Below are 56672 nucleotides of genomic sequence, written 5' to 3'. Positions count from 1 at the left end.
GTCGAGCTGGCCGCCGGCCAGGCCGACCCCGCGCAGGTCAAGCTGGTCGCCGACGCACTGGCCGACGCAGGGCTCACCACGACCGTGCGTGACGACGACCGGCAGATCCTGTGGGACAAGCTCAGCGTCCTCGCGCCGATCGCCCTGTTCACCACCTCCTTCGCCGCGCCCTGGGGGGTCCCTCGCGCCGAGCACTGGGACGGCATCGTGGCCGTCGTCGGTGAGATCGCCGACGCGGCGAGCGGTGAGGGGGTCGCCGTGGACCGGGACGCCGTCCTGGCGTTCCTGCAGCAGGTGCCCGCCGACATGCGCAGCTCCATGCAGAAGGACGCCGCCGCCGGACGCACGCCCGAGCTGGATGCGATCGGCGGTGCCGTGCTGCGGGCGGCGGCCCGTGCCGGGACGCCGGCTCCGACCACCGCGCGGCTCGTCGACGGGCTGGCCTCACTGCTCCCACCACGCCTTCCCTGAGCTCCACAGGGACCGCACAGGAAGGCCACAGCCGCCCGCCGGGTGCGACCGTCAGGGTGTGACCATGAGCAGCCAGCGCAGCGACCACGCAGCCGTCGAGGACCACGGCACCGACCACTTCGGCAACCCGCACGACGAGCGGCACGACCGCGGCCTCGAGTTCGACGTCCAGACCCTGGTGGACCGGCGCCGCCTCCTCGGCCTGTTCGGCGGGCTCGGGGCGACGGCGGCCCTGGCTGCCTGTGGTGCCGACCCGGGCGCCACGTCGGGTTCGTCGAGCTCGTCGTCGTCCACCTCGTCGTCCTCGTCCTCGTCCTCGTCGTCGTCCTCGTCGTCGGGCAGCGCCACCAGCGGCAGCACCCCCCAGGCCGAGGTCCCCGACGAGACCGGTGGCCCCTACCCGGGGGACGGGTCCAACGGTCCGAACGTCCTCGACGACTCGGGCATCGTGCGGTCCGACATCACCAGCAGCTTCGGGTCGTCCACCACGAAGGCCCAGGGCGTGCCCCTCACCATCAATCTCACGGTCACGGACGCCGGCAACGGGTACGCCGCACTGTCGGGAGCCGCCGTCTACCTGTGGCACTGCGACCGGGACGGCCAGTACTCGCTCTACTCCCAAGCCGCCACCGACGAGAACTACCTGCGCGGGGTCCAGGCCACGAACAGCTCCGGGACGGCGACGTTCACGAGCATCTTCCCCGCGGCGTACTCCGGTCGCTGGCCGCACATCCACTTCGAGGTCTACCAGTCGCTCGACCAGGCGACGAGCAGCGGCCAGATCGTCAAGACCAGCCAGATCGCGCTCCCCGAGGCGGCCTGCACCGCGGTCTACGCCACGCCGGGCTACGAGCAGAGCGTCAGCAACCTCGCCCAGACCTCACTCACGAGGGACATGGTCTTCGGCGACGACGGGGGCATCTACCAGCTGGCCACCGTGACCGGCGACCTCACGAACGGCTTCGTCGCCAACCTCACGATCGGCGTCTGAGCGAGTCCGGGCTGCCCTGGGCAGCAGCGATTCGGGGTGTGTGGGGCCGGCCGCTAGACTGGCCGGCGATCCCCACCGAACACTTCCCGAACTGCCGCGCGCGCTCAGCCACGCGGCATACCGGCTGATGGAAAGCGACACACACCCGTGGCATCGACCAACGACCTGAAGAACGGCCTGGTCCTCAACCTCGAGGGCCAGCTGTGGTCCGTCGTGGAGTTCCAGCACGTCAAGCCCGGCAAGGGGCCGGCCTTCGTGCGCACCAAGCTCAAGCACGTCCTGTCGGGCAAGGTCGTCGACAAGACGTTCAACGCCGGCACCAAGGTCGAGACCGCCAACGTCGACCGCCGCGACATGCAGTACCTCTACAAGGACGGCGCCGACTTCGTCTTCATGGACGGGTCGACCTACGACCAGATCCACATCCCCGAGGCCACCGTGGGCGAGGCAGCGAACTACCTCCTCGAGAACCAGACCGCGCAGGTCGCGACCCACGACGGCACGGTGCTCTACGTCGAGCTGCCCGCCTCGGTCGTCCTCGAGATCACCTACACCGAGCCGGGCCTGCAGGGCGACCGCTCCACCGGCGGCACCAAGCCGGCGACCCTCGAGACCGGCGCGACGATCAACGTCCCGCTGTTCCTCGAGCAGGGCACCAAGGTCAAGGTCGACACCCGCGACGGTTCCTACCTCGGCCGCGTGAACTGAGTGGCTGCAAGGACCAAGGCACGCAAACGCGCGATCGACCTCCTGTTCGAGGCCGAGCAGCGCGGCATGAACGCTCGTGACCTGCTCGCAGAGCGGCTCGCCAAGCCGGTCACCGAGGCCCCGCTGAACCAGTACACCGCCGACCTGGTCGAGGGTGTGGTGTCGCACTGGACCGACATCAACGAGCTGCTGGCGACGTACTCGCAGGGCTGGACCCTCGACCGGATGCCCAGCGTCGATCGCGCCATCCTGCGGCTCGGGGCGTTCGAGGTGCTCTACTCGACCGAGGTCCCGGAGGGCGTGGCCATCACCGAGGCGGTCGAGCTCGCCAAGAGCCTGTCGACCGACGACAGCCCCAAGTTCGTCAACGGCCTGCTCGGCCGGCTCGCCGAGGTCAAGCCCACCCTCGCCTGACCGTGCTGGTCCGTCCCGCGGTCGCGGCCGACCTCTCCCTGCTGCAGGGCATCGAGGCGGCGGCCGACCGGATGTTCGACGAGGTGGTGGACACCTCCCGATGGGGCCACCCGGACACCGGCGAGGACAGGGCAGCTGAGCCGGGCTTCCTGCTCGTGGTGGGGGAGCCGGTCGTGGGGTTCGCCCACGTCCTCGACCTCGACGGGCGAGCGCACCTCGAGCAGCTGGCTGTCCTGCCCCGGCAGGTCAGGCGCGGATTGGGCACCGCGCTCGTCGAGGGGGTATGTCGTGAGGCGGCCTCTCGCGGGTACGACCGGGTGACGCTGCGCACCTTCGCGGACGTCCCGTGGAACGGACCCTTCTACGCTCGCCTGGGTTTCGCAGAGATCCCGGACCCGGACTGGATGGCGCCGTTGTTGGCCGCCGAGGCACGGATTGGTCTGCCCCAGGCGGGACGGCGCGTGGCGATGCAGCGCCTGCTCCCCTGACGCGCGCCCGACCCGACATCGTGGCGTTTCCGTCACGAATCAACGTGCCTGGCCGCGGTGCGGGTGCAATCGTGGCGTTTCTGCCACGAGTGCGCCGCGCCCTCGATGGCGCGCCAGCTGCGTGGACGCCTTCGGCGGGCCGGTATGCCGGGTGCCCCCGTCACCGGGTATGGTGGCCGACGAACGACATCCTTTAACGACCTGTCCTGTGAGGCAGGGAAGGAGGTCCTGACGCTGATGCGTCCTGACTTTGCTGCACCCTCGGTCGAGCCCGTGGCTCCCGTCCCCGTCGACGCATCCACCGACGACTCGCGCACCGTCATGACCGAGGCCGACGTGGCCCGCGTCCTGCGGCGCATCGCGCACGAGATCCTCGAGCACAACAAGGGGGCCGCCGACCTCGTGGTCCTCGGCATCCCGACGCGCGGGGTGGCCCTGGCCCGCCGGCTGGCCGCCCTCATCGAGGAGGTCGAGGGCACGCCGGTGGCCGTCGGCGCCCTCGACGTCACGATGCACCGCGACGACCTGCGGCGGCAGCCGACCCGCAGCCCGATGCACACCGACATCCCGCCGGGCGGCATCGACGACAAGGTCGTGGTGCTCGTCGACGACGTGCTGTACTCCGGGCGCACCGTCCGCGCTGCCCTGGACGCGCTGTCCGACCTCGGGCGGCCACGCATCGTGCGGCTCGCCGTGCTGGTCGACCGCGGTCACCGAGAGCTGCCGATCCGCGCCGACCACGTGGGCAAGAACCTCCCGACCTCCAGCAGCGAGAAGGTCCGCGTGCGACTGAGCGAGCCCGACCAGGTCGAGGACCAGGTCACCATCGCCGGAGGGGAGACCCGATGACCCTCACGACCGCGAGCGACCCCGGCGCCCGCGAGCCCGCAGCCCCGAGCAGGACCCGGCGGCACCTGCTGTCGTCCGCCGACCTCGACCGGGAGCAGGTGCGCGCCATCCTCGACACTGCCGCCGAGATGCACGGCATCCAGCAGCGCGACGTCAAGAAGCTCCCCACGCTGCGCGGCCGCACGGTCGTCAACCTGTTCTTCGAGGACTCGACGCGCACCCGCAGCAGCTTCGAGATCGCGGGCAAGTGGCTGTCCGCCGACGTCATCAACATCAGCGGCAAGGGGTCCTCGACCTCCAAGGGCGAGTCGCTGCGCGACACCGTCCTCACCGTCGCGGCCATGGGCGTCGACGCGATGGTCATCCGCCACCACGCCAGCGGAGCCGCCCACCAGGTCAGCCAGTGGGTGAACGCCCACGTCATCAACGCCGGCGACGGCACGCACGAGCACCCGACGCAGGCCCTGCTCGACGCCTACACGATGCAGCGCCGGCTCGGTGACCTCGAGGGCCGTCACGTGGCCATCGTGGGCGACCTCACGCACTCACGGGTGGTGCGCTCCAACCTCATCACGCTCCGGACGCTGGGCGCCCGGGTGACCCTGGTCGCGCCACCGACCCTCATGCCGAGCGGCATCACCGCCTGGGCGGCAGCCGACGGCTTCGAGCTGAGCCACGACTTCGACGCCGTGCTGCCCGAGGTGGACGCCGTGATGATGCTGCGGGTGCAGCGCGAACGCATGAGCGGGGGGTTCTTCCCGACGGCCCGCGAGTACACCGTCGGCTACGGCCTGACCCGCGCCAGGCTGGAGGCCCTCACCGCCGCCAACCCCGCGGCCGTCATCTGCCACCCCGGCCCGATGAACCGCGGTCTCGAGATCGCCGCCGACGCCGCCGACGGCGCACAGTCGCTGATCCTCGACCAGGTGAGCGCGGGCGTCGCGGTGCGGATGTCGGTGCTCTACCACCTGTTGGCCGGCGGCGAAGGAGGGGAGGCCTGATGGCCACGTTGCTCATCACCGGTGCCGACCTGCTCGGACAGGGTGCCCAGGACGTCCTGGTCGAGCACGGCGTCATCACGCAGGTCGGCTCGATCCGGTCCGCCAAGGGTGCCGACGTCCTCGACGCCGACGGCCTCGTGGCTCTGCCCGGCCTGGTCGACCTGCACACCCACCTGCGCGAGCCCGGCCGCGAGGACGCCGAGACGATCGCGAGCGGCTCGGCCGCTGCCGCCGTCGGGGGCTTCACGGCCGTCCTCGCCATGGCCAACACCAGCCCGGTGACCGACACGGCGGAGGCCGCCGAGCGGATCCTCGACCTGGGTCGGGCTGCGGGCCTGGTCGACGTGGTCCCTGTCGGTGCCGTGACCAAGGGTCTCGACGGCGAGGAGCTCGCCGAGCTGGGGCTCATGCACCGCTCTCGCGCCGGGGTGACCGTCTTCTCCGACGACGGCAGGTGCGTCCACGACGCCCGCATGATGCGCCGGGCCCTGGAGTACGTCCGTGCCTTCCGCGGCGTCGTCTCCCAGCACGCCCAGGACCCCCACCTGGCCGGACCGCAGGCGTGCGCCCACGAGGGCGAGCTCTCGGGACGGCTGGGGCTGCCCGGCTGGCCCGGCATCGCCGAGGAGTGCATCGTGGCCCGCGACGTCATGCTGGCCCGGCACACGGGATCGCGCGTCCACGTCGCCCACGTGTCGACCGCCGGCACCGTCGAGGTGGTGCGCTGGGCCAAGGCCCAGGGCATCGCGGTCACGGCCGAGGTCACGCCGCACCACCTGGTCCTCACGACGGACCTGCTCCGTGGCTACGACCCCGTCTTCAAGGTCAACCCGCCGCTGCGTCCCCAGGAGGACGTCGAGGCACTGCGGGCCGCGCTCGCCGACGGCACCATCGACGCCGTCGCCACCGACCACGCCCCGCACGCCCGTCACGACAAGGAGCACGCCTTCACCGAGGCGGCCTTCGGGATGCTCGGCCTCGAGACCGCCCTGTCGGTCGTCAGCGACGTGATGGTCCGCGGCGGGTTGCTCGACTGGTCGGGCGTCGCCCGCGTCATGTCCGCCAACCCGGCGGCGATCGCGGGGCTCAGCGGGCACGGCCGGCCACTCGCGGTCGGCGAGCCCGCCAACCTGACCCTCGTGGACGCGACCGCCGACGTCACCGTCGACCGGAGCGCGTCACTCTCGCTGTCGCGCAACAACCCGTGGCACGGACGCACCCTGCGCGGTGCCGTGCACGCCACCGTGCTGCGCGGTCGCGTGACGGCCCAGAAGGGAGCCATCGCGTGACCCGCTTGCAAGCCGTCGGCGTCATGCTCGTGGCACTGGGCCTCATCTACGCGGTGCTGTATGCCGGGTGGGTGCGCAAGCGGCGCCAGCACGCCTCGGCGGCGATCGCCGCCGAGCGGCGTCGCACCGACGGGGGCACGCCCGAGGCGCCCTCGCTGCACGACGAGCGCGTCGCCCGGGTCGTCGTCGAGGGCACCTACGTCAGCACCGCCACTGCCGACAACCGGTTCGAGCGCGTGGTCACCGAGGGCCTGGGCAACCGGGCACGGGCCACCCTCACGGTCCAGCGGGGCAGCACCGACCAGCTCGTGCGCATCGAGCGCCAGGGCGAGTCGACCGTCATCATCCCCGCGTCGCGGTTGGTCTCTGTCCGCCGCGACCGGGGGATGGCGGGCAAGGTCGTGGGCGCCAACCGGATGCTCGTGATCCGCTGGAAGACCCCCGAGGGTGACCTCTACGACACCGGCTTCCTGCCGCGCTACCGCGCCGACGTCGACAAGGTCGAGTCGGCCCTGTGGTGGCACAGCAGCGAGCCAGACCAGCCGAACCCGCCTGCGACCGAAGGACACCCGACTTCATGAGCCCCACCGCACTGTCCGGCAACAACCTCGACCTCGACCTCGACCTCGAACGCGGGGCCGCGGTGCTGGTCCTCGAGGACGGTCGCGCGTTCCACGGTGAGGCCTACGGCGCGCAGGGGCAGACCGTGGGCGAGGCCGTCTTCTCCACCGGGATGACCGGCTACCAGGAGACGCTCACCGACCCCAGCTACCACCGGCAGGTGGTCGTCATGACGGCGCCGCACGTCGGCAACACCGGTGTCAACGACGAGGACGCCGAGTCGGGCAGGATCTGGGTGGCGGGCTACGTCGTGCGCGACCCGGCGCTGAGGCCCTCGAACTGGCGCAGCCGTCGCGGGCTCGAGGACGAGCTGCGCGACCAGGGCGTCGTGGGCATCAGCGGCATCGACACCCGCGCGCTGACCCGTCACCTTCGCGAGCGTGGGGCGATGCGGGTGGGGATCTTCTCCGGCAGCCAGGCGGACCTGCCGCTGCACGAGCTGCTCTCGGCGGTGACGAACGCACCGCTGATGAAGGGTGCCGCCCTGGCCGCCGAGGTGACGACCGAGCAGGCCTACGTCGTGCCTGCCGTGGGCGAGAAGCGGTTCACCGTGGCGGCGCTCGACCTCGGCATCAAGGCGATGACACCGGCCCTCATGGCCCAGCAGGGCATCGAGGTGCACGTCCTGCCGGCCACCGCGACGATCAACGACATCAAGGCCGTGGGGGACGGCGGCCCCGACGGCGTCTTCTTCTCCAACGGTCCGGGCGACCCGGCGACCGCGGACGCCGAGGTGGCGGTGCTGCGCCAGGTGCTCGACGCGCGCATCCCGTTCTTCGGCATCTGCTTCGGCAACCAGCTCCTCGGACGCGCGCTGGGGTTCGGCACCTACAAGCTCAAGTACGGCCACCGCGGCATCAACCAGCCGGTGATGGACCGCACGACCGGCAAGGTCGAGGTCACCGCGCACAACCACGGGTTCGCGGTCGACGCGCCCACGACCGGTGAGGTGACCGCGCCCGCGGACGCCGAGGGCACGGCATACGGGCGGGTGCGGGTCTCCCACGTGTGCCTCAACGACGACGTGGTCGAGGGGATCGAGTGCCTCGACCTGCCGGCCTACTCGGTGCAGTACCACCCCGAGGCGGCGGCCGGCCCGCACGACGCGGGCTACCTCTTCGACCGATTCGTCGAGCTCATGAGCAACAACGAGAAGGGAAACCGCGCCTGATGCCGAAGCGCGACGACATCAAGAGCGTCCTGGTCATCGGGTCGGGGCCGATCGTCATCGGCCAGGCCTGCGAGTTCGACTACTCGGGGACCCAGGCCTGCCGGGTGCTGCGCGAGGAGGGCATCCGCGTCATCCTCGTGAACTCCAACCCGGCGACGATCATGACCGACCCCGAGTTCGCCGACGCCACGTACGTCGAGCCGATCACCCCCGAGGTGGTGGAGTCGATCATCGCCCGGGAGCGTCCCGACGCTGTCCTGGCGACGCTGGGCGGCCAGACCGCGCTCAACTGCGCCATCGCGCTGCACGAGGCGGGGGTGCTCGAGAAGTACGGCTGCCCCCTCATCGGCGCCAACGTCGAGGCCATCCAGCTCGGCGAGGACCGCGAGAAGTTCAAGGGCGTCGTCGAGCGCTGCGGGGCCGAGTCCGCCCAGTCGGTCATCTGCCACTCGATGGACGAATGCCTCAGTGCGGCAACGGAGCTCGGTTATCCCGTCGTCGTCCGCCCGTCGTTCACGATGGGCGGCCTCGGGTCGGGCTTCGCCTACGACGAGACCGACCTTCGCCGCATCGCCGGGGCCGGGCTGCAGTACAGCCCGACCACCGAGGTCCTCCTCGAGGAGTCGATCCTCGGCTGGAAGGAGTACGAGCTCGAGGTCATGCGCGACCACGCCGACAACGTCGTGGTGGTCTGCTCCATCGAGAACCTCGACCCGATGGGCGTGCACACCGGCGACTCGATCACCGTCGCCCCCGCGCTGACCCTGACCGACCGCGAGTACCAGAGGCTGCGCGACATCGGCATCGCCGTGATCCGCGAGGTCGGCGTCGACACCGGCGGCTGCAACATCCAGTTCGCCGTCAACCCCGTCGACGGCCGCATCATCGTCATCGAGATGAACCCGCGGGTGTCCCGGTCGAGCGCCCTGGCGTCCAAGGCCACCGGGTTCCCCATCGCCAAGATCGCCGCCAAGATGGCGATCGGCTACACCCTCGACGAGGTCCCGAACGACATCACCCGCGAGACCCCGGCCTCGTTCGAGCCGAGCCTGGACTACGTCGTCGTCAAGGTGCCGCGGTTCGCCTTCGAGAAGTTCCCGGCCGCCGACACGACCCTCACGACCACCATGAAGTCGGTCGGTGAGGCGATGTCGATCGGCCGCAACTTCACCGAGGCGCTGCAGAAGGCCCTGCGGTCGATGGAGCGCAAGGACAGCACGTTCCACTGGGACGGTCCGCGCCCGAGCCAGGAGCAGGCCCGCTCGTACCTGCACACCGCCAAGACGCCCACCGACGGGCGGATCGTCACGGTCCAGCAGGCGATGCGCGGCGGCCTGTCCGTCGAGGAGGTCCACGAGGCGACCGGCATCGACCCGTGGTTCCTCGACCAGATGGCCCTCATCAACTCGGTCGCCGACCGGGTCGCCAGCGCCCCGGAGCTGACACCGGCGCTGTTGCGGCTGGCCAAGCGGCACGGCTTCAGCGACGTGCAGCTCGCCTCCCTGCGCGGTATGCCGGAGGCCGTGGTCCGCGGGGTCCGGCACGCCCTCGGGGTGCGCCCGGTCTACAAGACCGTCGACACCTGCGCCGCCGAGTTCGCGGCCACCACGCCTTACCACTACAGCACCTACGACGAGGAGACCGAGGTGGCACCGCGGGAGCGTGAGGCCGTCATCATCCTCGGCAGCGGTCCCAACCGCATCGGGCAGGGCGTCGAGTTCGACTACTCCTGCGTGCACGCGAGCTTCGCACTGCGCGATGCCGGCTACGACACCGTGATGGTCAACTGCAACCCCGAGACCGTCTCCACCGACTACGACACGAGCAGCCGCCTGTACTTCGAGCCGCTCACCCTCGAGGACGTCCTCGAGGTGGTCCACGCCGAGCAGCAGGCCGGTCCCATCGCGGGCGTCATCGTGCAGCTCGGAGGCCAGACGCCGCTGGGCCTCGCCAAGGCGCTCAAGGAGGCCGGGGTGCCGATCGTCGGCACCAGCCCCGAGGCCATCGACCTCGCCGAGGACCGTGGGGCCTTCGGCCGGGTCCTGGCCGAGGCGAACCTCCCCGCGCCCAAGCACGGCACGGCCTACAGCGCGGCCGAGGCCGTCGCGGTCGCCCGCGAGATCGGCTACCCGGTCCTGGTGCGGCCCTCCTACGTCCTCGGCGGTCGAGGCATGGAGATCGTGTATGACGACGAGACCCTCGCGACGTACGTCACCCGCGCGACCGTCGCCAGCCCGGAGCACCCGGTCCTCGTCGACCGTTTCCTCGACGACGCCATCGAGATCGACGTGGACGCGCTCTACGACGGCACCGAGATGTACCTCGGCGGGATCATGGAGCACATCGAGGAGGCCGGGATCCACTCCGGCGACTCGGCCTGCACGCTGCCGCCGGTGACCCTCGGCGTCGGCGAGCTCGAGCGGGTCCGCGAGGCCACCCTCAAGCTGGCCGAGGGGATCGGCGTCCGGGGCCTCATGAACGTCCAGTTCGCCCTGGCCCAGGACATCCTCTACGTGCTCGAGGCGAACCCGCGGGCCTCCCGGACCGTGCCCTTCGTCGCCAAGGCGACCGGGGTGCCGGTGGCCAAGGCCGCCGCCCGGGTGATGCTCGGCAGCAGCATCAAGGAGCTGCGGGCCGAGGGCATGCTGCCGCCGACCGGTGACGGTGGCACCATGCCGAGCCACGCCCCGGTGGCGGTCAAGGAGGCGGTCCTGCCGTTCAAGCGGTTCCGCACCCGCGAGGGCCTGGTCGTCGACAGCCTGCTCGGCCCCGAGATGCGCTCGACGGGTGAGGTCATGGGCATCGACCTTGACTTCGGCACGGCGTTCGCCAAGGGCATGCTCGCCGCCGGGTCCGGACTGCCCCGTGAGGGCAAGATCTTCGTGTCCGTCGCCAACCGCGACAAGCGCGCGATGATCTTCCCCGTCAAGCGGCTGGCCGACCTGGGGTTCACGATCGTCGCGACGACCGGCACCGGAGACGTGTTGCGCCGCAACGGGATCCCCTCGGAGGTCGTGCACAAGCACAGCGAGCGCGACGAGGGCGAGCAGAGCATCGTCGACCTCATCCTGGCCGGCGAGATCGCCATGGTGGTCAACACCCCGAGTGGCCCGAACGCCCGCGCCGACGGCTACGCGATCCGCGCGGCCACGACCTCGATGGACCGGCCGATCGTGACGACGGTGCAGGAGCTCGCGGCAGCGGTGCAGGGCATCGAGGCCCAGCTGGCCGGCGAGTTCACCGTCAAGCCGTTGCAGGAGCACGCGCGGGACCTCGACCTCTACGGGCTGCGGGGTACCCGGTGAGTGCGGGGGTCGTGCAGGTCACGGGTGAGCTCATCGCGTCACGCCGGGCGGGCGCCTACCACCACCTGACCTTCGTGGCACCCGGCCTGGCCGAGCACGCCCGCCCCGGCCAGTTCGTGGCGCTCGCGGTGGGCGGCGAGACCAGCGCCACGTTGCTGCGCCGGTGCTTCTCGATCCACAAGGTGAGCCCGTCGGGCACCTACGGGGGCACGGTCGACGTCGTCATCTCGGCAGTCGGGGCCGGCACGCGGTGGTTGGCGGACCTGCGGGCCCACGACGAGGTGTCGATCGTCGGCCCCCTCGGGCGGGCGTTCCCGCTGCCCCAGGAACCGGTGCCCTGCGTCCTCGTCGGCGGCGGCTACGGCAGCGCACCGCTCTTCTGGCTCGCCGAGGCGCTGCGCGAACGGGGCTGCCACGTCGAGATGGTCCTGGGCGCGGCCACGGAGCAGAAGCTGTTCGGGGTCGTCGAGGCACGTCGGGCGGCCGACGCCGTCACGGTGACCACCGACGACGGCTCGGCCGGCACCAGGGGCTGGGTCTCGGACGTGCTGCCCGAGGTGATCACGCGCAGCGGTGCCGCCGTGGTCTACGGCTGTGGGCCGATGGGCATGCTGAAGTCGATCACCGACGTGGCCACGGCCCACGGCGCGGTCGCGCAGGTCGCGGTCGAGGAGTCGATGGCGTGCGGCGTCGGGGTCTGCATGACCTGCGTGATGCCGGTCGAGGGCAACGACGGTGTCACGCGGATGGTGCGTTCGTGCGTCGAGGGTCCGGTGTTCCGCGGCGACCGCGTCCGGTGGGACGCCTTCGACGACGGCTGGTGCCGCGTGCCCGCCGACACCGTCGGTGCGCCGAGGCAGGGAGGTCACTGATGGGGCTGTTCACGTCGATCCGGCACACCGAGGACGCTCACGACGCGGCCGCTGCGTCCGCCACCCGTGACGCGACCCAGGCCGGCGGTGACGCGACGACCGCGCCCGCCGTCGACATGTCCGTCGACCTCGGCGGCGTGGTGCTGCCCAGCCCGATGATGACGGCGAGCGGCTGCGCGGCGAACGGACGCGAGCTGGCCCGGTTCTTCGACCTGCGCGAGCTCGGTGCCTTCGTCACCAAGTCGGTCATGGCCGACCCGCGCTCGGGGCGGGGCACGCCCCGGATGGCCGAGACGCCGTCGGGCATGCTCAACTCGATCGGCCTGCAGGGTCCTGGCATCAGCGCCTTCGTCGACAAGGACCTCGCGTGGCTCAAGGCGCAGGGCGCCCGGGTGCTGGTCTCCATCGCCGGCAACACCAGCGGCGAGTTCGCCGACGTGGCAGCCACGCTGAGGGCGAGCGACGCCTTCGACGCGGTCGTGGGGGTCGAGGTCAACATCTCCTGTCCCAACGTCGCCAACCGCGGCCTCGTCTTCGCCTGCGACCCGATGGCCAGCGCCAAGGTCATCGCCCTCGTGCGCGAGCAGCTGCCCCGGGACGTCCCGATCTTCGCCAAGCTGACGCCGGACGTCACCGACATCGTCAGCGTGGCCCAGGCCAGCGTGAAGGCGGGCGCCACTGGCCTGACGATGATCAACACCCTGCTGGGCATGGTCATCGACACCGACCGGCTGCGGCCCCAGGTGGCGGGCGTGACCGGTGGCCTGTCCGGCCCGGCCGTTCGCCCGGTGGCCGTCCGGGCGATCTGGCAGACGCGGGCGGCGATGCTCGAGGGCCGGCTCCCGACGGTGCCGATCATCGGCGTCGGGGGAGTGCGCACCGGGCGCGACGCGCTCGAGCTGGTCGCTGCCGGGGCGAGTGCGGTGCAGGTCGGGACGGCGACGTTCAACGACCCCAGCGCACCCGTCCGCGTGGGCAGGGAGTTGCGAGAGCTGTTGGGGGACAAGGGTTTCGAACGCTTCACCGATGCAATCGGTGTGGCCCATGGAAGGGTGGCGTGACGGCGGTGGCCGAGGAGATGACACAGGTGACGGGCACGACGACCTTCGGTCAGCGGTTGCAGAGCGCCATCAGGACGCACGGTCCGCTCTGCGCCGGGATCGACCCGCACCGGGCCCTGGTGGAGTCCTGGGGACTGGGCTACGACGTGGCCGGGCTCGAGGCGTTCACCGAGACCTGTGTCGAGGCCTTCGCCGGGCACGTCGGGGTCGTCAAGCCACAGTCCGCCTTCTTCGAGGTCTTCGGCTCGCGTGGCGTGGCCGTGCTCGAGCGGGCGATCACCGCGCTGCGCGAGGCCGGCACCCTGGTGATCCTCGATGCCAAGCGCGGGGACATCGGGTCGACCATGGCGGCCTACGCCGAGGCCTACCTCGGCAAGGACGCGGTCGCCCCGGCGGACGCCATCACGGCCAGCCCCTACCTCGGGTTCGAGTCCTTGCGGCCCGCCCTCGACCTGGCCGCCCAGACCGGTCGCGGCGTCTTCGTCCTGGGGCTGACCTCGAATCCCGAGGGGCGCACCGTGCAGCACGCCCGCCTGCGCGACGTGAGCGTCGCAGAGACGATGGTGCAGGGGGCAGCGGCCGAGAACGCCACCGCCCGCGAGTGCGGTGACCTCGGCAGCGTCGGGCTGGTGGTGGGTGCCACGGTGGGCTCGGCCGTCGAGGAGCTGGGGCTCGACCTCGCCGGCTGCAACGGCCCGCTCCTGGCGCCGGGCGTCGGCGCGCAGGGTGGCACGAGCGACGACCTGCGCCAGGTGTTCGGCGACGCCCTGCCCCACGTCCTGCCCGCAAGCAGCCGCGACGTGCTGTCGGCAGGACCGGACGTGTCGCGTCTGCGCGAGCGGGCGCTGAGCACGAGCGAGACCCTCGCCGCGCTGCTCGGCAGCAACTGACACCGTCCGACACGGGCACCCTCGGGGAGCCAGCCGGCGCGCTGGTTGCTAGAGTCGAAAGCTCAGCCCACAACACCGGACCTGGGACGGTCCGATTGCGCAAGGAGTAGTGCCGTGGCCCTTCCACCGTTGACCCCGGAGCAGCGAGCCGCGGCCCTCGAGAAGGCCGCCGTCGCCCGTCGTGAGCGCGCCGCTGTGAAGAACCGCCTGAAGTACGCGCAGGGATCCCTCAAGGACGTCATCAGCGACGGCAAGGCCAACGAGGTCGTCGGCAAGATGAAGGTCTCCGCCCTTCTGGAGTCGATGCCGGGCGTCGGGCGCGTCCGCGCCCGCCAGATCATGGAGGAGGTCGGCATCTCCGAGAGCCGCCGCGTCCGTGGCCTCGGCGCCAACCAGATCTCGGCTCTGCTCACCCGCTTCGACGAGGCGTGAGCGAGTCCGTTCCGGCGGCCGGCAGCCCCCGGGGCGATGACCGGCCGCACCGCCTCGTCGTGCTCGCCGGGCCGACCGCGGTCGGCAAGGGCACCGTCTCCGCCTACGTGCGCGAGCACTTCCCCGAGGTGTGGCTGAGCGTCTCGGCCACCACCAGGCACCCGCGACCGGGTGAGGTCGAGGGCGTGCACTACCACTTCGTCGACGAGGCCGAGTTCGCCCGCATGGAGCGCGACGGCGAGCTCCTGGAGTCCGCCGTCGTCCACGGGAGCAACCACTACGGCACACCCCGTGGCCCGGTCGAGTCCGCCCTGGCGGGGCACCGGATGGCCCTGCTCGAGATCGACCTGCAGGGTGCCCGCCAGGTCCGCGACACCATGCCCGAGGCGCTCTTCGTGTTCCTCTCGCCACCGAGCTGGGACGAGCTGGTGCGCCGTCTCGTCGGTCGGGGCACCGAGGACGAGCATGAGCGGACCCGCCGACTCGAGACCGCGAAGGTCGAAATGGCCGCCGAGGACGAGTTCGACGTCACCATCGTCAACGACGACGTTCGTCGTGCGGCCGAAGAACTCGTATCATTGCTGAGATCGCACTGACGCCCGCGTCAGTGACCACGGCTGCGCCTGACCCACAGCCGTACCCCGAACAGCCGTATCTCCAACAGAAGTGAGTACTCCGTGTCTGGAACCGTCGCCAACCCGATCGGCATCACCAACCCGCCGATCGACGACCTGCTGACCAAGGCCGACAGCAAGTACGCCCTGGTCATCTACTCGGCCAAGCGCGCCCGCCAGATCAACGCCTACTACAGCCAGCTCCAGGAGGGCCTGCTCGAGCACGTCGGCCCGCTGGTCGACTCCCAGGTCCACGAGAAGCCCATGTCGATCGCGCTGCGCGAGATCAACGAAGGCCTGCTCACCTCCGAGCCGATCGAGAGCTGAGGCGCAGGCGGGGCCGGCGAGGGACCACGGGGCCACAGCGCGATGGCGCGCATCGTCCTCGGCGTGAGCGGCGGCATCGCGGCCTACAAGGCCTGCTCGCTGCTGCGCCTGTTCACCGAGTCCGGTCACGACGTCACCGTCGTGCCGACCGAGTCCGCCCTGCGTTTCGTCGGCGCCCCCACGTGGGAGGCGCTGTCCGGCAAGCCGGTCCAGACCGACGTCTGGTCCGGGGTCGCGTCGGTGCCCCACGTCAGGCTGGGGCAGACCGCCGATCTCGTGGTCGTCGCCCCGGCGACCGCCGACCTGCTCGCCAAGGCCGCCCACGGCCTCGCCGGTGACCTGCTCACCAACGTCCTGCTGACCGCTCGCTGCCCCGTCGTGATGGCGCCGGCGATGCACACCGAGATGTGGGACCACCCTGCCACGCAGGCCAACGTCACCACCCTCACCGAGCGGGGGGTGCACGTCATCCCCCCGGCCTCCGGCCGGCTCACCGGCGCCGACACCGGTCCAGGTCGTCTCCCCGAGCCCGAGGACCTGTATGCCGTGTGCGCCCGGATCCTGGCGCACGCCGGGCACCCGCACGCGGCTCGTCCGGACGGCCGACCCGACACCCGCTCACCGGCTGCCGGCGACGCGGCACAGGCACGCGGCATACGCGCGGGGGAGTCACGTGCCCTCGAGGGGCGCCGTGTCGTGGTCTCCGCCGGGGGCACGAGGGAGCCGCTCGACCCGGTGCGCTACCTCGGCAACCGCAGCTCGGGCAAGCAGGGTTACGCACTGGCCGCCGTCGCGGCCGGCCGCGGCGCCGAGGTGACGCTGGTGGCCGCCAACGCGACCCTCGAGCCGCCCGCAGGCGTCACCGTCGTGGCCGTGCAGACGGCACGCGGGCTGCAGGAGGCCGTCGAGGCCGCCGCCAAGGACGCTGACGTCGTGGTGATGGCCGCTGCCGTGGCCGACTTCCGGCCCGCGCACTATGCCGACGCCAAGATCAAGAAGACGCACGACGCGGACGACCCGGACGCTGCCCCGACGATCGAGCTCGTGCGCAACCCCGACATCCTCGCCGGCCTCGTCGAGGCGCGTGGCGAGGGGGCGAGCCCGGTGATCGTCGGTTTCGCGGCCGAGACCGGGGACGAGTCGGGCACGGTGCTCGACCACGGCCGCGACAAGCTGGCCCGCAAGGGCTGTGACCTGCTCGTCGTCAACGAGGTCGGGGCCGACAAGACGTTCGGCCAGGACCACAACACCGTCCACATCCTGCGCCGGGGATCGAGCCACGTGGTCGACGCCGGACCCGCCAGCAAGCACGAGATCGCCTCCGAAGTGTGGGATGTCGTGCAGGAGATCCTCTAGCCGTCGTTACACTCGCGGTGCCTGTCCGTTTCGCGAAGGAGATTTCGTGTCCGCACGCCTGTTCACCTCCGAGTCCGTCACCGAGGGACACCCGGACAAGATCTGTGACCAGATCTCCGACTCGATCCTCGACGCGATGCTCGACCAGGATCCCGGCAGCAGGGTCGCCGTCGAGACGATGGTGACCACCGGACTCGTGCACGTCGCGGGCGAGGTCACGACCGAGGCCTACGTCGAGATCCCCAAGATCGTGCGCGACACGGTCCTCGGCATCGGCTACGACTCCTCGACCAAGGGTTTCGACGGCGCCTCCTGTGGCGTCGAGGTGTCGATCGGCCAGCAGAGCCCCGACATCGCCCAGGGCGTCGACACGGCCTACGAGAACCGCACCGGTGGTGTCGACCCCCTCGACAAGCAGGGCGCCGGCGACCAGGGCCTGATGTTCGGCTACGCGTGCGACGACACGGCCGAGCTGATGCCGCTGCCGATCTTCCTCGCGCACCGCCTGGCCGAGCAGCTCACCGCGGTCCGCAAGAACGGCAAGGTCGCCTACCTGCGTCCGGACGGCAAGACCCAGGTCACCATCGCCTACGACGGCGACAAGGCCGTCAAGCTCGACACGGTCGTGCTGTCGACGCAGCACGCCGCCGACATCTCCCTCGACGACCTGCTCACGCCGGACATCGAGGAGCACGTGATCCGCCCCGTGCTGGCGCAGCTCGCCGACGAGGGCACCGACCTCGACACGTCCTCCTACCGCTCGCTCATCAACCCCACCGGCCGGTTCGAGATCGGTGGCCCGATGGGTGACGCCGGGCTCACCGGTCGCAAGATCATCGTCGACACCTATGGCGGCATGGCCCGCCACGGCGGCGGCGCCTTCTCCGGCAAGGACCCGTCGAAGGTCGACCGGTCCGCCGCCTACGCCATGCGCTGGGTCGCCAAGAACGTCGTGGCCGCCGGGCTCGCCCGTCGCTGCGAGGTCCAGGTCGCCTACGCCATCGGCAAGGCCCAGCCCGTCGGTCTGTACGTCGAGACCTTCGGCACCGAGACCGCGCCGGTCGCCCGCATCCAGGCTGCCATCAGCACGGTCTTCGACCTCCGGCCGGCTGCGATCGTCGACGCCCTCGACCTGCTGCGCCCGATCTACAAGCCCACGGCCGCCTACGGCCACTTCGGGCGCACCGAGATCGAGGGTGTCAAGAACCCGTTCACCTGGGAGCACACCGACCGCGTCGAGGCACTCCAGAAGGCCGTCAAGGGCTGAGTCGGCACCGTCAGGGCCGTTCGCTAGGTTCGCTCCCGTGAGCGGACAGGGCACTGAGGTCGACGCGGGCGAGCAGCTCGCGCTGCCCGGCGCCGTCAAAGGTGCCCGGCGCCCTCGTCGGGCGACCGCCGAGGCCGCCGCGTCCACCGACCCGGTGGCCTCGGTCGTGGTCGACACAGGGCTGGCCCACCTCGACCGGCCGTTCGAGTACCTCGTGCCCGAGTCGCTGGCCGACGCCGCGGTGCCGGGCGCGCGGGTCAAGGTGCGCTTCGCCGGTCAGGACCTCGGCGGGTTCGTCCTCGCGCGACAGGCCGAGGCAGAGCACGACGGCCGGCTGGCGCCGCTGCGCACGGTCGTGTCGGCCGAGCCGGTGCTCACCCCGGCCCTGCGCGAGCTGGCCTCGGCCGTGGCGGCCCGCTACGCGGGGACGCTGGGCGACGTGCTGCGGCTCGCCGTCCCGCCGCGCCACGCCGCCGCCGAGAGGGCTCTTGCCCTCGAGCCGCCGGTGCCAGACCCGCTGCCCGAGGTCACCGGCCCCGGCCCGGCCTGGAGCCGCTATGCCGCCGGCCCGGCCTACCTGTCACGGTTGGCAGCGGGTGAGTCGCCGGCCGCGTCGTGGCTCGCACTGCCGACTCCTGATCCCGACCAGGACTGGCCCGCGGCCCTCGCCACGGCCGCTGCCGCGACGCTCGCCGGTGGTCGCGGGGCCGTGCTCGTCGTCCCCGACCACCGTGACGTGACGCGCGTCGACGCGGCGCTCACCGCGGCGCTCGGCCCGGGTCGCCACGTGCGGCTCACGGCGGACCAGGGCCCCCAGGCCCGCTACACCGCCTGGCTCAAGGTCCTGCGCGGCCACGTCCCGGTCGTCGTGGGCACCCGCGCCGCCGCCTTCGCGCCCGTGCGCGACCTCGGCCTCGTGGCGTGGTGGGACGACGGCGACGACCTGCACGACGAGCCCCGGGCGCCCTACCCGCACGTCCGCGAGGTCCTGCTGGAGCGCGCGCGGCTCGAGGGCGCGGCCGTGCTGTCGGGCGGGTTCACCCGCACCGTCGCCGTGCAGCGGCTCGTCGAGGCCGGCGACCTGCGCCCGATCGTGGCGGCCTCGGTGCGGGGCGTCGTGCCCCGGGTGCAGGTGGCCGGTGAGGGCAGCGAGGTCGAACGCGACCCCGCCGCGGCGTCGGCCCACCTGCCCTCACTCGCGTGGCGCGTCGCGAAGACCGCCCTGGATTCCGGCCCGGTGCTCGTCCAGGTGCCACGGCGCGGCTATGTCCCGTCGCTGTCCTGCCAGACCTGCCGCACGCCGGTCCGGTGCGCGCACTGCGCGGGTCCGGTCGCCGTCGCGGGTCGCGGGGCCGCCCCCGCCTGTCGATGGTGTGGCCGGGGCGTCGGGACGTTCGAGTGCCGCAGCTGCGGGGGGCGCGAGCTGCGTTCGTCGGTGACCGGGGCCCGGCGCACCGCCGAGGAGCTCGGACGCGCCTTCCCCGGTGTGCCGGTGCACACCTCCGGTGCCGGGGCCGTGCTGGACCGCGTGGCAGCCGCGCCGTCCCTCGTCATCGCCACCCCGGGTGCCGAGCCCGTCGCCGACGGCGGGTATGCCGCCGCGCTCCTGCTCGACGCCTGGGCCTCCCTCGACCGTCCGACGCTGGCAGCCGGCGAGGAGGCCCTGCGCCGCTGGCTCGCGGCTGCCGGGCTGACGCGAGGGGGCTCGGCGGGGGGCCAGGTCGTGCTGTGCGGTGCCCCCACCCACACGACACTCCCGGTCGTCGAGGCGCTGGTGCGGTGGGATCCGGCCTGGTACGCCGGCCGCGAGCTCGCCGACCGTGGCGACCTGTCGCTGCCCCCCACGGTCGCCATGGCGGCCCTGACCGGCGAACGCCGGGTGGTGGACGCGGCGCTGCGGCTGGCCTCCCTGCCCGGCGACACCGAGCGGATCGGGCCACTGGCGATCGGCGAGGACGTGTCGCGGACACTGCTGAGGGTCCCGCTCGGCGAGCGCGCCGAGCTCGCTGCTGCCCTCGTGGCCATGAAGGCCGTGCGCAGCGCCCGCAAGGACGGGGCGGCGCTGCAGGTGCGGGTCGACCCACCCGACCCCGCGTCCTGAGCGCCCGGCGGCCACCGGGCTGGTTCCACCCCGAGCGAGCCTGCCTAGACTGACGCGCGTGTCGATCCAGAACATCCGCCTCTTCGGCGACCCCGTGCTGCGCACTCCTGCGGAGCCTGTGGTCGACTTCGACCGCGAGCTGCGGCAGCTGGTCAAGGACCTGACCGAGACGATGATGGACGCGCCCGGGGCAGGTCTGGCCGCGCCCCAGATCGGGGTGGGGCTGCGGGTCTTCACCTACTGGATCGACGGTGAGCTCGGGCACCTGGTCAACCCCGACCTGGACCTGTCCAGCGAGCAGCAGGACGGCGAGGAGGGGTGCCTGTCGTTCCCGGGGCTGCGCTTCGACACGCCTCGGGCGCTGCGGGTCGTGGCCCGCGGGCTCAACCAGTTCGGCGAGCCCGTGACCATCGAGGGGTCGGAGCTGATGGCACGCTGCATCCAGCACGAGACGGACCACCTCGACGGGATCCTGTTCATCGACCGCATGGACCGGGAGCAGCGCAAGGCGGCCATGCGGGCCATCCGTGAGGCGGAGTGGGCAGGCGGCCAGACGCCCGCCGTCAAGGTCAGCCCGCACGACACCTTCGGCCGGGGCATGTGATGCGCCTCGTCTTCGCGGGCACCCCGCAGGTCGCGGTGCCGGCCCTCGACGCCCTCCTCGCCTCCCCCCACGAGGTCGTGGCGGTCGTCACCCGTCCAGACGCGCGGGCCGGCCGCGGTCGCTCTCTGGTCAGGTCACCGGTCCGGGAGCGCGCGGAGGAGGCCGGGATCGAGGTCCTGACGCCCGAGCGGCCCCGGGACCCGGAGTTCCTCGACCGGCTCCGCGACCTCGCGCCCGACGCGTGCCCCGTGGTGGCCTACGGCGCGCTGATCCCACAGGTCGCCCTCGACATCCCCACCCATGGCTGGGTCAACCTGCACTTCTCCCTGCTGCCGGCATGGCGGGGCGCGGCCCCGGTGCAGCACGCACTCATGGCCGGCGACGAGGTGACCGGCGCRTCGACCTTCCTCATCGAGGCCGGGCTCGACACCGGACCGGTGTTCGGCCTGATGACCGAGCGGGTCCGGCCGACCGACACCGCCGGGGACCTCCTCGGTCGCCTCGCGTCAGGCGGAGCGGGGCTCCTCGTGGCCACGATGGACGGCATCGCCGACGGGTCGCTGGTCCCGGTCCCGCAGTCGGCCGAGGGCGTCTCGCACGCCCCTAAGCTCGACGTGGCCGACGCCCAGGTGCAGTGGGACCGCCCGGCGTCTGCGGTTGACCGCCTGGTGCGTGGCTGCACGCCCGCGCCGGGCGCGTGGTCGGTGTTCCGGGGCGAGCGCGTGAAGCTGCTCCCCGTCCACCCCGACGGCGGGTACGACGGTCCCGCGCTGGCGCCCGGTGAGCTCGCCGCGGGCAAACGCACCGTGCACGTCGGCACTGCGGCGGGAGCCGTGCTGTTGTCGGACGTCCGCCCGCACGGAAAGAAGCAGATGGCTGCGGCCGACTGGGCTCGTGGTGTCCGGATCGAGGCAGGGGAGCGGTTCGACCATGAGTGACCAGGGACAGGGCGGTCGACGCAACGCCAAGGGACGCCAGCGCCCGGAACGTGTGCACGGTGGCACCCAGCGCTCGGCGCAGCGACCGAGCGAGCGCAACCGCTGGTCGGACCCGCAGCGCCTCGCTGCCTACACCGTGCTCCGCGCTGTGGCCGACGGCGCGTACGCCAACCTCGAGCTGCCCAAGGTGTTGCGCGACAAGGGGATCCACGGTCGCGACGCGGCCTTCACGACCGAGCTCGTCTACGGCGCGGTCCGCATGCACGGGCTCTACGACCCCATCATCGAGGTGGCTGCCGGGCGCCCGGTGTCGGCGATCGACGCCAACGTCCTCGACACCCTGCGCCTCGGTGCTCACCAGCTGCTCGGCATGCGCGTCCCGACCCACGCCGCGGTCGACGAGACGGTGGCCCTGGCGCGCAAGGTCAACGGCGCGGGGGCGGCAGGCTTCGTCAACGCGGTCATGCGGCGGATCAGTGAGCGCGACCCCGAGGCGTGGCTGGCCGAGGTGGTGCCCGAGGGCGGTGAACTCGTCGCGCGGCTCGCCGTCGAGGAGTCGCACCCCGAGTGGATCGTCAAGGCGCTGCGCGCCGCCCTGCTCGGCCACGGCGCGTCCACGGCGCAGACCGTCGACGCCGACCTCGTCGCGCTGGTGACGGCCGACAACGCGCCGGCCAAGGTCTCCCTCGTCGCGCGCCCGGGCCTGTCGACCGTCGACGAGCTCGTCGACGCGGGCGCCGACCCCTCGGCCCTCTCGCCCGTGGGCGCCGTCCTCCCCGGGGGCGACCCGGGCGGCATACGGGCCGTGCGCGAGGCGCGCGCCGCGGTGCAGGACGAGGGCTCCCAGCTGCTCGCCCTGGCGCTGGCTGCGGTCCCTGTCGAGGCGGACGGGCCGGAGCAGTGGCTGGACCTGTGTGCAGGCCCCGGAGGCAAGGCCGGGCTGCTCGCCGGGCTGGCCCTCGCGGCCGGCGCCGACCTCACCGCGAACGAGGTCAGCGACCACCGCACCGAGCTGGTCCGCCAGACGCTCCGCCCGGCGCGGGCCCTCGCCCGGGAGTCCGGCCGGTCGATCACCGTCCGGACCGGTGACGGCCGTACGGTCGGCGAGGACGAGACCGGCCGCTACCACCGCGTGCTCGTCGACGCGCCCTGCACCGGCCTGGGTGCGCTGCGCCGCCGTCCCGAGGCTCGCTGGCGACGCACCACCGCCGACCTGGCCGACCTCGGCAGGCTCCAGCGCGAGCTGCTGGCCTCGGCGATCGACGCCACGGCGCCCGGGGGCGTCATCGCCTACGCCACCTGCAGCCCCCACCTCGCCGAGACGCAGTTCGTCGTCGGAGACGTCACCAAGAGGCGCAGTGACGTCGAGCCCATCGACGCGCGTCAGTACCTCCGCGACGCCTCGGGTGCGCTGGTGGACGTGCCCGGCGGCGGCCCGACGGTCCAGCTCTGGCCACACCTGCACGGCACCGACGGGATGTTCCTCGCCCTGCTGCGCAAGCTCCCCTGAGTGACTCGCACCGCGGGTAGCGTCGGGGCATGACGGTCACGATCCACCCGATGGTGGCTGCCGACGCGGCCAGGCTCGGGCGGATGCACCACCAGGCGTGGGTCGACTCGTACGGCGCGTTGCTCCCGGCCGACTACTTCGAGACCCGCTGGACCGTCGCCGACGCGGTCCGGGTGTGGCAGGGCATCCTGCGCGGCGGCCCTGAGCCCGGCGTGGCGCGGCTCCTGGCTGAGGAGGCCCCAACTCCCGGGGGAGCGGTCGCGGGGGTGGTGACGCGCCCCAGCGTGGAGGGCTTCGTCGTCGCCGGCCCCAGCCGCGAGGTCGACGGCCGGCCGGCGGCGGCTCGGGGGGCCGAGCTCCGGGGTCTCTACGTGACGGCGGCCCAGCTCGGGTCGGGGCTGGGCCAGCGGCTGCTCGACGCGGCACTCCCGGACGGGCAACCCGCCGAGCTGTGGGTGTTCGAGCGCAACGTCCGGGCACGAGCCTTCTACCAGCGCAACGGCTTCCACGCCGACGGAGGGGAGTTCACCGACGAGCGGTTCCCGGAGCTGCTCGAGGTGAGGATGGTCCGCTAGGGGCCGATAGGGTGTGCGCCGTGCAGATCTCGCCGAGCATCCTGTCCGCCGACTTCGCCAACCTCGAGTCCGAGCTCCGACGCATCAGCAACGCAGACTGGGCCCACGTGGACGTCATGGACGGGCACTTCGTCCCCAACCTGACGCTCGGCCTGCCGGTCGTGGAGGCGCTCGCACGGGTCAGCCCGATCCCGCTGGACTGCCACCTGATGATCGAGGACCCGGACCGGTGGGCCCCCATGTATGCGGAGGCGGGCGCATCGTCCGTGACGTTCCACATCGAGGCGGCGGGCGACCCACGGCGCCTGGCCAGGGACCTGCGGGCGGCCGGGGCGAGGGCAGGGATGGCGATCAAGCCCGGCACCGGGTTCGCGCCCTACGAGGACCTGCTCCCCGAGCTCGACATGGTGCTCGTGATGACGGTCGAGCCCGGTTTCGGCGGTCAGTCGTTCATGGCCGACCAGATGCCCAAGGTCGCCCAGGTGCGCGAGGCGGTGCGCCGCCACGGCGGTGAGATCTGGGTCCAGGTCGACGGCGGCGTGTCCGCGAAGACCATCGAGGAGTGTGCGCAGGCCGGCGCCGACGTCTTCGTCGCCGGGTCCGCGGTCTACGGGGCCGACGACGCGGCCGGCGCGATCGAGGAGCTCCGGGCCCTGGCGGAGCAGCACCAGCACTGAGGCCGGACACGCAGCCGGCCCCGCCCACCCTGCCCGCCCAGCGAGGGGCGCCGTGAGGACCGTCACGCGGACCGGGCGGCGCCACGCGCGGCGCGCTGCGGCATACTGGCAGTGACGTGCTCCGGGGTCGGTGTAATTCCGAACCGGCGGTGACAGTCCGCGACCCGACCGCAGCCAGCGGCCGGTTGACTGGGTGGAACTCCCAGACCGACGGTGAAAGTCCGGATGGTAGGCAGCACGCGACAACGGGACCACTGGGTCCGCGGCCGACCTCCGTCGGTGGCGGGGCACGTGACCCGTCAGCAGGCTACCTGCGCGTCCTCCCGGAGCTCGACCACACGGTCTGGAGCACGAAGGCAGGACATGACAGAGCAACACGCGATCGACACCGCCATGATGCGGCGCGCCCTGGCGCTGGCCGCACACGGCCCCGTGGTCGACGCCAACCCGAGGGTCGGGTGCGTGATCGTCGCGCCCTCGGGCGAGATCCTCGCCGGTGGCTGGCACCGGGGTGCAGGCAGCCCGCACGCGGAGGTGGACGCGCTCGCGCACGCCGGCGAGCGGGCGGCGGGCGCGACGGCATACGTCACGCTCGAACCCTGCAACCACACCGGCCGCACGGAGCCCTGTGCCAAGGCCCTGTATGCCGCGGGCGTGAGTCGGGTGGTGTACGCCCAGACCGATCCGAACCCGACCGCCGCCGGCGGCGGGAAGTGGCTGCGCCGTCGTGGCGTCACGGTGCAGGCTGGCGTGCTGGCCGCCGAGGCCGTCGAGCTGAACCCGTCGTGGACCCATCTCGTGGGCACCGGCCGGCCCTGGGTCACGTGGAAGCTCGCGACGACCCTGGACGGCCGCAGCGCCGCAGCGGACGGCACCAGCCAGTGGATCACCGGCGAGGCCGCGCGTGCCGACGTCCACGAGCAGCGCTCCCGCTGCGGTGCCATCGTCGTCGGCACCGGCACGGCCCTGACGGACGACCCACAGCTCACCGCCCGCCGACCGGACGGCTCGCTGTACCCGAGCCAGCCGCTGCGCGTCGTGATGGGGGAGCGGGCCCTGCCGGCGACGGCGCGAGTGCTCGACGACGCGACCCCCAGCCTGCACCTGCGCACCCGTGACCCCAAGGAGGTGCTGTCCACCCTGGCCGGGCTCGAGGTGCACCGCATCTGGCTCGAGGGCGGGCCGACCGTGGCCGCGGCGTTCATGGCGGCCGACCTCGTGGACGAGGTCGTGGCCTACGTCGCACCCGTGCTGCTCGGTCGCGGGCGGCTCTCCGTCGGCGACCTCGGCATCACCACGATCGACCACGCGCTGCGCCTCACCCCCACCGACACCACCCTGATCGGCAACGACGTGCGGATCACCGCGCGCCTGAAGGAGGTCGGCTGATGTTCACGGGCATCGTCGAGGAGCTCGGCACGGTCGTCGACGTGGTCGGCGGGGCCGAGTCCGCGCAGCTGACGCTGGACGGACCCCTCGTCACACAGGACGCCACCCACGGTGCCTCCATCGCGGTGAACGGCGTCTGCCTCACCGTCGTCGAGCACGGTGCCGGCAGGTTCAGCGTTGACGTGATGGCCGAGACCCTCGCCCGCAGCAGCCTGGGCGGCCTGCGAGCGGGCGACCGCGTCAACCTGGAGCGGGCCATGGCCGCGAGCAGCAGGTTCGGCGGTCACATCGTCCAGGGCCACGTCGACGGCACCGCCACGATCGTCGAGCGCACCCCCGGCGACCGGTGGGAGGTCGTGAGGTTCACCCTGCGCGCGCCCCTGGCCCGATACGTCGTCGAGAAGGGATCGATCACCGTGGACGGCGTCAGCCTGACCGTCTCGGCCCTCGACGACGACACGTTCTCGGTCTCGCTCATCCCCACCACGCTTGCCCTCACCACGCTGGGACACAAGGGAGTTGGCGACGTCGTCAACCTCGAGGTCGATGTCCTGGCCAAGTACGTCGAACGCCTGATCACCTCCAAGGAGAACATCGCATGAACTGGCTCGAGCAGCTCTTCTCGGCTGAGCTCACCATCGGCAGCAGCCACATCCTGTGGCGCGAGATCATCGGCAACGCCTTCGGCTTCGCGTCCGCGATCGGCGGGATGAGGCGTCGCGTGTGGGCCTGGCCCGTGGGCATCGTCGGCAACGCGCTGCTGTTCACCGTGTTCTTCGGGGTGGCGTTCAGCAACCCCCAACAGGAGACGCTGTACGGCCAGGCGGGACGGCAGATCTTCTTCATCATCACCAGCGTCTACGGCTGGTGGCGCTGGAACCAGGTGCGGCAGGCCCGGCACGGTGGCAGCGACGCCCCGGCCATCACGCCGCGGTGGGCCACGATGACCGAGCGGCTCGGCTTCGTGGGGTTCTGGGTGGCGGGTGTCGTCGTGCTCCAGTGGGTGTTCGCCTCCATCGGCAGCGGCCCGTTCTGGCAGGCGCCGCGGTGGTACTTCTGGTGCGACGCCTGGATCTTCGTCGGCTCGATGGTCGCGACGTACGCGATGGCGCGCGGCTGGAACGACTTCTGGCTGGCGTGGATCGCGGTCGACCTCGTGGGTGTCCCGCTCCTCTGGCACTCGAAGTTCTACCCGTCGGCCGTGCTCTACGTGGTCTACGGCGGCCTGGTCGTCTACGGCTTCTTCGTCTGGCTCAAGGCCTCGCGTGAGGAGAGGTCCGAGGTCCCGGAGTTCGAGGGGGCGCGAGCGTGATGTCCCTGTCCACGATCGACGAGGCCCTCGAGGCAATGCGCCGCGGGCGGCCGGTCCTCGTGAGCGACAGCGCGGACCGCGAGAACGAGGGTGACGTCATCCTCGCCGCGCAGACGCTCACCGACGAGTGGCTCGCCTGGACCATCCGGCACAGCAGCGGCTACCTCTGCGCCCCGGTGACCAACCACGTGGCCGACCGACTGGGCCTGCCCCTGATGGTCGAGCAGAACCGTGACCCGTTGCGCACCGCCTACACCGTCACGGTGGACGCCGCGGCAGGTGTCACGACCGGCATCAGTGCCGCCGACCGGGCGACGACGATCCGGCTGCTGGCCGACCCCGACGCGACCCCCGAGAGCTTCGTGCGCCCCGGTCACGTCATCCCGCTGCGGGCCAGGGCCGGGGGAGTCCTCGAACGCCCCGGGCACACCGAGGCGGCGGTCGACCTGTGCCGGCTGGCCGGGCTCGCGCCCGTGGCGGTGATCGGCGAGCTGGTCAACGACGACGGCACCATGATGCGGCTGCCCGACGTGCAGGCCATGGGCGCGGTGCACAACCTGCCCGTCATCACGATCGCCGAGCTGATCGCCTGGCGGCGTCAGCACGACCTGGTCGACCGGCTGGCCGAGACGACGCTGCCGACCGCGCACGGCGAGTTCCGCGCCGTCGGCTTCCGTGACCGCCTGACCGGCGACGAGCACATCGCGCTGGTCAGCCCACGCGGCCTGACCGGACCCAACCCGCTGGTGCGACTGCACTCCGAGTGCCTGACGGGCGACGCCTTCGGGTCGCTGCGCTGCGACTGCGGGCCGCAGCTCGAGCGGTCGTTCGAGCGGGTCGCGGCAGACGGTGGCGCCATCGTCTACCTGAGGGGCCACGAGGGACGCGGGGTCGGCCTGGTCTCCAAGCTGCAGGCCTACGCCCTCCAGGACGACGGGCTCGACACAGTCGACGCCCAGCTCGAGCTGGACCTGCCGGTCGACGCGCGCGACTACTCGGCGGGGGCTGCGATCCTCACGTCCCTCGGCCTGTCCTCCGTGCGGCTGCTCACCAACAACCCCCTCAAGGTCGAGGCCCTGCGTGACAACGGGATCCACGTGGCCGCCGTCCAGCGGCTCTCGGTCGCCCCGACGCAGGCCAACCGCAGGTACCTGCGCACCAAGCGTGACCGGATGGGCCACGACCTCGTCGTCGACGCGACCGACCAGGGCGCCACGGCATGAGCCGGCACGGAGCGCCCACGGTCTCGGTCGACGGCACCGGCCTGCGGGTCGCCATCGTCGCGGCTTCATGGCACACCGAGGTGATGGACGGCCTGATCGCCGGGGCCCAGCGTGCGCTGGCGGAGGCCGGGGTGGCCGACGTCCCGCTCGTCCGCGTGCCCGGCTCGGTCGAGCTCAGCGTGGCCTGTGCCCGCCTCGCCCCAGGGCACGACGCGCTCGTGGCGCTCGGGGTCGTGATCCGAGGCGGCACACCGCACTTCGACTACGTCTGCTCGGGCGTGACCCACGGACTCACGGACGTGAGCGTCCGCACGGGGTGCCCGGTCGGTTTCGGCGTGCTCACGTGCGACGACGACGCGCAGGCCCTCGACCGGGCGGGCCTGCCCGGGAGCAGCGAGGACAAGGGCCACGAGGCCGCCACCGCCGCGGTGGCGACCGCGGTCACCCTCGCCTCCCTCGCTCCCCGTACGCTTGGCGCGTGAAGACCTTCGACGACCTGTATGCCGAGCTGGCCGAGAAGGCGGTGACCCGCCCCGAGGGCTCGGGCACCGTCGCCGCGCTGGACGCCGGCGTGCATGAGATCGGGAAGAAGATCGTGGAGGAGGCAGCAGAGGTCTGGATGGCCGCGGAGCACGAGGGCAAGGACCGTGCGGCCGAGGAGATCAGCCAGCTGCTCTATCACCTCCAGGTGCTCATGGTCGCTTCCGACATCACCCTCGACGACGTCTACTCACACCTGTAAGGACCACCCGCACATGTTGCGCATCGCCGTTCCCAACAAGGGATCCCTGTCCGAGCCGGCCGTCGAGATGCTTCGCGAGTCCGGCTACCGCGTGCGCCGCGACTCCAAGGAGCTCGTGGTCACCGACGCCGACAACGACGTCGAGTTCTTCTACCTGCGCCCCCGCGACATCGCGGTCTACGTCGGCTCCGGCACCGTCGACTGTGGCATCACCGGTCGCGACCTGCTGCTCGACGCCGGCAGCGCGGCCATCGAGGTGATGACCCTCGGCTTCGGTGGGTCCACGTTCCGGTATGCCGCCAAGCCGGGCACCTGCTCCACCGTCACCGAGATCGCGGGGCACCGCGTGGCGACCAGCTATCCGGGCCTCGTCGAGAAGCACCTCGCGGAGCACGGTGTCGCGGCCGAGGTCGTGCGGCTCGACGGAGCGGTCGAGACCGCGATCACCCTCGGTGTCGCCGACGTCATCGCGGACGTCGTCGAGACCGGCACCACGTTGCGGCAGCAGGGCCTCGAGGTCTTCGGTGACGCGATCCTGCGCAGCGAGGCGGTCCTCATCCGCCGCGAGGGCACCCACGAGACCGCCGCCGTCGACGTGCTGCGGCGGCGCCTCACCGGTGTCATCACGGCGCGCCACTACGTGATGCTGGACTACGACGTGCCGATCAGCCTGGTCGACGCCGCGTGCGCGGTGACCCCGGGGCTCGAGTCGCCGACGGTGTCCCAGCTGCAGAACAAGGACTGGGCCGCTGTGCGGGCGATGGTTCCCCGGACGCGGACGAACGCGATCATGGACGAGCTCTACGACCTCGGCGCCCGCGCGATTCTCGTCACCGACATCGCGGCCTGCCGGCTGTGAGCTCGGACGACCCCGAGGCCTTCGCGGCCTTCCGGCCCCGGCGCGGGCGAACCGTCGCGCTGACCGCCGCGGTCCTGTCGCTCCTAGTCTTCGGGGTCATCGCGCTGTTCCTGCCCGGTCCAGCGGAGGCGGGCAACTGGAAGGTCGGGGACCGCGTCTTCTTCGCCGCGCTCGGTGTCGCCATCGCGTGGCTGCTGTGGCGCTACGCGTCGATCCGGGCCATCCCGACCCGCGATGACCTGACCGTCCGCAACCTGTTCACGACCCGCGCGGTCTCGTGGCGCCGGATCAGCGACGTGCGGTTCTCCGGCGGCGACCCGTGGCTGACCCTCGAGCTCGACGACACGGAGTCCCTCGCGGTCATGGCCATCCAGAAGGCCGACGGCGGGTTCGGCCGCGCCGAGGCAGGGCGCCTGGCCGCCTTGGTCCAGGCGCTCGGGCCTGCTGCCACGAGCCCCGACGTCACGCCGGGCTAGCGTCACTCGACCTTGGTCAGCCCTCGGGTGAAGCGCAGCGACACCGCGATCTGGCCGAGCATCAGCAGGGTGAGGGTCATCCAGACCGTGGTGAAGCCTCCGGTGGCGTCGCGGATGGCGCCCATCGTGGCCGGCCCGGCAGAGGCGAGGCTGTAGCTGAAGAAGAACGCCATGCCCGCGAGCCGGGCACTGGCGGCGGGAGTGACCGCGTAGTCGACCATGAGCACCAGGCCGAGCGCGAAGGCGGCCCCCTGCCCGAAGCCGAGCACCAGCGCCCACATCCAGGGCGCTGCGGTCGGCGCCAGCCACAGGCCGGCCTGCCCCACCAGGCCGAGCACCGAGGCGGCCGCCAGCAGCACGCGACGGTCATGGATGCGGTCCGTGAGTGCAGGGGCCAGCAGCCCCGAGACGAGCTGGGCGGCGGTGAACACCGACAGCAGGTAGCCGGCGTGCGTCGGGTCCCAGCCGCGTGCGGTGTACGACGGCGCCAGCCACGCCAGCGTCGAGTAGAACTCGATCGACTGGATCGTCAGGTAGGTCGCCACGAGCCAGGCGGTGACGTGCTTCCACGGCAGCTGCCCCCGGCCGGCGAGCTCCGTCTGGGCGGCGCGGTGGCGGGCGTGACCGGTGACCACCGGGACCCACGCGAGGGCGCCGACGAGGGCCAGGAAGGCCCACGACCCCAGCGAGGCCTGCCACGAGCCGAGCCACCCCTCGAGCGGCACCGCCAGCGCGGAGGACGCTCCGGCGCCGCCCATCATCGAGAGCATGTAGAGCCCGGTCACCAGTCCCGCGCGCTCCGGCGGGAACAGCTCCTTGGCCAGACCGGGCAGCAGGGTCCCGCCCAGGGCGATCCCGACCCCGGCGGCGAACGTCCCGGCATACAACGGCCAGGTCTGGCCGCCGGCGAACCGGGCGAGGAGCCCCACCGCGACGCACCCGATGGCGATCTCCACCGCGAGGGCCGCGCCGAGCCGGGCGGCCACGCGCTGGGCCGTGGGAGCGAACACCCCCATGCACAGGACCGGCAGCGTGGTCAGCGCACCCAACGCCGTGTTGGACAGCCCGAGGTCGCCCGCGATCGACGCGGTGAGCGGTGGCACGCTCGCCAGCGCGGTGCGCAGGTTGGCCGCGACGGCCACGAGCGCCAGGGCCATCACCCACGTCGGGGGCAGGTGCGGGGCGTGGGGGCGGCGGGCTGACATCGCCGCCAGTCTGTCAGTCGTCCGTGTTGCTCATGGACTCGGGCACCATGTCGCGGGCCTCGGTGTAGGGCAGGCCCGTCAGCATCAGCAGGTCGACGACCATCGACCTGATCTGGGCGCGCATCACCTCGCCAGACAGCCCGGACGACGGGTCGATGACCGCGCTCAGCTCGCCGATCTGGTGCAGACCGGTGCGCGCGTTCACCGGCAGGCGGCGTTCGCCCAGCTCGTTCGCGATGTCCTGCGTGGTCTGGGAGAGCGCGTCGAGCAGGTGGAGGTAGGCCGTGGGGACGGTCTCCTCGCGCCAGGTCGCGATGGCGGCGCGCCGGACCAGGACCCGGAGGTTGCGGATGGCCCGGTCCAGCGGCTCGAGCAGGTCGGCGATGGCCTGGACGCCCGGCAGGTGCCGGCGTCGGAACGGCGAGAGCCGCACGACCGCGATCCCCTCGGCCGACAGCGCCCGCAGCTCGTCGAGCATGCCCTCGGACGCCCGCGCCCGGGCCAGCGTCGCCGAGGCGAGGTCGGAGTCCCGGCTGCGCAGCGCCGTCGCCGTGTCGCGCAGGACGGCACTGAGCTCCGCGACCACGGCGGAGGCCTGCTGTCGCGGACGGCGCATCGAGGAGGCAGGGGCGACCAGCGTGAACACCAGGGCCACCACACCGCCGACCACCGCGTCGATCCAGCGGGTGAACGCCTGCCCGGGCGCGGCGACCAGCGTCGTGACGATGACCGACTGCACCCCGGCCTGCGTGATGAGCAGCATGCCGGCGCCGAGCAGGGCCGCGATGGTCATCGCCACCACCACGACCACGACGATCTGCCAGGTGCCGCTGCCGAAGAGGTGCACGAACAGGTCGCCGGTGAACACCCCGACGGCCACGCCGATCATCACCTCGGCCACCCTCCTCAGGCGCTGGCCGAACGACATGCCGAGGCAGATGATCGCCGTCACGGGTGCGAAGAACGGCCGGTGGTGCGCCAGCAGGTCGGACGCGACCCACCAGGCGGCCGCGGCCCCGAGGCCGCACTGCACGATGAAGAACATCCGGCCCAGGGCGCGTCGGGTGCGGGCGGTGGCCTCCGTCCTCGAGCGCTGCGCCGCGCGGGCCGCCAGGCCCTCGGCCGCGCCCACCTCAGCCGTTCTGCAGGTAGGCGGCCTCGAGCAGCGGCTCGAGCGAGCGGAGGTCGTCCTCGTCGACGTCGCTCGGCAGGTGCAGCCAGTGCGTCGCCTGGGCGAAGCCCTTGGCGGGCTCGAGCCGCTCGTCATCCGGTGGCGTCTCGCGGAACCGGAACCCGACGCGCACCGTGTCCTTCGGGCCGGGCGCCACCGCGACGAACTGCGTCCGGCGCACGACGGGGATGTAGGAGCCGCGTCCCTCGCGCTGCGTGTCGTCCCCCAGCCCCTCCGCGAGGGTCACCACCGCGTCGTGGATGGGGCGCAGGTGCGCCTTCTTCCCGGCATACAGGGCATCGGTGTAGCTGTCGACGTCCGGTCGCTGCCAGCCCGCCGCCGTCGCGGCCGCGTCCGCGATCGCCCACTGGGAGTTCTGGGGTATGCCGTGGACGTCCTTGAGCCAGGCCCGCACCACCCGCTGGTCGAGGGGGTCGAGGCCGGCAGCCTTGACGGCCTCGACCCAGGCCGTGAGCGAGCGGCCGGTGCGTTGTTCCATCGACTCCGTGACCGCCGCCATCATGTCTGCGGGTTCCATGGGCCGATTATGTCGCTGCTCGGATCGTTCTGCCGCAAGGGCGCCACGCCGGTCCCCGTCGGCGTGGGGGAGGACCCTGGGTTCAGGCCCGGGCTCAGGGCCGCAGGCTCAGAAGATGACGATCGCGAAGAACAGCAGCGTGATGATTACCGCCGCCAGGCAGCCGACCCCAGCCGACGTGCTTCGTCCGGAACCCCCGAACCCGGTCCGGTAGATGACGACGAAGATGACCACCAACACGACGATCCAGCCCCACGAACGCAGCACCGCCGGGGCAGTGTCGACCCAGCTGTCCATACCCGTCCTCCGTCGTCCCCGTGCCGCCTTTGTGCCTGGGGACGATACCGGCCGGAGCCGGCGAGTCAGGCCACCTTGCCTGACGTCGTGTCGATGAACACGTCGGCGCGCTCCCAGGTGCGGTCGGCGTCGTAGAGCCGTCGCTCCTGGGCCGCCCATAGGTCCCAGTAGGCGGCGAAACCGGGGTCGCGGGCAATGCCCCTGGAACGGCGCACGGCCTCGTCGGCTTCGACCCACACGAGCACCGAGGCGGCTCCACCGGCAGGCAGGGCACCGGACCCGCAGCCCTCGAGCACCACGACGTCGGCGGCGGGCAGCTGCACCCACTCGGCATACGCCTCGGCCGCCCAGTCCCACCGGCGGTAGCGCACAGGCCGCCCGGCCAGCAGCGAGGACACGACCCACTCGTGGGCACGGTGGGTGCCCGCGCGCAGCCCGTCCCAACCCGGGTAGAGGTCGTCCATGTGGACGGTCGGTGCGCTCAGCGCGCCCGCGACGTCGCGGGCGAGGGTGGTCTTGCCCGCGCCGCTCGGCCCGTCGATGCAGACCAGCTGGGCGGACCCGGCACGGGGTTCCGAGGCGTCGACGAGGGCGACGATGCGCGCGACATGGTCCGCAGATCGGTCGGCGCTCATGGCTCCAGCCTAGATCGATAGGCTTTCCGGGTGACTGTGGCGACCCGCGTGATCCCCTGCCTCGACGTCGATGCGGGCCGTGTGGTCAAGGGCGTCAACTTCGAGAACCTGCGTGACGCGGGTGACCCGGTGGAGCTGGCTAGGGCCTACGGCGAGCAGGGTGCCGACGAGCTCACCTTCCTCGACGTGACCGCGAGCAGCGGCAACCGCGAGACGACGTACGACGTGGTGCGCCGGACCGCCGAGCAGGTGTTCATCCCGCTGACGGTGGGTGGGGGAGTCCGCAGCGCCGACGACGTCGACCGGCTGCTGCGGGCCGGCGCGGACAAGGTGGGGGTCAACACGGCTGCGCTCGCGCGTCCGGAGCTCATCAGCGAGATCGCGGGGCGGTTCGGGTCGCAGGTGCTCGTGCTGTCCGCCGACGTCCGGCGCCGCCGCGACGAGTCCGGCGCGCTGGTCACCGGTTTCGAGGTCACCACCCACGGAGGGCGGACCGGCACCGGGATCGACGCCGTGGAGTGGTGTGCGCGAGCGGCCGACCTCGGTGCGGGTGAGATCCTGCTCAACTCGATGGACGCCGACGGCACCAAGGACGGCTTCGACCTCGAGCTGATCGAGCTCGTCCGGCGTGAGGTGTCGATCCCCCTGATCGCGAGCGGGGGAGCGGGGGCGCTCGACCACTTCGCCCCGGCCGTGCACGCGGGGGCCGACGCGGTGCTCGCCGCGAGCGTCTTCCACTTCGGTGAGCTCACCATCGGTCAGGTCAAGGACGCCCTGCGCGCCGACGGCGTCGTCGTCCGCTGACGGCGGACCGTCAGACCGCCCCCGCCGTCCCTGCCGACGTCACCCGCGACCCAGCCCGGCGTCACGCGCCTTGATGATGGCGTCGGCGCGGTCCGCCGCGTGCAGCTTGCCGTAGATCGCCGAGACGGCGTTGCGGACCGACTTGTCGGACAGGAACGTCAGCCGCGCGATGTCGGCGTTGGACCGCCCCGCCGCGAGCAGGTCGAGCACCTGCCGCTCCCGGTCCGTCAGCTGGGGGAAGACCACGTCGGGCACGGACGGCTGGCCCGAGAGGAAGTCGGCGATGCGCGCCGCGAGCGAGGCCCCGAAGACCATGCCGCCTCCGGCAGCCGCACGGATCGCCTGCTGCACCTCGGCGGCCGACGACCCCTTGAGCAGGTAGCCGCGGGCGCCGGCGCGCAGGGCACCCATGATGTGTCGTCGTCCTCGTTCATCGTGAGGATGACGACCGCGGTCTCGGGGCGGGCCGCCATGACCTGCCGGGTCGCCTCGATCCCGTCGAGGTGGGGCATCTGGATGTCCATCACGACCACGTCGGGCTCGGTCTCGCGGGCGGTCAGGATCGCCTCGCGCCCGTCGGACGCCGTGCCGACGACCTCCATACCGGGCAGCGCGTCGAGCAGGGCCACGAGCCCGTCGCGCATGATCTGGTGGTCGTCGGCCAGGACGACGCGGATGGGACCCGCGACGGTGTCACCGGGTGGTTCGGTCACGACGAGCTCCTCAGGGGAAGCCAGGCGCGGACGGTGGTGCCGCCCCCGGGTGGACAGATGACCTCGGCCCGGCCGCCGAGCTCGGCCACGCGCTCGCGCAGCGACACCAGCCCGACCCCGGCGACGGCCGTGGCCGGCACGCCGACCCCGTCGTCGCGCACCTCGACGTGCAGGTGGGTGTCCTGGGTGCTGAGCACGACGTCGCACCGGCTCGCCCGCGCGTGCCGGGCGGCGTTGGTGACGGCCTCCCCGACGACCCGGTATGCCGCCACCTCCACGGCGGCGGGGAGGTCGCCGACGTCGTCGCCCGCCTCCACGTGGACGCCGAAGCCGGGGGCGGTGAGCACGCTCGCCTGCTGCCTGAGGGCGCCGAGCAGCCCGAGGTCGTCCAGGGCGGGCGGGCGTAGGTCGTGGACGAGGCGCCGGACGTCGGCGATGACGTCCTGGACCTGCGTACGGGCCACCTCGAGACCGCGGTCGGCGGCGGCCGGGTCGTCCGCCACCACGAGCCGAGCCGACTCGATCCGGAAGACGACACCGCTCAGGGCCGGGCCCAGGCCGTCGTGCAGGTCGCGCCGGATGCGACGGCGCTCCTCCTCACGGGCCAGCACGAGCCGCTCGCGGCTGTCCTGGAGCTCCTCGGCGAGCCGGGCGCTGCGTGAGGCCAGGGCGGCCTGCCGGACGAGGTCGCCGAGCAGGGCCTCGTCGCGGCGCGACAACCGGGCGCGGATGCCGTCACGCGGCAGCACGATCCGGCCGACCACGGCGTCACGGAACGAGATGGGCAGCGTCCGCAGCGCCTGGGGTGCGGTCCCGTGGGTGGCGACGATGCGCTCAGCGCCGGGGCGGTCGACCTCGACCCGCACGTACGCCACGCCGAAGGCGCGGGCCACGGCGTCCGCGACGGCGGCGAGCTGGCCGGACCCCTCGGCCGCGGACTCGAGCCGCGACGCGAGAGCGGCCATGACGTCGTAGGGGTCGTCGCGCGTGCCGAAGACGAGGCGCCGTACCCGCTCCACGAGCAGGTGCCGCAGCGGCCAGTAGACGAGGGCGGCGAGCGCGAGGACGAGCAGGACCACGGTGCGCTGGTCGAGGCGCTCGCCGAGCAGGCTCGTGAGCAGGGCCAGGGCGAGCAGGTCGACCGCGACCACGACGACGGACGTGAGCCCGTGGACCAGGGTGCTCGACAGCAGCTCGTCGACGGCGACCACCTCGGGCCGCACCAGGCCGATCGTGAGCGCCACGGCCGGGAGCAGGACGCCCACGGCGAAGAGCACGTCCTGGGCGCGGGTGCCCAGAGGGACGACCGTGGCCGCGAGGAACAGCCCGACGACCGTGGTGGCAGCCCACAGGAGCCAGCGGATCCGCTTGCGCTCCAGGCCTGTCGACCGGCGGTGTCGGTGCCAGACGACGGCCACGCTGGCCAGGGCCCCTGCGAGGGCGACGACGCCCAGGGCGTTCGCGACGGCGTCTCCGAGGCGGGGGTCGACCGGCAGCGTGCCGGCGTCGTAGTCGAGGCCGCCGACGGTGCCCGGCTGGCTGCTGAGGCCACCGGGCAGCAGCGTGACGGCCGTCGCCCAGACAAGCACGCTCCCGAAGCTGAACCGGCTGACGTGGCCCCACGCCCCCGGCAGGAACCGCCCCGTGGGATAGAGCAGCAGCAACAGGGGCACCCCCACCAGCAGGAAGCTGCCGAACCGGCCGGAGAACCACAACGCGAGCTGGGCCCCGGCTGCGGCGGGTGGCGCGTCCCTCAGGGCCCACCCGTCATACGCGTCGCAGAGCCCGACGAGCAGCCAGAACAGGCCGAACACGACCATGACCCGGCCGACGACCTGACCCCGTTCGCGCCAGAGCACGACGAGGCCGAGCAGGAGCAGCACGAGGCCGTTGATGCCCGAGTCCCATCCCGGGGACAGCGAGATGCCGTAGGACTCCCGCTGCGCACGGGACACCTGGCCGGCGAGGGCCACCGTGGCCGTGAACACGCCGACGCCCGCCGCCGCCAGCAGTCCGAGCAGGACGTGCTGGCGGCGGTGGGCTGCCCGGGTCGGGGAGGCGTCTGCCGTCGTCACAGGGAGATCATGTCCTCGGTCAGGCCGCGTCGTGGGTGGTTTCGGCACGGTCGCCGCGCCGGAAGGCACGGTCTCCGAGGGCGAACCCGAGCCCGGTGACGATGACGGCGAGCTGGCCGGGGAGGCTAGCGATGTACTCCAGCGGCGAGACCCCCGCGACTGCGGTCAGCCCGCCGAGGACGAGACCGGCCACGCCGATCCAGCGCGGGACGGCGCGGTGGCGCAGGGCGGCCCAGCCGATCGCGAGACCGGTGAGCCCGACGGCCGTCCACAGGTACGGGATGGTCCCGATCCAGTGCGCGTAGAGGGCTGCCGTCTCGTCGACGAAGCTCTCGGGCCGGCCGACTGCCTCGACGACCTCGGTGTCCAGGCCGGTGCCCACCAGGAGCACCGCCGACGTCACGACGGCGCCGGCTCCCGCGAGCGTGGGCAGCATGCTGTCCGCCGGGAGGGTGGCCCGCAGGCGGCGGACCAGCCCAGCGCCGAAGACGAGCAGCAGCAGGGCCGCGGCCGCCGTGAGGACGTGGAAGACGGTCAGGGCGACGCGGTGCTGGGCGAGCCCCTCGACGATGCGCGCCGCGTCGCCGGACGTGGCCGGGTCGTAGACCGGGTTGCCCAGGTCGGCGACGATGGAGCCGGCCGCCGCGGCGAGCCCCGCGAGGGGTCCGGCGAGCGCCCAGAGGCGGCCGTGGCCGCGACGGCTGGCGGGGGAGGTCGGGTCCGGGGACGCGGTGACGTCGTCGCGGACGAGGGTGTGGTGGATGGTCTCGGTGGTGCTCACGATGGTGACTCCTTGGTCGGGCCCGGATGGGCTCTTCGGTGGTGTCACCACGGTCGTGGGCCGGATGTCCCACCGCACAGGGACACCGCGGCACGCCTCACCGGGACAGCTGGGGCCTCAGGTCAGCCCGAGGGGAGCCGCCCAGAGAGCCGCCACGGCCTCCGGGGCGCCGGTCACCTCGAGGTCGGCCACCCTCCGCCGCCCGTATGCCGCGAGCACGAGCTCGGTGGGCTCGCCGCGCAGGATCACGGTGCCCAGCTCGGTGCCGCCCCGGACGGTGAGGGTCTTGCCTCCCGGCCGCTCCAGCACCACCCCGACGGGGCTGCGCCGGAAGAAGATCTTGCCCATCCGCTTCAGCGTCTTCCACAGCGCCTTCTGCTCGCGGACCGAGACCTCGCGGCGCGGTCCGACCTGCTCGTCGCCGCGCAGCACGTCCTCGTGGTGGATGAAGAACTCGACGAAGTTGACGACGTCGTCGATGCTCGCCACCCGCGCGGGCGACCACACCGGCGGCCCCTCGCGCACGAGCTCGACGAGCTCAGACCACGGCTTCGCGGCATACGCCGCGATGCCCTCCTCGGTGCGGGAGGCGAGCAGCGGCACCCACGTCCCGCCGGCGAGGTCGGGCCGCCGGTCGCGGATCACCAGGTGCGCGGCGAGCTCGGCGGTCCTCCACGGCGAGCACAGGGTCGGGGCGTCCGGGCCGACCGCGACGAAGGTGTCGCACAGCTGGTCGCGGGCGAGCCGGGCGAGGTGGCTGTCGGCGGGGGAGGAGGTCGGCATGCGGCCATCATGCCGCCCCGTGAGAAGGTTGTGCTTCCCACCCAGATCCGGAGGTCCGCAGTGTCCCTCGACGCGTCAGCCGATGCTGCGCCGTCGCTGGGGCGCAGCCTGCGGATCGTCTGGGTCGGGGTCCGCCGCGAGCCACGCTGGTTCGCCTTCGCCGTCGCCGGCAGCGCCCTCTACGGCGTCATGACGGTCCTCACGGCGTGGGCCATCGGCAAGGTGACGCGCGAGCAGATCCAGCCCGCGGTCGACGCCGGCGAGGTGACCCGGGGCCAGCTGTGGACCATCTTCGGCTGGGTCGCCGGGGTCGTCGTCATCAACGTCGTCGGCGTCGTCATCCGCCGCATCGCGGCCGGCTGCACGATGTACAACGTCGCCGCGGGCTTCCGGCGCGAGGTCACGCGGCAATACCTCCGACTGCCCCTGTCGTGGCACCACCGGCACCCGTCGGGCCAGCTGCTGTCGAACGCGAACGCGGACGTCGAGGCAACCTGGAACGTCTTCGCACCGCTGCCCATGGCGATCGGCGTCATCATCATGCTCGTCGCCGGCATCGTCCAGATGGTGCTCGTCGACCCGGTCATGGCGATCATCGGCCTGACGGTCTTCCCGGCGCTGTTCCTCGCCAACATGGTCTTCCAGCGGGCGATGTCGCCCCGCGTGGCACGTGCCCAGCAGCTGCGCGCCGAGGTGAGCGAGGTGGCTCACGAGTCGTTCGAGGCAGCCCTGGTCGTCAAGGCCATGGGTCGCGAGGAGCAGGAGGCCGCCCGGTTCGAGGAGGTCACCCGGCGGCTGCAGGCAGCCAACATCGAGGTCGGTCGCACGCGAGGCACCTTCGACCCCGTGATCGAGGCCATCCCGACGCTCGGCACCCTCGCGGTCCTCGCCGTCGGCACCCAGCAGGTGGCGAACGGCAACCTCGAGCCGGCCGCGGTCGTCCAGGTCGCCTACCTCATCTCGGTCCTCGCCTTCCCGGTGCGCGCACTCGGCTGGGTGCTTGGCGAGCTGCCGCGCACCGTCGTCGGATGGGACCGCGTCGACGCGGTCCTCACGGCGCGCGGCGAGCTCGAGTTCGGCAGCAGCAACGTGCCGGGGCGCGCGGCATCGACGCCCCGGCTCGACGCCGTCGACTACTCCTACGAGGTCATCGACGAGACGGGCGGGGTGTCGTCCTTCCAGGCGATCCACGGCGTCACCATCGAGGTGCCGGCGGGGTCGACGACGGCCCTCGTGGGCCCGACCGGCTCGGGCAAGTCGACCCTGACCAACCTCACCCTCCGGCTCGTCGACCCCGACCAGGGTGTCGTCACCCTCGACGGGCTGGACCTGCGCGAGGTCGCCAAGGGCGGGGTCGCCTCGGTTGCGACCCTCGTGCCGCAGCAGACCTTCCTGTTCGACGACACGGTGCGCGGCAACGTCACGCTCGGCGCGGACTTCACCGACGAGGAGGTCTGGGCCGCCCTCGAGATCGCCCAGGCGACCGGCTTCGTGCGCGAGCTGCCCGGCGGCCTGGACACGAGGGTCGGGGAGCGCGGCGCCTCCCTCTCCGGCGGCCAGCGGCAGCGGGTCGCGTTGGCGCGGGCCATCATCCGACGGCCCCGCCTGCTCGTCCTCGACGACGCCACGAGCGCCGTCGACCCGGCCGTGGAGCTGGCCATCCTGCGGGGCCTGCGCGAGACGAGCAACGGCATGACGGTGCTCGTCGTCGCCTACCGGATGTCCACCATCACCCTGGCCGACGACATCGTCTACGTCGAAGCCGGTCGTGTCGTCGACCACGGCACCCACGAGCAGCTGCGCGAGCGGTGCGAGGGCTACGAACGCCTCGTCACGGCATACGCCCGCGAGGCTGCCGAGCGCGCCGCGGTGGCGGCCGACGAGGAGGAGGCGATGACCCCGTGAGCACCGCGATCGAGGCGACCTCCAGCCTGGGCACGTGGGCCACCCTGCGCCGCGGCCTCGACCTGTCGCCCGAGCTGCGGCGCGGGCTGGGCGTGACCCTCGCCCTGGCGGCCGTCACGACGGTCGGTCGCGTCGTCGTGCCGCTCGTCGTGCAGCAGACCACCGACCACGGCCTGCTCGCCGAGGGCGGCGTCGACGCCGCCCTCGTGTGGCGCTACTGCCTCCTGGCGCTCGTGGCCGTGGCCCTCACCGCCGTGTGCGCGTATGGCGTGAACGTGCGCCTCTTCCGCGCCTCCGAGTCGGGGCTGGCGACGTTGCGGCTCAGGGGTTTCCGCCACATCCACGACCTGTCGATGCTGACCCAGAACACCGAGCGCCGCGGGTCGATGGTCAGCCGCGTGACCTCGGACGTCGACACCATCAGCCAGTTCGTGCAGTTCGGCGGGATCATCCTGATCCTCAGCCTCGGCCAGATCGCCGTCGCCACGGGGCTGATGTTCGTCTACAGCCCGCTGCTGACCGCGGTCGTCTGGCTCTGCTTCGTGCCACTGCTGTTCGTCATCCGGCGCTTCCAGAAGGTCGTCGGACGGGCCTACACGGTGGTCCGCGAGCGCGTCGGCGACCTGCTGGCGGCGGTGTCGGAGTCCGTCGTCGGTGCGGCCACGATCCGGGCGTACGGCGTCGAGGGCCGCACCGGCGAGCGCATCGACCAGGCGATCGAGCGGCACCGCGCCGCCTCGATCGCCGCCCAGGTGCGGTCGGTGGTCGCGTTCTCCTCCGGCCAGCTCGTGGCCGGCCTGACGCTGGCCGTCGTGCTCGTCGTGGGGACGGTCCAGGCCGCGCGGGGCGACCTGACGCTCGGCCAGCTGCTCGCCTTCACCTTCCTGGTCAACCTGTTCACCCAGCCGGTGCAGCAGGCCACCGAGATCCTCAACGAGCTCCAGAACGCCGTCGCCGGCTGGCGCCGCGTCATCGGCGTCATCGACACCCCGGCCGACGTCGCCGACCCCGGGGACGAGGGCGAGGTCCTGCCCCGTGGCCCGATCACGGTCGACTTCGACGGGGTCTCGTTCGCCTACCCCGGCGGCGACACGGTGCTGCACGACGTGTCCCTGTCCATCGCGCCGCGGTCGCGGATCGCGGTCGTGGGCGAGACCGGCTCGGGCAAGTCGACGCTCGCCAAGCTGCTCACGCGGCTCATGGACCCGACCGAGGGCACGGTTCGGGTGGACGGCGTCGACCTGCGCCGGGTGCGGTTCTCGTCGTTGCGCGAGCGGGTCGTCATGGTTCCGCAGGAGGGGTTCCTCTTCGACGCCACGCTGCTCGAGAACGTCCGGTTCGGCCGACCCGATGCCACCGCCGACGACGTCGAGCTGGCCATCACCGAGCTGGGCCTCGACGCCTGGCTGGCAGGGCTGCCGCACGGGCTCGCGACCGAGGTCGGTCAGCGGGGCGAGTCCCTCTCGGCGGGGGAGCGGCAGCTGGTGGCCCTGGCCCGCGCCTACCTCGCCGACCCCGACCTGCTGGTCCTCGACGAGGCCACGTCTGCGGTCGACCCGTCGACCGAGGTCCGGCTGCAGCGCGCCCTCGAGGGACTCACCCGCGGGCGCACGTCCATCGCCATCGCGCACCGGCTGTCGACGGCCGAGGCCGCCGACGAGGTCGTCGTCGTCGACCGGGGGCGCGTCGTCGAGCGCGGCCCGCACCGGGTGCTCGTGCGCCAGGGCGGCGTCTATGCCGGGCTGCACGCCTCGTGGGCCGCACAGCAGCGCGGCTGACACCGCACCCCCTGGCGGACGTGGGCGACGGCCCCCGCACGCGACACGGCAGAATGTCGCGGGTGACCTCCCCAGCAGTGCTCGACCCGGCCATCGCCGCGCGACTCAAGCGTGACGCCCAGGGCCTCGTCGCCGCGATCGTGCAGCAGTACGACACCGGAGAGGTGCTCATGCTGGGCTGGATGGACGACGAGGCGCTGCGCCGCACCCTCAGCGAGGGACGCGTGACGTTCTGGTCGCGCAGCCGCGAGGAGTACTGGCGCAAGGGCGACACCAGTGGGCACGTGCAGCTGGTCCACTCGGTGGCGCTGGACTGCGACGGCGACGCACTGCTGGTCCGCGTCGACCAGGAGGGCGCGGCGTGCCACACCGGCGACCGCACCTGCTTCGACGCCGGCGACCTGCGCGCAGTCAGTGCGGGTGCCGCCGGTGGCCGCGACACCGACCACCGCGACCCCGAGGCGGGCGAGGCGTGAGCGACGTCGCCCCCGACCTCTCCTTCGGCACCACCTGGCCGAACCTCGAGACCTTCGCGATCCTCGCGCGCGACCGCCGGGTGATCCCCGTCGTCCGCCGGTTGATGGCCGACGCCGAGACGCCGGTCGGGGTCTACCGCAAGCTGGCCAAGGACGCTCCCGGCACCTTCCTGCTCGAGTCGGCGGAGCACGGAGGCGTCTGGTCGCGCTACTCGATCGTGGGGGCAGCCAGCCGCGCCACCCTGACCGAGGTGGACGGCCAGGCGCACTGGGTCGGTGAGCCGCCGGTGGGCGTCCCGACCGAAGGCAGCCCGCTCGACGCCCTGCGCGACACCGTGGCAGCCCTCGCCACCGACCCGATCGAGGGGCTCCCGCCACTCACGGGGGGCATGGTCGGCGCCATCAGCTATGACGCGGTCCGGCGCTGGGAGAAGGTCCCCGCGACGACGCCCGACGAGCTGGGCCTGCCCGAGATCTCGATGATGCTGGCGACCGACCTCGCCGTGCTGGACCACGCCGACGGGTCGCTGCTGCTGGTTGCCAACGCCGTCAACTACGACGCCACCGACGAGCGGGTCGAGGACGCCTGGGCCGACGCGGTGTCCCGGCTCGACGCCATGACGAGCGACCTCGCCGCTGCCGCGCCGAGCACCGTGGCGACCGTCGACCCGGTGGCCTTCGACGACGCCCGGGCGCAGGTGCGCAGCAACCTGGCGCAGGCAGAGTTCGAGGACATGGTCGAGCAGGCCAAGGAGGACATCCGCGCCGGTGAGGTGTTCCAGGTCGTGCTGTCCCAGCGCTTCTCGACGCCGTGCGAGGCCGACGCCCTCGACGTCTACCGCGCCCTGAGGTCCAGCAACCCGAGCCCGTACATGTACCTGTTGCGGCTCCCGGCCGGCGACGGCACGACCTACGACGTCGTGGGCAGCTCACCCGAGGCGCTGGTCAAGGTGACCGGCCGACGGGCGATCACCCACCCGATCGCAGGGTCGCGCCCGCGGGGCAAGACGCCCGAGGACGACCAGCGGCTCGCCGAGGACCTGCTCGCAGACCCCAAGGAGCGCGCCGAGCACGTGATGCTCGTCGACCTCGGTCGCAACGACCTGCAGCGGGTCTGCGAGCCCGGCACGGTCGACGTCGTCGAGTTCATGAACGTCCGGCGCTACTCGCACGTCACCCACCTCGAGTCCACCGTCGTCGGACAGCTGAACCCCGGGCACACGGCCTACGACGTCCTCGTCGCGACGTTCCCGGCCGGCACGCTGTCGGGGGCACCCAAGCCGCGGGCCCTCAGCCTGATCGAGCACTACGAGCCCAGCCGTCGCGGCGTCTACGGCGGCGTGGTCGGCTACCTCGACTTCCACGGCGACCTCGACATGGCCATCGCCATCCGCACCGCTGTCGTCAAGGACGGGCAGGCCCACGTGCAGGCGGGTGCGGGCATCGTCGCCGACTCGTTGCCCACGGCCGAGTTCGAGGAGACCGTCAACAAGGCCGCCGCCGCGCTGCGGGCCGTGGCCACCGCCGCAGCCATGAGGACCGTCCGATGAACCGGCTCAAGCCCACCTCGAAGGCGTTCGTCGTGCTGCTCTCGCTCGTCGCCGCGGGGGTCCTGCTCGCTGGTGGGTCGCGCACCTGGGTGACCGGCACGGTCGACGACGCGGTGCTCGGAGCCAGCCGGATCACCGGCAGCGGGGGAGAGGTGGCCTCCGGGGTCGTCGCCCTCGCGCTGGTGGCCGCGGCCGCCGCGCTGGCCAGCACGACGTCGGGTCCGCTGGTCCGACGGATCACCCTCGCCGTGCTGGCGCTGGCCGGGCTCGCCGAGTCCGGGCTCGCCGCGATGGTGCTGTTCGACCCCTCCGGCGCCCTCGGCAGCGTCGCAGCACGCTCGACGGGTCGCACGGGCACCGTCGAGACGCACGCGAGCGTCACGGCCTGGCCCTGGCTTGCCCTCGTCGCCGGCCTGCTCGCGGTGGTGGCCGCCGCCGGCGGCTGGGTGGGCGCCCGGGGATGGCGCGGCCTCAGCGCTCGCTACGAGACCCCGGGCACGACCAGCACCGGCGCGCGTGGGCAACGGGTCGCGAGCGACTGGGACCGCCTCGACGCCGGCGACGACCCCACGGGCGAATCCCCCTGGCGCGACGGCTGACAGCCCGACCTCCCCGGCCCACGGAACCCGCTGGCGCAGCCCTGCGGACCTGAACGGCCGACACCTGCCAGAATGGGCCCCGAGCCCCCGCGGGACCGGCCACTCCCCGCACCGGCCCACGACGACAGCCCCCACCACAGGAGCGCACGAACCATGGCAGAGCACGAGATCCACGAAGACCACGGCCACAGCGTCGCCGCGTGGACGGGTGTCGGCATCATCCTCGTCGGGTCCGCGCTGGCCTCGCTCGGCGTGGCCGTGACGAGCCACCTGCTGTTCTGGGTCGGCATCGCGGTCTGCATCCTCGGCGCGGTCGCCGGCAAGGTCCTCAGCCTGGCCGGCTACGGCGCCAAGGCGATCGACGGCCCGGACGCCCCCGACAGCACCAAGCCCGAGGTCGGCATCAAGTAGCCGCCCCGCGGCACAGCAGGGCGGCGAGCGCGGCCGGGTCCCTCGACGGTGCCAGCGACCGGTCCAACCCCTGACCCGAGCATGGGCTGCGTTGCACCGCTGGTTAGCCTGACTCCATGCCCACCGTGCTCGAGCGCATCGTCGCAGGCGTCCGCGAGGACCTCGCCGACGCGCAGGCGATCGTGCCCCGGGCGGTGATCGAGCAGCAGGCGCTCGCAGCTGCTCCCGCGCTGGACGCCGAGGCGGCGCTGCGCAGCCCGGGTCTTTCGCTCATCGCCGAGGTGAAGCGGTCGAGCCCGAGCAAGGGCGCGCTCGCCGAGATCGCGGACCCTGCCGCGCTCGCGAGCGAGTATGCCGCCGGCGGGGCGAGCGCCGTGAGCGTCCTGACCGAGCGGCGCAGGTTCGGTGGCTCGCTCGACGACCTCGACGCCGTCCGCAAGGCCGTGCGCATCCCGGTGCTGCGCAAGGACTTCATGGTCGAGGACTACCAGCTGTTCGAGGCCAGGGCGCACGGCGCCGACCTCATCCTGCTCATCGTGGCGAGCCTGGCGCAGCCCGCCCTGGTGCGGATGCAGGGGATTGCGCGAGACCTGGGCATGACCGCGCTGGTCGAGGTCCACGACGAGGACGAGACGCGTCGTGCCGTCGACGCCGGGGCCAGCGTGATCGGCGTCAACGCGCGCAACCTCAAGACCCTCGACGTCGATCCCGACACGTTCTCGCGACTCGTCCCGCTCATCCCCGCCGGCATCGTCGCCGTTGCCGAGTCGGGGGTCGCCGGACCCGACGACGCAGCGCGCTACGCAGCCGAGGGTGCCTGGGCGGTCCTCGTGGGCGAAGCCCTCGTGCGGGACGGCGACCCCCGTCGCGCCGCACACGACCTCATCGCGGCAGGAGCCCCGCATGCCTGACCTCACACCCGAGCCCCTGTCCCGACCCGGCCGGTTCGGCGAGTTCGGCGGCCGGTACGTCCCGGAGGCGCTGATCCCGGCCCTCGAGGAGCTCGACGAGGCGCGTCGCAAGGCGATGGTCGACCCCGAGTTCCTCGGCGAGCTCGAGCGGCTGCACCGCACCTACACCGGACGCCCGAGCATCATCACCGAGGTGCCGCGGTTCGCCGAGCACGCCGGTGGGGCGCGCATCATCCTCAAGCGCGAGGACCTCAACCACACCGGGTCGCACAAGATCAACAACGTCCTGGCGCAGGCGCTGCTCACCAAGCGGATGGGCAAGACCCGCGTCATCGCAGAAACGGGGGCGGGGCAGCACGGGGTGGCCACGGCCACGGCCGCCGCCCTCATGGGCCTGGAGTGCGTCGTCTACATGGGCAAGGTCGACACCGAGCGCCAGGCGCTCAACGTCGCCCGCATGCGGATGCTCGGCGCCACCGTCGTGGCCGTGCCCACCGGCAGCGCCACCCTCAAGGACGCCATCAACGACGCGCTCCGCGACTGGGTGACCAACGTCGGCAACACCCACTACATCCTCGGCACGGTCACCGGGCCGCACCCGTTCCCCGAGATGGTCCGCGACTTCCACCGGATCATCGGGGTCGAGGCGAGGAGCCAGGTGCTCGACCTCACCGGCCGGCTGCCCGACGCCGTGATCGCCTGCGTCGGTGGCGGGTCCAACGCCATGGGGATCTTCCACCGCTTCATCGACGACGCCGACGTGCGGCTGGTCGGTGTCGAGGCCGGGGGAGAGGGCGTCGAGTCCGGCCGCCACGCAGCACGGTTCGCGGCCAGCGAGCCCGGTGTCCTGCACGGCACCTTCAGCTACCTCATGCAGGACGACGACGGCCAGACCCTCGAGTCGCACTCGATCTCGGCCGGCCTCGACTACCCGAGCGTGGGTCCCGAGCACGCCCACCTGCGCGACAGTGGCCGGGCCGAGTACCGCTACGCCACTGACGAGCAGGCGATGCGGGCCTTCGAGCTGCTGTGCCGCACCGAGGGGATCATCCCGGCGCTCGAGTCCGCGCACGCCCTGGCCGGGGCCATCGAGGTCGGCACCGAGCTGGGCCCCGACGCCCTCCTGCTGGTCAACCTCAGCGGGCGCGGAGACAAGGACATGCACACGGCCGCAACGTACTTCGGCCTCATCGACGACGAGGCGGTGCCGAGCGGCACGGCCGACGAGCCGCGCGCCGAGGGCGACGGGAGGACCCAGCTGTGAGCCCCACGACCACTGGCATCGGGGTCGGCGAGGTCCTCGAGCGCTGTCGGGCCGAGGGACGGGCCGCCCTGGTCGGCTACCTCCCTGTGGGCTTCCCCAGCGTCGAGGGCTCCATCGAGTCGATGGTGGTGATGGCCCAGGCCGGCGTCGACATCGTCGAGGTCGGAGTGCCCTACAGCGACCCGCTGATGGACGGACCGGTCATCGCCTACGCCGCGGACCAGGCGCTCAGGCGCGGGGTCCACGTCAGTGACGTGTTCCGGGCGACCCGCGCGGTGCGCGACGCCGGCACGCCGCCGCTGGTCATGAGCTACTGGAACCTCATCCTGCGCCACGGGCCGCTGGAGTTCGCCCGCGACCTCGCTGCTGCCGGCGGAGCGGGCCTCATCACTCCCGACCTCATCCCCGACGAGGCCGGCCCGTGGATCGAGGCCAGCGAGCAGACCGGGCTCGACCGGGTCTTCCTGGTCGCCCCCAGCTCGACTCCGCAGCGCCTCGCCTTCGTGACGAGCCACTGTCGTGGCTTCGTCTATGCCGTGTCCCACATGGGCGTGACCGGCGCCCGGACGTCGATGGGGGACGCCGCAGAGCTCATCGTGCGTCGCACGCGCGAGGTGACCGACAAGCCGGTGTGCGTGGGTCTGGGTGTCTCCGGCGGCGACCAGGCCGCCGAGGTGGCCGCCTACGCGGACGGTGTGATCGTGGGCTCGGCCCTCGTGCGCTGCCTCACCGAGGCCGCGGACGAGCAGGCGGGTCTCGAGGCGCTGCGCAGCCTCGTCGAGGAGCTCGCCGACGGCGTGCGCCGGGGTCGCTGACGCCCATGCGCCCGGTGTCGAACCCGCGGCTGCGCGACGCCCTCGGTCTGGTGCTGAGGCTCGTGCTCGGGGGCGTCGTCCTCGCGGCCGGCCTGCTCAAGGTCGGCCACCCCGAGACGTCGGCCCGCGCGGTGCGGGCCTACCAGCTGTTGCCGTTCGACGTCGCCGRGTACGTCGGCTACGCGCTCCCGGTGGTCGAGGTCGCGGTGGGCATCCTGCTCGTCCTCGGGCTGTTCACGCGCGCCTCGGCGGTCGTCAGTGGCGTGCTGATGGCAGCCTTCACCATCGGGATCGCGTCGGCGTGGGCCCGTGGGCTGTCCATCGACTGCGGCTGTTTCGGCCAGGGTGGAACTATCGCGGCCTCCCAGACGCAGTACCCGCAGGAGATCGCTCGCGACGTCGGGTTGCTGCTCGCTGCCGCGTGGCTCGTGTGGCGCCCGCGGACGGCCCTGAGCCTCGAGCGGCACCTCTTCCCCCAGCACGACGAAAGGCTCGACGCATGACCAGCAAGAGTGCATCCCGCAGGGCCAGGAGGTCCTCGGCACCCACCGGCGGCAACGCGTCCCGTCAGGCGAAGATCCAGGCAGCGGCACCCCAGCGTGGCGGCGCCAACAGGGTCGTCGTCGCCACCGTCGTCGCGGTGGTCGTGATCGTCGTGGCCGTCTTCGCGGTCATCTCGGGCAGCCAGGACAAGCAGGAGGCCGCCACCGCGGGTGGCTCGTTGCTCCCGAAGGGCGCGCCAGCCCTGGGTGCGGGCATCGTCGTCAACCCCGACGCTCCGGCGGGCGTCCCGACGCTGGACCTCTACGAGGACTTCCAGTGCCCGATCTGCGCCGAGTTCGAGCACCGCTTCGGGGCCGGGATCGCCGAGCTCGCCGCGCAGGACAAGGTCAGGCTCGTCGTCCACACGCTGAGCTTCCTCGACGACAGGCTGGGCAACAACTCGTCCAACCGGGCGGCGAACGCGGCGTCCTGCGCGGCCGACCAGGGCGAGTTCATGGACTACCACGCAGCCGCCATGGGCGGACAGCCGCTGAAGGAGGGCGCGGGCTTCAGCGACGAGGCCCTCAAGTCGTTCGCCGAGAAGGCCGGCATCACCGGTGCCGGCCTCACCACCTGGCAGAAGTGCTACACCGACAAGGCGCACAACCAGTACGTCGAGTCGGTGCAGACCCAGTCCGAGAAGGACAAGGTCACCGGGACGCCGACTTTGAGGCTCAACGGTGCGGACGTCCCGCTGAAGGGCTTCACCAACGAGGCCCTCGACGCCCGGGTGAAGGCTGCAACCACGTAGTTCCACCCGTAAACCTAGGCACATCTAGCCAAGTGTGCCTATACTCCACCCATGACTACGAACATGGGGGACCTTGGCATCCGTAAGATCCGGCTCGCGCTGGGCGTCGTTCTGACAGCGCTCCTGGTGCTCTGCACCCACACCACGTCCGCGGACGCGCTCGGCTCGGGGAACTTCCCGTGGCGGGGTGACGACTCCAAGCGGACGCTCCACTACTACTACGGCAGCGGGGGGAGGACAGGGAACTTCGTCTACGCCTCGACCACCGCGACGGGCACCGCCTGCCTGCTCTACGTCAAGAGGGTCAAGACCAAGATCGCCCTGCCGAACGGCAGCTACGCGACCCATTCCTCGCTGCTGGGGCAGTGCAGCTCGTACGTCGACATCTCCCCGGGCAACTACTCGGTCTTCGACATCAGGTCCACGCACACCCTGCAGAAGTGGAGCGGCACCGAGTACAACTACGTCCTCTGACGATGACTGGAGAGACGGCCCGCAGCGGCGTTCGACATCAGGTGGCACGACTGTTGCGGGCCGTCGCCGCCACCGTGCTCGTGGCGGTGGCCGTGGCGGGGTGCAGCCCGGGGGCCCAAGCCCCCACCGCGACGCGCACGGCCCAGCTGGCGACCTACGACGCCCCGAGCAACTACCGGGTGGGGGAGGAGAGCGTCCAGCGCCTCGTGGAGGGGCTGGACCCCGGCTCCCCACAGCGGAAGATCCTCGCCGACGGCCGCGTGACAACCACCGAGCTCCAGCAGGCGTGGGACGGCTACACCGGCTGCATCCGAGAGGTCGGTTTCGCCGTGTCCACGCCCGTCCTGGACCCCGTGGGCAACGTCGAGCTGATCTACACCTACCGGCGCGAGGGCACGGCGCCGACGTCCTCGGGTCGCGACGTCGAGATGACCGACGCCGAGGCCGGCCGGATCGACGACTGCGAGTCCAGGTTCTGGTTCCCCGTGTCGGCCATCCACACGGCCGACACCCCGGACCACATGACCCCGCTCCTCGCCGACGCCATGGCACGGTGCATGTCGGGGCGTGGCTACGACGTCCGGGGCAGCACGAGCTTCGGCGAGGTCGTCGGAGCCAAGGACGGTCACGCCCAAGGGGCACGCGTCGAGGCGGGCAGGGAGTGTCTGTCGGAGGCGATGGCCGAGCACTACCCGGACCTCCCGTACCATCGCCAACCATGACTGCGTAGCCTGCTGCGGGCTGCGGTCGGCCCAGCGCGACACCGTGTGGGACACCTCGACCGCGGCGCGCTCGACTCGATCTCGGCAACGCTGGAAGGTGACTGATGGGCCTGCGTGTGGGAGTCGTGACGTCGATCCCGAGCCCGACCACCGGCGTGTGGCACCTGGGGCCCTTCCCGGTGCGTGCCTACGCCCTGTGCATCCTCGCGGGGATCGTGGTAGCGGTCTGGATCACCGGTCGGCGGCTCGTCGACCGTGGCTACGTCCGTGAGATGGCCATCGACGTCTCCGCCTGGGCCGTGCCGTTCGGCATCGTCGGTGGTCGCCTCTACCACGTCATCACCACCCCGGAGCCGTACTTCGGTGAGGGCGGCCACCCCGTCCGGGCCCTGTACGTCTGGGAGGGCGGGCTGGGCATCTGGGGCGCCATCGCGCTGGGTGCCCTCGGGGCCTGGGTCGGCGCCCGGCGCAACGGGGTGTCCTTCCTCGACTTCATCGACGCGGCCGCTCCGGGGGTCGCCCTCGCCCAGGCCCTGGGCCGGTGGGGCAACTGGTTCAACAACGAGCTCCACGGCGGCCCCACCGACCTGCCGTGGGGACTGACGATCCACCAGTGGGACCAGTCAGCGGGTCACGCGGTGCGCGACGCCAGTGGCAACGCCGTGGTGCTGGGCACCTTCCACCCGACCTTCCTCTACGAGTCGCTGTGGTGCCTGCTCCTCGCGCTTGCCCTCGTCCTCGTCGACCGGCGGTTCCCGCTGCGTCGCGGCCAGGTGTTCGGGCTCTACGTCGCGGGCTACCCGATCGGGCGCATCGTCATCGAGAAGATGCGCACGGACGACGCCAACCTCATCCTCGGGCAACGGGTCAACGTCTGGACGAGCATCGTCGTCTTCCTGCTCGGCGTGCTCCTCGTGTGGTCCGGGAGGCGCCGCGAGGTGGCCGTTCCGCGGACGCCACAGTCTCAACATGCGGAATGACGCGGCTCACATAGCGGGACAGGGGACCCAACGGCTATCCTTCCGGAAGCCGTGGCCAAGGCCGTCCACGAACCTCTTGACGCCCTATTTCCCCCGAGGACGGTGACCCGAACGTGACTTTCGCGCGCTTCTCCGCCCAGCCCGCTGACACGGGGCTGTACCGCCGTGAGCACGAACACGACGCCTGTGGCGTCGCCCTCGTGGCCACGATGAGGGGAAGCGCGGGTCACGACATCGTCGACCACGCCCTGACCGCTCTGCGCAACCTCGAGCACCGCGGTGCGACGGGTGCCGACCCCATGGTGGGCGACGGCGCGGGCATCCTCACCCAGGTGCCGGACGCCTTCTTCCGTGAGGTCGTCGACTTCGACCTCCCCGTGTCGGGTGCGTATGCCGTGGGGTTGGCCTTCCTCCCGCAGGACGGGGCCGAGCGCGCCGAGACCGTGGCCCGGATCGAGGCCATCGCCGGCGAGGAGGGCCTCAACGTCCTCGGCTGGCGCGACGTCCCGATCGCGGCCGAGCTGGTGGGCCAGACCGCCCGCGACTGCATGCCGTTCTTCCGTCAGCTGTTCGTCTCGGCCGCGGCGGGCCGCATGGTCGGGATCGGCCTGGACCGGCTCGCGTTCTGCCTGCGCAAGCGCGCCGAGAAGGAGACCGAGGTCTACTTCCCGTCGCTGTCCTGTCGCACCCTCGTCTACAAGGGCATGCTCACGACCGGTCAGCTCGAGCCGTTCTTCCCCGACCTGTCCGACCGCCGGTTCGAGACCCAGCTGGCCCTGGTGCACTCGCGGTTCTCGACCAACACCTTCCCCAGCTGGCCGCTGGCCCACCCGTACCGCCTCATCGCCCACAACGGCGAGATCAACACCGTCAAGGGCAACCGCAACTGGATGTCCGCGCGGGAGAGCCAGCTCGTCTCGGACGTCATCCCCGGCGACCTCGAGCGGCTGTTCCCGATCTGCACGCCGGGCGCCTCCGACTCGGCGTCCTTCGACGAGGCCCTCGAGCTGCTGCACCTCGGTGGGCGGTCGCTGCCGCACGCTGTCCTCATGATGATCCCCGAGGCGTGGGAGAACCACGAGGAGATGGAGCCGTCCCGGCGCGCCTTCTACGAGTTCCACTCCACCTTCATGGAGCCGTGGGACGGGCCGGCCTGCGTCACCTTCACCGACGGCTCGCTCATCGGTGCCGTGCTCGACCGCAACGGCCTGCGCCCCGGTCGCTACTCGGTGACCGACGACGGGCTCGTCGTGCTGGCCTCTGAGTCCGGCGTCCTCGACCTCGACCCGACGCGGGTGGTCCGCAAGGGGCGCCTGCAGCCGGGTCGGATGTTCCTCGTCGACACCGAGCACGGACGCATCGTGTCGGACGACGAGGTCAAGGCGTCCCTGGCCAGCCAGCACCCCTACGACGAGTGGCTGCACGCCGGCCTGATCCACCTCGACGACCTGCCCGAGCGCGAGCACATCGTCCACACCGCGGCGTCCGTCGCGCGACGCCAGCAGACCTTCGGCTACACCCAGGAGGAGCTCAAGATCCTCCTGACCCCCATGGCCCGCACCGGCGGCGAGGCGCTGGGCTCGATGGGCACCGACACGCCCATCGCGGTGCTGTCCGACCGGCCCCGGCTGGTCTTCGACTACTTCACCCAGCTGTTCGCCCAGGTGACCAACCCGCCGCTCGACGCGATCCGCGAGGAGCTCGTCACCTCTCTGGGCACGGTCATCGGCCCCGAGGGCAACGCCCTCGCCGCGTCGCCGGCGCACGCTCGCCAGGTGGTCCTGCCGTTCCCGGTCATCGACAACGACGCGCTCGCCAAGATCGTCCACGTCAACGCCGACGGCGACCTGCCCGGCTACGCCACCCACGTGGTGCGCGGGCTCTACGACGTCACCGGCGGGGCCGCTGCCATGCGCGCGCGGCTCGAGGAGATCTTCACCGAGGTGTCCGAGGCGATCGACGGGGGAGCGCGCTTCGTCGTCCTGTCCGACCGCGACTCCGGCCGCGACTATGCGCCGATCCCGTCGCTGCTGCTCACGTCGGCCGTGCACCACCACCTCATCCGCGAGAAGACCCGCACCCTGGTCGGCCTGGTCGTCGAGGCGGGCGACGTGCGCGAGGTGCACCATGTCGCGCTGCTCATCGGTTACGGCGCCGCCGCCGTCAACCCCTACCTCGCCATGGAGTCCGTCGAGGACCTGGTGCGGTCGGGCGCCATCGAGGGCGTCACCGCCGAGAAGGCCGTCGCCAACCTCATCAAGGCGCTGGGCAAGGGCGTGCTCAAGGTGATGTCCAAGATGGGCATCTCCACCGTCGCGTCCTACCGCGGCGCCCAGGTCTTCGAGGCCCTCGGCCTCTCCCAGGAGCTCGTCGACCGGTACTTCACCGGCACGGTCTCCCAGCTCGGGGGAGTGGGGCTCGACGTGATCGCGGCGGAGACGGCGGCACGGCACGCCGCGGCATACCCGCCGGACGGGGTGCGGCTCCCGCACCGCAAGCTCGGCGTGGGCGGCGAGTACCAGTGGCGCCGAGAAGGCGAGCCGCACCTGTTCGACCCCGACACCGTCTTCCGGCTGCAGCACTCGACGCGGCAGCGGCGCTACGACATCTTCAAGCAGTACACCCAGCGGGTGGACGAGCAGTCCGAGCGGTTGATGACGCTGCGGGGCCTGTTCGAGTTCACCGAGTCGGCGGACCGGCCGCCCGTGCCGATCGACGAGGTCGAGTCGATCGCCGACATCGTCAAGCGGTTCAACACCGGCGCCATGTCGTACGGCTCGATCAGCCAGGAGGCCCACGAGACGCTGGCCATCGCCATGAACCGGATCGGCGGGCGCTCCAACACCGGCGAGGGTGGCGAGGACGTCGAGCGGCTGATGGACGACGAGCGACGCTCGGTCATCAAGCAGGTGGCCTCGGGACGCTTCGGGGTGACCTCGCTCTACCTCACCAAGTCCGGTGACATCCAGATCAAGATGGCCCAGGGCGCCAAGCCTGGCGAGGGCGGCCAGCTGCCCGGCCACAAGGTCTACCCGTGGGTCGCCAAGACCCGGCACAGCACCCCCGGCGTCGGCCTGATCAGCCCGCCGCCGCACCACGACATCTACTCGATCGAGGACCTCGCGCAGCTGATCCACGACCTCAAGAACGCCAACCCCGAGGCCCGGATCCACGTCAAGCTCGTCTCCGAGATCGGCGTGGGCACCGTCGCCGCCGGTGTCTCGAAGGCGCACTCCGACGTCGTGCTCATCTCGGGCCACGACGGTGGCACCGGCGCCTCACCGCTGACCTCGCTCAAGCACGCCGGTGGTCCGTGGGAGATCGGGCTGGCCGAGACCCAGCAGACGCTGGTGCTCAACAGCCTGCGCGACCGGATCGTCGTCCAGTGCGACGGCCAGCTCAAGACGGGGCGCGACGTGGTCATCGCGGCGCTGCTCGGCGCGGAGGAGTTCGGCTTCGCGACGGCGCCGCTCGTGGTGTCGGGCTGCATCATGATGCGGGTCTGCCACCTCGACACCTGTCCCGTCGGCATCGCCACCCAGAACCCCGAGCTGCGGTCCCGCTTCTCCGGCAAGCCCGAGTTCGTCGAGACGTTCTTTGAGTACATCGCCCAGGAGGTCCGCGAGCACCTCGCGGCGCTGGGTTTCCGCTCCATCGAGGAGGCCGTCGGCCAGGTCTCGGCCATCGACGCCCGCAAGGCGATCGAGCACTGGAAGGCCTCCGGCCTCGACCTGTCGCCGATCTTCACCGACGTCGAGAGCCCCGATGGCTCGGCCCGGCGCAACACCACCGGGCAGGACCACGGCCTCGAGAAGGCCCTCGACCACCACCTGATCACCATCGCCCGCGAGGCGATCAACGACCGGACGCCGGTCACCGGTGAGGTGGCGGTCCGCAACGTCAACCGCACCATCGGCACCTTGCTGGGTCACGAGGTCACCAAGGCCCACCCCGACGG

The 56672-nt window shown here is 72.1% G+C and carries 58 protein-coding genes, 1 pseudogene and 1 riboswitch (2 of these 60 cut by a window edge); of the genes and pseudogenes, 49 read left to right on the top strand and 10 right to left on the bottom strand.

Annotated elements, in window-relative coordinates; all coding sequences use genetic code 11:
• The 33 genes from AC1DV7_RS05790 to AC1DV7_RS05630 form a co-directional block, all read left to right on the top strand.
• A protein-coding gene (locus AC1DV7_RS05790) for a ketopantoate reductase family protein (protein ID WP_477595483.1) crosses the window boundary here: on the top strand, positions 1–471 show its 3' portion. It extends 441 nt beyond the left edge of the window; the window shows 471 of its 912 coding nt (coding positions 442–912); its start codon lies off the left edge, out of view; its stop codon occupies positions 469–471.
• A 64-nt stretch (positions 472–535) separates the two neighbouring features.
• Positions 536–1462 carry an intradiol ring-cleavage dioxygenase gene (locus AC1DV7_RS05785; RefSeq protein ID WP_477595481.1) on the top strand — a complete coding sequence of 309 codons (927 nt, stop codon included), beginning with the start codon at positions 536–538 and terminating at the stop codon, positions 1460–1462.
• Positions 1463–1609: 147 nt separating this feature from the next.
• On the top strand, positions 1610–2170 hold the full coding sequence (efp, locus tag AC1DV7_RS05780) for an elongation factor P (RefSeq protein ID WP_477595479.1): 561 nt from the start codon (positions 1610–1612) through the stop codon (positions 2168–2170).
• The gene (gene nusB, locus AC1DV7_RS05775) at positions 2171–2584 is read left to right on the top strand and encodes a transcription antitermination factor NusB (protein ID WP_477595477.1); all 414 of its coding nucleotides are present in this window, start codon (positions 2171–2173) and stop codon (positions 2582–2584) included.
• Between the two features lie 2 nt (positions 2585–2586).
• Complete coding sequence (locus AC1DV7_RS05770; RefSeq protein WP_477595475.1) at positions 2587–3072, top strand: GNAT family N-acetyltransferase; 486 nt, start codon at positions 2587–2589, stop codon at positions 3070–3072.
• Positions 3073–3309: 237 nt separating this feature from the next.
• Positions 3310–3921 (top strand): bifunctional pyr operon transcriptional regulator/uracil phosphoribosyltransferase PyrR, encoded by a 612-nt coding sequence (pyrR, locus tag AC1DV7_RS05765; protein WP_477595473.1) that lies wholly within the window; start codon positions 3310–3312, stop codon positions 3919–3921.
• Positions 3918–4922, top strand: a complete 1005-nt coding sequence (locus tag AC1DV7_RS05760) for an aspartate carbamoyltransferase catalytic subunit (RefSeq protein WP_477595471.1) — start codon at positions 3918–3920, stop codon at positions 4920–4922. The genes pyrR and AC1DV7_RS05760 overlap by 4 nt, the downstream gene beginning before the upstream one ends.
• Entirely contained in the window at positions 4922–6211 is a 1290-nt protein-coding gene (locus AC1DV7_RS05755; protein WP_477595469.1) for a dihydroorotase, read from the top strand. The genes AC1DV7_RS05760 and AC1DV7_RS05755 overlap by 1 nt, the downstream gene beginning before the upstream one ends.
• Positions 6208–6792: a PH-like domain-containing protein gene (locus AC1DV7_RS05750; RefSeq protein WP_477595467.1), complete on the top strand. Its 585-nt coding sequence runs from the start codon at positions 6208–6210 to the stop codon at positions 6790–6792. Before AC1DV7_RS05755 ends, AC1DV7_RS05750 begins: the two co-directional genes overlap by 4 nt.
• Positions 6789–8003, top strand: coding sequence for a glutamine-hydrolyzing carbamoyl-phosphate synthase small subunit (carA, locus tag AC1DV7_RS05745; RefSeq protein WP_477595465.1), 1215 nt, complete (start codon positions 6789–6791; stop codon positions 8001–8003). The genes AC1DV7_RS05750 and carA overlap by 4 nt, the downstream gene beginning before the upstream one ends.
• Complete coding sequence (carB, locus tag AC1DV7_RS05740; RefSeq protein ID WP_477595463.1) at positions 8003–11308, top strand: carbamoyl-phosphate synthase large subunit; 3306 nt, start codon at positions 8003–8005, stop codon at positions 11306–11308. The genes carA and carB overlap by 1 nt, the downstream gene beginning before the upstream one ends.
• Positions 11305–12180 carry a dihydroorotate dehydrogenase electron transfer subunit gene (locus tag AC1DV7_RS05735; protein WP_477595461.1) on the top strand — a complete coding sequence of 292 codons (876 nt, stop codon included), beginning with the start codon at positions 11305–11307 and terminating at the stop codon, positions 12178–12180. Before carB ends, AC1DV7_RS05735 begins: the two co-directional genes overlap by 4 nt.
• Complete coding sequence (locus AC1DV7_RS05730; RefSeq protein WP_477595459.1) at positions 12180–13241, top strand: dihydroorotate dehydrogenase; 1062 nt, start codon at positions 12180–12182, stop codon at positions 13239–13241. The genes AC1DV7_RS05735 and AC1DV7_RS05730 overlap by 1 nt, the downstream gene beginning before the upstream one ends.
• A gap of 17 nt (positions 13242–13258) precedes the next feature.
• Entirely contained in the window at positions 13259–14131 is an 873-nt protein-coding gene (gene pyrF / locus AC1DV7_RS05725; protein WP_477595503.1) for an orotidine-5'-phosphate decarboxylase, read from the top strand.
• 114 nt (positions 14132–14245) lie between these two features.
• The gene (gene mihF / locus AC1DV7_RS05720; protein WP_477595457.1) at positions 14246–14563 is read left to right on the top strand and encodes an integration host factor, actinobacterial type; all 318 of its coding nucleotides are present in this window, start codon (positions 14246–14248) and stop codon (positions 14561–14563) included.
• On the top strand, positions 14560–15159 hold the full coding sequence (gene gmk, locus AC1DV7_RS05715) for a guanylate kinase (RefSeq protein WP_477595456.1): 600 nt from the start codon (positions 14560–14562) through the stop codon (positions 15157–15159). The genes mihF and gmk overlap by 4 nt, the downstream gene beginning before the upstream one ends.
• A gap of 81 nt (positions 15160–15240) precedes the next feature.
• The gene (gene rpoZ / locus AC1DV7_RS05710) at positions 15241–15504 is read left to right on the top strand and encodes a DNA-directed RNA polymerase subunit omega (protein ID WP_477595454.1); all 264 of its coding nucleotides are present in this window, start codon (positions 15241–15243) and stop codon (positions 15502–15504) included.
• Positions 15505–15546: 42 nt separating this feature from the next.
• Positions 15547–16860: a bifunctional phosphopantothenoylcysteine decarboxylase/phosphopantothenate synthase gene (locus tag AC1DV7_RS05705; RefSeq protein WP_477595452.1), complete on the top strand. Its 1314-nt coding sequence runs from the start codon at positions 15547–15549 to the stop codon at positions 16858–16860.
• A 46-nt stretch (positions 16861–16906) separates the two neighbouring features.
• Positions 16907–18127: a methionine adenosyltransferase gene (gene metK / locus AC1DV7_RS05700; RefSeq protein ID WP_477595450.1), complete on the top strand. Its 1221-nt coding sequence runs from the start codon at positions 16907–16909 to the stop codon at positions 18125–18127.
• Positions 18128–18164: 37 nt separating this feature from the next.
• A complete protein-coding gene (locus AC1DV7_RS05695; RefSeq protein ID WP_477595448.1) occupies positions 18165–20228 on the top strand; it encodes a primosomal protein N' in 2064 nt (687 codons plus the stop codon).
• Positions 20229–20286: 58 nt separating this feature from the next.
• A complete protein-coding gene (def, locus tag AC1DV7_RS05690) occupies positions 20287–20832 on the top strand; it encodes a peptide deformylase (protein ID WP_477595446.1) in 546 nt (181 codons plus the stop codon).
• A complete protein-coding gene (gene fmt / locus AC1DV7_RS05685) occupies positions 20832–21770 on the top strand; it encodes a methionyl-tRNA formyltransferase (protein ID WP_477595444.1) in 939 nt (312 codons plus the stop codon). Before def ends, fmt begins: the two co-directional genes overlap by 1 nt.
• The gene (locus tag AC1DV7_RS05680; RefSeq protein WP_477595442.1) at positions 21763–23280 is read left to right on the top strand and encodes an RsmB/NOP family class I SAM-dependent RNA methyltransferase; all 1518 of its coding nucleotides are present in this window, start codon (positions 21763–21765) and stop codon (positions 23278–23280) included. The genes fmt and AC1DV7_RS05680 overlap by 8 nt, the downstream gene beginning before the upstream one ends.
• 29 nt (positions 23281–23309) lie before the next feature.
• Positions 23310–23855: an N-acetyltransferase family protein gene (locus AC1DV7_RS05675; protein WP_477595440.1), complete on the top strand. Its 546-nt coding sequence runs from the start codon at positions 23310–23312 to the stop codon at positions 23853–23855.
• Between the two features lie 20 nt (positions 23856–23875).
• Positions 23876–24532, top strand: coding sequence for a ribulose-phosphate 3-epimerase (gene rpe, locus AC1DV7_RS05670; RefSeq protein WP_477595438.1), 657 nt, complete (start codon positions 23876–23878; stop codon positions 24530–24532).
• A 113-nt stretch (positions 24533–24645) separates the two neighbouring features.
• Positions 24646–24774: riboswitch (FMN riboswitch) on the top strand.
• A gap of 121 nt (positions 24775–24895) precedes the next feature.
• Positions 24896–25921 (top strand): bifunctional diaminohydroxyphosphoribosylaminopyrimidine deaminase/5-amino-6-(5-phosphoribosylamino)uracil reductase RibD, encoded by a 1026-nt coding sequence (gene ribD, locus AC1DV7_RS05665; RefSeq protein WP_477595436.1) that lies wholly within the window; start codon positions 24896–24898, stop codon positions 25919–25921.
• On the top strand, positions 25921–26523 hold the full coding sequence (locus AC1DV7_RS05660) for a riboflavin synthase (protein ID WP_477595434.1): 603 nt from the start codon (positions 25921–25923) through the stop codon (positions 26521–26523). Before ribD ends, AC1DV7_RS05660 begins: the two co-directional genes overlap by 1 nt.
• Positions 26520–27233, top strand: coding sequence for a nicotinamide mononucleotide transporter family protein (locus AC1DV7_RS05655; RefSeq protein WP_477595432.1), 714 nt, complete (start codon positions 26520–26522; stop codon positions 27231–27233). The genes AC1DV7_RS05660 and AC1DV7_RS05655 overlap by 4 nt, the downstream gene beginning before the upstream one ends.
• A complete protein-coding gene (ribB, locus tag AC1DV7_RS05650; RefSeq protein WP_477595501.1) occupies positions 27233–28456 on the top strand; it encodes a 3,4-dihydroxy-2-butanone-4-phosphate synthase in 1224 nt (407 codons plus the stop codon). Before AC1DV7_RS05655 ends, ribB begins: the two co-directional genes overlap by 1 nt.
• Positions 28453–28938: a 6,7-dimethyl-8-ribityllumazine synthase gene (gene ribH / locus AC1DV7_RS05645; protein ID WP_477595430.1), complete on the top strand. Its 486-nt coding sequence runs from the start codon at positions 28453–28455 to the stop codon at positions 28936–28938. The genes ribB and ribH overlap by 4 nt, the downstream gene beginning before the upstream one ends.
• The gene (locus AC1DV7_RS05640) at positions 28935–29198 is read left to right on the top strand and encodes a phosphoribosyl-ATP diphosphatase (protein WP_477595428.1); all 264 of its coding nucleotides are present in this window, start codon (positions 28935–28937) and stop codon (positions 29196–29198) included. The genes ribH and AC1DV7_RS05640 overlap by 4 nt, the downstream gene beginning before the upstream one ends.
• A gap of 13 nt (positions 29199–29211) precedes the next feature.
• Positions 29212–30057 (top strand): ATP phosphoribosyltransferase, encoded by an 846-nt coding sequence (hisG, locus tag AC1DV7_RS05635; protein WP_477595426.1) that lies wholly within the window; start codon positions 29212–29214, stop codon positions 30055–30057.
• Positions 30054–30533, top strand: coding sequence for a PH domain-containing protein (locus AC1DV7_RS05630; RefSeq protein ID WP_477595424.1), 480 nt, complete (start codon positions 30054–30056; stop codon positions 30531–30533). Before hisG ends, AC1DV7_RS05630 begins: the two co-directional genes overlap by 4 nt.
• Positions 30534–30535: 2 nt before the next feature.
• Here AC1DV7_RS05630 and AC1DV7_RS05625 read toward each other — a convergent pair whose 3' ends face one another.
• The 5 genes from AC1DV7_RS05625 to AC1DV7_RS05605 all read right to left on the bottom strand — a co-directional run bounded on the left by AC1DV7_RS05625 (position 30536) and on the right by AC1DV7_RS05605 (position 34379).
• Entirely contained in the window at positions 30536–31738 is a 1203-nt protein-coding gene (locus AC1DV7_RS05625; RefSeq protein WP_477595422.1) for an MFS transporter, read from the bottom strand.
• Between the two features lie 13 nt (positions 31739–31751).
• The gene (locus AC1DV7_RS05620) at positions 31752–32870 is read right to left on the bottom strand and encodes an FUSC family protein (protein ID WP_477595420.1); all 1119 of its coding nucleotides are present in this window, start codon (positions 32868–32870) and stop codon (positions 31752–31754) included.
• A gap of 1 nt (position 32871) precedes the next feature.
• The gene (locus AC1DV7_RS05615) at positions 32872–33447 is read right to left on the bottom strand and encodes a DUF5655 domain-containing protein (RefSeq protein ID WP_477595418.1); all 576 of its coding nucleotides are present in this window, start codon (positions 33445–33447) and stop codon (positions 32872–32874) included.
• A 108-nt stretch (positions 33448–33555) separates the two neighbouring features.
• Positions 33556–33744: a hypothetical protein gene (locus AC1DV7_RS05610; RefSeq protein ID WP_477595416.1), complete on the bottom strand. Its 189-nt coding sequence runs from the start codon at positions 33742–33744 to the stop codon at positions 33556–33558.
• A 65-nt stretch (positions 33745–33809) separates the two neighbouring features.
• Complete coding sequence (locus tag AC1DV7_RS05605) at positions 33810–34379, bottom strand: nucleoside/nucleotide kinase family protein (RefSeq protein WP_477595414.1); 570 nt, start codon at positions 34377–34379, stop codon at positions 33810–33812.
• Between the two features lie 30 nt (positions 34380–34409).
• On the opposite strand from AC1DV7_RS05605, the gene hisF reads away from it, so the two are divergent.
• Entirely contained in the window at positions 34410–35183 is a 774-nt protein-coding gene (gene hisF / locus AC1DV7_RS05600; RefSeq protein ID WP_477595412.1) for an imidazole glycerol phosphate synthase subunit HisF, read from the top strand.
• Positions 35184–35222: 39 nt separating this feature from the next.
• Here hisF and AC1DV7_RS05595 read toward each other — a convergent pair whose 3' ends face one another.
• From AC1DV7_RS05595 to AC1DV7_RS05575, 5 genes and pseudogenes are all read right to left on the bottom strand, one after another.
• Positions 35223–35594 (bottom strand): response regulator transcription factor, encoded by a 372-nt coding sequence (locus AC1DV7_RS05595; protein WP_477595410.1) that lies wholly within the window; start codon positions 35592–35594, stop codon positions 35223–35225.
• Positions 35595–35608: 14 nt separating this feature from the next.
• A pseudogene (locus tag AC1DV7_RS05590) lies at positions 35609–35896 on the bottom strand (response regulator); the annotation flags it as partial.
• Positions 35893–37971 (bottom strand): sensor histidine kinase, encoded by a 2079-nt coding sequence (locus AC1DV7_RS05585; RefSeq protein WP_477595408.1) that lies wholly within the window; start codon positions 37969–37971, stop codon positions 35893–35895. The gene AC1DV7_RS05585 and the pseudogene AC1DV7_RS05590, both read right to left, overlap by 4 nt.
• Positions 37972–37990: 19 nt before the next feature.
• Positions 37991–38752, bottom strand: coding sequence for a DUF4386 family protein (locus AC1DV7_RS05580; RefSeq protein ID WP_477595406.1), 762 nt, complete (start codon positions 38750–38752; stop codon positions 37991–37993).
• Positions 38753–38869: 117 nt separating this feature from the next.
• Positions 38870–39535 (bottom strand): TIGR03085 family metal-binding protein, encoded by a 666-nt coding sequence (locus AC1DV7_RS05575; protein ID WP_477595404.1) that lies wholly within the window; start codon positions 39533–39535, stop codon positions 38870–38872.
• Positions 39536–39595: 60 nt separating this feature from the next.
• Here AC1DV7_RS05575 and AC1DV7_RS05570 point away from each other — a divergent pair, with 60 nt between their 5' ends.
• The 15 genes from AC1DV7_RS05570 to gltB all read left to right on the top strand — a co-directional run.
• Positions 39596–41440 carry an ABC transporter ATP-binding protein gene (locus AC1DV7_RS05570; protein ID WP_477595402.1) on the top strand — a complete coding sequence of 615 codons (1845 nt, stop codon included), beginning with the start codon at positions 39596–39598 and terminating at the stop codon, positions 41438–41440.
• Positions 41437–43218 carry an ABC transporter ATP-binding protein gene (locus AC1DV7_RS05565; protein ID WP_477595400.1) on the top strand — a complete coding sequence of 594 codons (1782 nt, stop codon included), beginning with the start codon at positions 41437–41439 and terminating at the stop codon, positions 43216–43218. The genes AC1DV7_RS05570 and AC1DV7_RS05565 overlap by 4 nt, the downstream gene beginning before the upstream one ends.
• Before the next feature lie 53 nt (positions 43219–43271).
• Positions 43272–43694 carry a phosphoribosyl-AMP cyclohydrolase gene (hisI, locus tag AC1DV7_RS05560; protein ID WP_477595398.1) on the top strand — a complete coding sequence of 141 codons (423 nt, stop codon included), beginning with the start codon at positions 43272–43274 and terminating at the stop codon, positions 43692–43694.
• Positions 43691–45244, top strand: a complete 1554-nt coding sequence (locus AC1DV7_RS05555) for an anthranilate synthase component I (RefSeq protein ID WP_477595396.1) — start codon at positions 43691–43693, stop codon at positions 45242–45244. The genes hisI and AC1DV7_RS05555 overlap by 4 nt, the downstream gene beginning before the upstream one ends.
• Entirely contained in the window at positions 45241–45843 is a 603-nt protein-coding gene (locus tag AC1DV7_RS05550) for a Trp biosynthesis-associated membrane protein (protein ID WP_477595394.1), read from the top strand. Before AC1DV7_RS05555 ends, AC1DV7_RS05550 begins: the two co-directional genes overlap by 4 nt.
• 153 nt (positions 45844–45996) lie before the next feature.
• On the top strand, positions 45997–46254 hold the full coding sequence (locus AC1DV7_RS05545; RefSeq protein WP_477595392.1) for an HGxxPAAW family protein: 258 nt from the start codon (positions 45997–45999) through the stop codon (positions 46252–46254).
• A gap of 116 nt (positions 46255–46370) precedes the next feature.
• Positions 46371–47165, top strand: a complete 795-nt coding sequence (gene trpC, locus AC1DV7_RS05540; protein ID WP_477595390.1) for an indole-3-glycerol phosphate synthase TrpC — start codon at positions 46371–46373, stop codon at positions 47163–47165.
• Positions 47158–48429 (top strand): tryptophan synthase subunit beta, encoded by a 1272-nt coding sequence (gene trpB / locus AC1DV7_RS05535; protein WP_477595388.1) that lies wholly within the window; start codon positions 47158–47160, stop codon positions 48427–48429. The genes trpC and trpB overlap by 8 nt, the downstream gene beginning before the upstream one ends.
• The gene (trpA, locus tag AC1DV7_RS05530; RefSeq protein WP_477595386.1) at positions 48426–49244 is read left to right on the top strand and encodes a tryptophan synthase subunit alpha; all 819 of its coding nucleotides are present in this window, start codon (positions 48426–48428) and stop codon (positions 49242–49244) included. The genes trpB and trpA overlap by 4 nt, the downstream gene beginning before the upstream one ends.
• A 5-nt stretch (positions 49245–49249) precedes the next feature.
• Positions 49250–49747 carry a MauE/DoxX family redox-associated membrane protein gene (locus AC1DV7_RS05525; protein ID WP_477595384.1) on the top strand — a complete coding sequence of 166 codons (498 nt, stop codon included), beginning with the start codon at positions 49250–49252 and terminating at the stop codon, positions 49745–49747.
• Positions 49744–50538 (top strand): DsbA family protein, encoded by a 795-nt coding sequence (locus AC1DV7_RS05520; RefSeq protein ID WP_477595382.1) that lies wholly within the window; start codon positions 49744–49746, stop codon positions 50536–50538. The genes AC1DV7_RS05525 and AC1DV7_RS05520 overlap by 4 nt, the downstream gene beginning before the upstream one ends.
• A gap of 51 nt (positions 50539–50589) precedes the next feature.
• Positions 50590–51012, top strand: a complete 423-nt coding sequence (locus AC1DV7_RS05515; protein WP_477595380.1) for a hypothetical protein — start codon at positions 50590–50592, stop codon at positions 51010–51012.
• Positions 51013–51053: 41 nt separating this feature from the next.
• Positions 51054–51734 (top strand): hypothetical protein, encoded by a 681-nt coding sequence (locus AC1DV7_RS05510; RefSeq protein WP_477595378.1) that lies wholly within the window; start codon positions 51054–51056, stop codon positions 51732–51734.
• Between the two features lie 104 nt (positions 51735–51838).
• Positions 51839–52714 (top strand): prolipoprotein diacylglyceryl transferase, encoded by an 876-nt coding sequence (lgt, locus tag AC1DV7_RS05505; protein WP_477595376.1) that lies wholly within the window; start codon positions 51839–51841, stop codon positions 52712–52714.
• Positions 52715–52827: 113 nt separating this feature from the next.
• Positions 52828–56672 carry the 5' portion of a glutamate synthase large subunit gene (gene gltB / locus AC1DV7_RS05500; RefSeq protein ID WP_477595374.1) on the top strand. It continues 700 nt past the right edge of the window, so the window shows 3845 of its 4545 coding nt (coding positions 1–3845); its start codon is at positions 52828–52830; the stop codon falls past the right edge of the window.

Source organism: Pedococcus sp. P2_E4 (assembly GCF_056403935.1).
The sequence above is the reverse complement of the archived record's forward strand: the minus strand, read 5'-3'. Positions and strand labels throughout refer to the sequence as shown.

What these genes read in the sequence shown, in the direction of transcription:
- AC1DV7_RS05785 (WP_477595481.1), top strand. Translation starts at nt 536, where the DNA reads ATGAGCAGCCAGCGCAGCGACCACGCAGCCGTCGAGGACCACGGCACC.
- pyrR (WP_477595473.1), top strand. Translation starts at nt 3,310, where the DNA reads ATGCGTCCTGACTTTGCTGCACCCTCGGTCGAGCCCGTGGCTCCCGTC.
- AC1DV7_RS05760 (WP_477595471.1), top strand. Translation starts at nt 3,918, where the DNA reads ATGACCCTCACGACCGCGAGCGACCCCGGCGCCCGCGAGCCCGCAGCC.
- AC1DV7_RS05755 (WP_477595469.1), top strand. Translation starts at nt 4,922, where the DNA reads ATGGCCACGTTGCTCATCACCGGTGCCGACCTGCTCGGACAGGGTGCC.
- carA (WP_477595465.1), top strand. Translation starts at nt 6,789, where the DNA reads ATGAGCCCCACCGCACTGTCCGGCAACAACCTCGACCTCGACCTCGAC.
- carB (WP_477595463.1), top strand. Translation starts at nt 8,003, where the DNA reads ATGCCGAAGCGCGACGACATCAAGAGCGTCCTGGTCATCGGGTCGGGG.
- AC1DV7_RS05730 (WP_477595459.1), top strand. Translation starts at nt 12,180, where the DNA reads ATGGGGCTGTTCACGTCGATCCGGCACACCGAGGACGCTCACGACGCG.
- pyrF (WP_477595503.1), top strand. Translation starts at nt 13,259, where the DNA reads ATGACACAGGTGACGGGCACGACGACCTTCGGTCAGCGGTTGCAGAGC.
- AC1DV7_RS05705 (WP_477595452.1), top strand. Translation starts at nt 15,547, where the DNA reads ATGGCGCGCATCGTCCTCGGCGTGAGCGGCGGCATCGCGGCCTACAAG.
- AC1DV7_RS05680 (WP_477595442.1), top strand. Translation starts at nt 21,763, where the DNA reads ATGAGTGACCAGGGACAGGGCGGTCGACGCAACGCCAAGGGACGCCAG.
- AC1DV7_RS05675 (WP_477595440.1), top strand. Translation starts at nt 23,310, where the DNA reads ATGACGGTCACGATCCACCCGATGGTGGCTGCCGACGCGGCCAGGCTC.
- ribD (WP_477595436.1), top strand. Translation starts at nt 24,896, where the DNA reads ATGACAGAGCAACACGCGATCGACACCGCCATGATGCGGCGCGCCCTG.
- AC1DV7_RS05660 (WP_477595434.1), top strand. Translation starts at nt 25,921, where the DNA reads ATGTTCACGGGCATCGTCGAGGAGCTCGGCACGGTCGTCGACGTGGTC.
- AC1DV7_RS05655 (WP_477595432.1), top strand. Translation starts at nt 26,520, where the DNA reads ATGAACTGGCTCGAGCAGCTCTTCTCGGCTGAGCTCACCATCGGCAGC.
- ribB (WP_477595501.1), top strand. Translation starts at nt 27,233, where the DNA reads ATGTCCCTGTCCACGATCGACGAGGCCCTCGAGGCAATGCGCCGCGGG.
- ribH (WP_477595430.1), top strand. Translation starts at nt 28,453, where the DNA reads ATGAGCCGGCACGGAGCGCCCACGGTCTCGGTCGACGGCACCGGCCTG.
- hisG (WP_477595426.1), top strand. Translation starts at nt 29,212, where the DNA reads ATGTTGCGCATCGCCGTTCCCAACAAGGGATCCCTGTCCGAGCCGGCC.
- AC1DV7_RS05625 (WP_477595422.1), bottom strand. Translation starts at nt 31,738, where the DNA reads ATGTCAGCCCGCCGCCCCCACGCCCCGCACCTGCCCCCGACGTGGGTG.
- AC1DV7_RS05615 (WP_477595418.1), bottom strand. Translation starts at nt 33,447, where the DNA reads ATGGAACCCGCAGACATGATGGCGGCGGTCACGGAGTCGATGGAACAA.
- AC1DV7_RS05610 (WP_477595416.1), bottom strand. Translation starts at nt 33,744, where the DNA reads ATGGACAGCTGGGTCGACACTGCCCCGGCGGTGCTGCGTTCGTGGGGC.
- AC1DV7_RS05605 (WP_477595414.1), bottom strand. Translation starts at nt 34,379, where the DNA reads ATGAGCGCCGACCGATCTGCGGACCATGTCGCGCGCATCGTCGCCCTC.
- AC1DV7_RS05595 (WP_477595410.1), bottom strand. Translation starts at nt 35,594, where the DNA reads ATGGGTGCCCTGCGCGCCGGCGCCCGCGGCTACCTGCTCAAGGGGTCG.
- AC1DV7_RS05575 (WP_477595404.1), bottom strand. Translation starts at nt 39,535, where the DNA reads ATGCCGACCTCCTCCCCCGCCGACAGCCACCTCGCCCGGCTCGCCCGC.
- hisI (WP_477595398.1), top strand. Translation starts at nt 43,272, where the DNA reads ATGTCGCGGGTGACCTCCCCAGCAGTGCTCGACCCGGCCATCGCCGCG.
- AC1DV7_RS05550 (WP_477595394.1), top strand. Translation starts at nt 45,241, where the DNA reads ATGAACCGGCTCAAGCCCACCTCGAAGGCGTTCGTCGTGCTGCTCTCG.
- AC1DV7_RS05545 (WP_477595392.1), top strand. Translation starts at nt 45,997, where the DNA reads ATGGCAGAGCACGAGATCCACGAAGACCACGGCCACAGCGTCGCCGCG.
- trpC (WP_477595390.1), top strand. Translation starts at nt 46,371, where the DNA reads ATGCCCACCGTGCTCGAGCGCATCGTCGCAGGCGTCCGCGAGGACCTC.
- trpB (WP_477595388.1), top strand. Translation starts at nt 47,158, where the DNA reads ATGCCTGACCTCACACCCGAGCCCCTGTCCCGACCCGGCCGGTTCGGC.
- AC1DV7_RS05520 (WP_477595382.1), top strand. Translation starts at nt 49,744, where the DNA reads ATGACCAGCAAGAGTGCATCCCGCAGGGCCAGGAGGTCCTCGGCACCC.
- AC1DV7_RS05515 (WP_477595380.1), top strand. Translation starts at nt 50,590, where the DNA reads ATGACTACGAACATGGGGGACCTTGGCATCCGTAAGATCCGGCTCGCG.
- lgt (WP_477595376.1), top strand. Translation starts at nt 51,839, where the DNA reads ATGGGCCTGCGTGTGGGAGTCGTGACGTCGATCCCGAGCCCGACCACC.